Origin of the sequence: Arthrobacter rhombi, from assembly GCF_900163545.1 — a bacterium.
Classification (GTDB): Bacteria; Actinomycetota; Actinomycetes; order Actinomycetales; family Micrococcaceae; genus Arthrobacter_H; species Arthrobacter_H rhombi_A.
In genome coordinates this window covers 1-56,418 of the sequence record NZ_FUHW01000004.1, presented here as the reverse complement: position 1 = coordinate 56,418, position 56,418 = coordinate 1, and the positions used below count along the sequence as shown (strand labels likewise).

General features: G+C 65.1%; 56 protein-coding genes, 1 tRNA gene and 1 riboswitch (1 of these 58 only partly in view). Of the genes, 30 read left to right on the top strand and 27 right to left on the bottom strand.

The window, feature by feature from the left end:
• The 4 genes in view from FM101_RS00840 to FM101_RS00825 are tightly spaced (at most 1 nt apart) and all read right to left on the bottom strand, a layout consistent with a single transcriptional unit that may run on beyond the window.
• Positions 1–427, bottom strand: partial view of an FtsW/RodA/SpoVE family cell cycle protein gene (locus FM101_RS00840; protein WP_086994073.1) — the start only. It extends 1,052 nt beyond the left edge of the window; the window shows 427 of its 1,479 coding nt (coding positions 1–427); the start codon lies at positions 425–427; its stop codon lies beyond the left edge, outside the window.
• Positions 424–1,836 carry a PP2C family protein-serine/threonine phosphatase gene (locus tag FM101_RS00835; protein WP_086994070.1) on the bottom strand — a complete coding sequence of 471 codons (1,413 nt, stop codon included), beginning with the start codon at positions 1,834–1,836 and terminating at the stop codon, positions 424–426. Before FM101_RS00835 ends, FM101_RS00840 begins: the two co-directional genes overlap by 4 nt.
• A gap of 1 nt (position 1,837) precedes the next feature.
• Positions 1,838–2,320, bottom strand: coding sequence for an FHA domain-containing protein FhaB/FipA (locus FM101_RS00830; protein ID WP_086994067.1), 483 nt, complete (start codon positions 2,318–2,320; stop codon positions 1,838–1,840).
• The gene (locus FM101_RS00825; protein ID WP_086994065.1) at positions 2,317–3,057 is read right to left on the bottom strand and encodes an FhaA domain-containing protein; all 741 of its coding nucleotides are present in this window, start codon (positions 3,055–3,057) and stop codon (positions 2,317–2,319) included. The genes FM101_RS00830 and FM101_RS00825 overlap by 4 nt, the downstream gene beginning before the upstream one ends.
• Before the next feature lie 277 nt (positions 3,058–3,334).
• On the opposite strand from FM101_RS00825, the gene FM101_RS00820 reads away from it, so the two are divergent.
• The 3 genes from FM101_RS00820 to FM101_RS00810 all read left to right on the top strand — a co-directional run bounded on the left by FM101_RS00820 (position 3,335) and on the right by FM101_RS00810 (position 4,772).
• Positions 3,335–3,418 (top strand) — tRNA-Leu (locus FM101_RS00820).
• A 164-nt stretch (positions 3,419–3,582) separates the two neighbouring features.
• Entirely contained in the window at positions 3,583–4,281 is a 699-nt protein-coding gene (locus tag FM101_RS00815; protein ID WP_086994061.1) for a dienelactone hydrolase family protein, read from the top strand.
• Between the two features lie 59 nt (positions 4,282–4,340).
• Positions 4,341–4,772, top strand: a complete 432-nt coding sequence (locus FM101_RS00810; protein WP_086994058.1) for a universal stress protein — start codon at positions 4,341–4,343, stop codon at positions 4,770–4,772.
• A gap of 97 nt (positions 4,773–4,869) precedes the next feature.
• Here FM101_RS00810 and FM101_RS00805 read toward each other — a convergent pair whose 3' ends face one another.
• A complete protein-coding gene (locus FM101_RS00805; protein ID WP_086994056.1) occupies positions 4,870–5,271 on the bottom strand; it encodes a DUF5997 family protein in 402 nt (133 codons plus the stop codon).
• Positions 5,272–5,316: 45 nt separating this feature from the next.
• Here FM101_RS00805 and FM101_RS00800 point away from each other — a divergent pair, with 45 nt between their 5' ends.
• Positions 5,317–6,075 (top strand): substrate-binding domain-containing protein, encoded by a 759-nt coding sequence (locus FM101_RS00800; RefSeq protein WP_158225979.1) that lies wholly within the window; start codon positions 5,317–5,319, stop codon positions 6,073–6,075.
• A 51-nt stretch (positions 6,076–6,126) separates the two neighbouring features.
• Here the strand turns inward: FM101_RS00800 and FM101_RS00795 are convergent, their stop codons facing one another.
• Both FM101_RS00795 and FM101_RS00790 read right to left on the bottom strand, forming a co-directional pair.
• Positions 6,127–7,527 carry a GntP family permease gene (locus FM101_RS00795; protein WP_086994050.1) on the bottom strand — a complete coding sequence of 467 codons (1,401 nt, stop codon included), beginning with the start codon at positions 7,525–7,527 and terminating at the stop codon, positions 6,127–6,129.
• Positions 7,528–7,550: 23 nt separating this feature from the next.
• Positions 7,551–8,093 (bottom strand): gluconokinase, encoded by a 543-nt coding sequence (locus FM101_RS00790; RefSeq protein WP_086994047.1) that lies wholly within the window; start codon positions 8,091–8,093, stop codon positions 7,551–7,553.
• Between the two features lie 128 nt (positions 8,094–8,221).
• Between FM101_RS00790 and FM101_RS00785 the strand changes: the two genes are divergently transcribed.
• On the top strand, positions 8,222–8,947 hold the full coding sequence (locus FM101_RS00785) for a FadR/GntR family transcriptional regulator (RefSeq protein ID WP_086994044.1): 726 nt from the start codon (positions 8,222–8,224) through the stop codon (positions 8,945–8,947).
• Between the two features lie 46 nt (positions 8,948–8,993).
• Here the strand turns inward: FM101_RS00785 and FM101_RS15655 are convergent, their stop codons facing one another.
• Positions 8,994–9,140, bottom strand: coding sequence for an MFS transporter small subunit (locus FM101_RS15655; RefSeq protein ID WP_179204193.1), 147 nt, complete (start codon positions 9,138–9,140; stop codon positions 8,994–8,996).
• The gene (locus FM101_RS00780; protein ID WP_086994042.1) at positions 9,137–10,528 is read right to left on the bottom strand and encodes an OFA family MFS transporter; all 1,392 of its coding nucleotides are present in this window, start codon (positions 10,526–10,528) and stop codon (positions 9,137–9,139) included. The genes FM101_RS15655 and FM101_RS00780 overlap by 4 nt, the downstream gene beginning before the upstream one ends.
• A gap of 179 nt (positions 10,529–10,707) precedes the next feature.
• On the opposite strand from FM101_RS00780, the gene FM101_RS00775 reads away from it, so the two are divergent.
• From FM101_RS00775 to FM101_RS00755, 5 genes are all read left to right on the top strand, one after another.
• Positions 10,708–11,973: a carbamoyl-phosphate synthase gene (locus tag FM101_RS00775; protein ID WP_086994039.1), complete on the top strand. Its 1,266-nt coding sequence runs from the start codon at positions 10,708–10,710 to the stop codon at positions 11,971–11,973.
• A gap of 57 nt (positions 11,974–12,030) precedes the next feature.
• On the top strand, positions 12,031–12,840 hold the full coding sequence (locus tag FM101_RS00770) for an enoyl-CoA hydratase/isomerase family protein (RefSeq protein WP_086994036.1): 810 nt from the start codon (positions 12,031–12,033) through the stop codon (positions 12,838–12,840).
• A gap of 3 nt (positions 12,841–12,843) precedes the next feature.
• Entirely contained in the window at positions 12,844–13,671 is an 828-nt protein-coding gene (locus FM101_RS00765) for an alpha/beta hydrolase family protein (RefSeq protein ID WP_086994154.1), read from the top strand.
• An 81-nt stretch (positions 13,672–13,752) separates the two neighbouring features.
• The gene (locus tag FM101_RS00760; RefSeq protein WP_086994034.1) at positions 13,753–14,667 is read left to right on the top strand and encodes a carbohydrate kinase family protein; all 915 of its coding nucleotides are present in this window, start codon (positions 13,753–13,755) and stop codon (positions 14,665–14,667) included.
• A gap of 27 nt (positions 14,668–14,694) precedes the next feature.
• Positions 14,695–15,504, top strand: a complete 810-nt coding sequence (locus FM101_RS00755) for a Cof-type HAD-IIB family hydrolase (RefSeq protein WP_086994032.1) — start codon at positions 14,695–14,697, stop codon at positions 15,502–15,504.
• A 40-nt stretch (positions 15,505–15,544) separates the two neighbouring features.
• Here the strand turns inward: FM101_RS00755 and FM101_RS00750 are convergent, their stop codons facing one another.
• Entirely contained in the window at positions 15,545–16,228 is a 684-nt protein-coding gene (locus FM101_RS00750) for a hypothetical protein (RefSeq protein ID WP_143269146.1), read from the bottom strand.
• 32 nt (positions 16,229–16,260) lie between these two features.
• Between FM101_RS00750 and FM101_RS00745 the strand changes: the two genes are divergently transcribed.
• Positions 16,261–17,106, top strand: a complete 846-nt coding sequence (locus FM101_RS00745) for a glycerophosphodiester phosphodiesterase (RefSeq protein ID WP_086994026.1) — start codon at positions 16,261–16,263, stop codon at positions 17,104–17,106.
• Here FM101_RS00745 and FM101_RS00740 read toward each other — a convergent pair.
• From FM101_RS00740 to thiE, 4 genes are all read right to left on the bottom strand, one after another.
• Positions 17,103–18,101, bottom strand: a complete 999-nt coding sequence (locus FM101_RS00740; protein ID WP_086994023.1) for a phosphotransferase — start codon at positions 18,099–18,101, stop codon at positions 17,103–17,105. The two genes, FM101_RS00745 and FM101_RS00740, sit on opposite strands and share 4 nt — an antisense overlap.
• A gap of 9 nt (positions 18,102–18,110) precedes the next feature.
• The gene (locus FM101_RS00735; protein ID WP_086994020.1) at positions 18,111–19,427 is read right to left on the bottom strand and encodes a uracil-xanthine permease family protein; all 1,317 of its coding nucleotides are present in this window, start codon (positions 19,425–19,427) and stop codon (positions 18,111–18,113) included.
• Between the two features lie 124 nt (positions 19,428–19,551).
• Positions 19,552–21,051, bottom strand: a complete 1,500-nt coding sequence (locus FM101_RS00730) for a bifunctional hydroxymethylpyrimidine kinase/phosphomethylpyrimidine kinase (RefSeq protein WP_086994016.1) — start codon at positions 21,049–21,051, stop codon at positions 19,552–19,554.
• Positions 21,048–21,722: a thiamine phosphate synthase gene (thiE, locus tag FM101_RS00725; protein ID WP_086994013.1), complete on the bottom strand. Its 675-nt coding sequence runs from the start codon at positions 21,720–21,722 to the stop codon at positions 21,048–21,050. Before thiE ends, FM101_RS00730 begins: the two co-directional genes overlap by 4 nt.
• Before the next feature lie 56 nt (positions 21,723–21,778).
• Positions 21,779–21,879: riboswitch (TPP riboswitch) on the bottom strand.
• 79 nt (positions 21,880–21,958) lie between these two features.
• On the opposite strand from thiE, the gene FM101_RS00720 reads away from it, so the two are divergent.
• Complete coding sequence (locus FM101_RS00720; RefSeq protein WP_086994010.1) at positions 21,959–23,398, top strand: aldehyde dehydrogenase family protein; 1,440 nt, start codon at positions 21,959–21,961, stop codon at positions 23,396–23,398.
• Between the two features lie 109 nt (positions 23,399–23,507).
• On the opposite strand, the gene FM101_RS00715 is transcribed toward FM101_RS00720, so the two are convergent.
• From FM101_RS00715 to FM101_RS00685, 7 genes are all read right to left on the bottom strand, one after another.
• Complete coding sequence (locus FM101_RS00715) at positions 23,508–24,422, bottom strand: glycine betaine ABC transporter substrate-binding protein (RefSeq protein WP_086994007.1); 915 nt, start codon at positions 24,420–24,422, stop codon at positions 23,508–23,510.
• 44 nt (positions 24,423–24,466) lie between these two features.
• A complete protein-coding gene (locus FM101_RS00710; protein WP_086994004.1) occupies positions 24,467–25,318 on the bottom strand; it encodes an ABC transporter permease in 852 nt (283 codons plus the stop codon).
• Positions 25,319–26,614, bottom strand: coding sequence for a quaternary amine ABC transporter ATP-binding protein (locus FM101_RS00705; RefSeq protein WP_086994002.1), 1,296 nt, complete (start codon positions 26,612–26,614; stop codon positions 25,319–25,321).
• Positions 26,615–26,930: 316 nt separating this feature from the next.
• Complete coding sequence (gene pgm / locus FM101_RS00700) at positions 26,931–28,598, bottom strand: phosphoglucomutase (alpha-D-glucose-1,6-bisphosphate-dependent) (protein WP_086993999.1); 1,668 nt, start codon at positions 28,596–28,598, stop codon at positions 26,931–26,933.
• 109 nt (positions 28,599–28,707) lie between these two features.
• Complete coding sequence (locus FM101_RS00695; protein ID WP_086993995.1) at positions 28,708–30,162, bottom strand: peptide MFS transporter; 1,455 nt, start codon at positions 30,160–30,162, stop codon at positions 28,708–28,710.
• 63 nt (positions 30,163–30,225) lie between these two features.
• Positions 30,226–31,635, bottom strand: a complete 1,410-nt coding sequence (locus FM101_RS00690; RefSeq protein ID WP_086993992.1) for an amidase — start codon at positions 31,633–31,635, stop codon at positions 30,226–30,228.
• Positions 31,632–33,665: an ABC1 kinase family protein gene (locus FM101_RS00685; RefSeq protein WP_241895477.1), complete on the bottom strand. Its 2,034-nt coding sequence runs from the start codon at positions 33,663–33,665 to the stop codon at positions 31,632–31,634. The genes FM101_RS00690 and FM101_RS00685 overlap by 4 nt, the downstream gene beginning before the upstream one ends.
• Before the next feature lie 101 nt (positions 33,666–33,766).
• On the opposite strand from FM101_RS00685, the gene FM101_RS00680 reads away from it, so the two are divergent.
• Positions 33,767–34,093, top strand: coding sequence for a rhodanese-like domain-containing protein (locus FM101_RS00680; protein ID WP_086993987.1), 327 nt, complete (start codon positions 33,767–33,769; stop codon positions 34,091–34,093).
• The gene (pheA, locus tag FM101_RS00675; protein WP_086993983.1) at positions 34,090–35,025 is read left to right on the top strand and encodes a prephenate dehydratase; all 936 of its coding nucleotides are present in this window, start codon (positions 34,090–34,092) and stop codon (positions 35,023–35,025) included. Before FM101_RS00680 ends, pheA begins: the two co-directional genes overlap by 4 nt.
• Positions 35,026–35,040: 15 nt before the next feature.
• Here pheA and FM101_RS00670 read toward each other — a convergent pair whose 3' ends face one another.
• A complete protein-coding gene (locus FM101_RS00670; RefSeq protein ID WP_086993980.1) occupies positions 35,041–36,093 on the bottom strand; it encodes a diacylglycerol/lipid kinase family protein in 1,053 nt (350 codons plus the stop codon).
• Between the two features lie 40 nt (positions 36,094–36,133).
• Here FM101_RS00670 and serS point away from each other — a divergent pair, with 40 nt between their 5' ends.
• Together serS and FM101_RS00660 are read left to right on the top strand one after the other, a co-directional pair.
• On the top strand, positions 36,134–37,420 hold the full coding sequence (gene serS, locus FM101_RS00665; protein ID WP_179204192.1) for a serine--tRNA ligase: 1,287 nt from the start codon (positions 36,134–36,136) through the stop codon (positions 37,418–37,420).
• 149 nt (positions 37,421–37,569) lie between these two features.
• Positions 37,570–38,406 carry an HAD family hydrolase gene (locus tag FM101_RS00660; RefSeq protein ID WP_086993974.1) on the top strand — a complete coding sequence of 279 codons (837 nt, stop codon included), beginning with the start codon at positions 37,570–37,572 and terminating at the stop codon, positions 38,404–38,406.
• Between the two features lie 23 nt (positions 38,407–38,429).
• On the opposite strand, the gene FM101_RS00655 is transcribed toward FM101_RS00660, so the two are convergent.
• From FM101_RS00655 to FM101_RS00645, 3 genes are read right to left on the bottom strand one after another with little or no spacing between them, the layout of a single operon-like run.
• The gene (locus FM101_RS00655) at positions 38,430–39,068 is read right to left on the bottom strand and encodes a hypothetical protein (RefSeq protein WP_086994151.1); all 639 of its coding nucleotides are present in this window, start codon (positions 39,066–39,068) and stop codon (positions 38,430–38,432) included.
• A 20-nt stretch (positions 39,069–39,088) separates the two neighbouring features.
• A complete protein-coding gene (locus tag FM101_RS00650) occupies positions 39,089–39,766 on the bottom strand; it encodes a YczE/YyaS/YitT family protein (RefSeq protein ID WP_086993971.1) in 678 nt (225 codons plus the stop codon).
• Between the two features lie 13 nt (positions 39,767–39,779).
• On the bottom strand, positions 39,780–40,268 hold the full coding sequence (locus FM101_RS00645) for an inorganic diphosphatase (protein WP_086994147.1): 489 nt from the start codon (positions 40,266–40,268) through the stop codon (positions 39,780–39,782).
• Positions 40,269–40,397: 129 nt separating this feature from the next.
• On the opposite strand from FM101_RS00645, the gene dacB reads away from it, so the two are divergent.
• The 14 genes from dacB to panC all read left to right on the top strand — a co-directional run bounded on the left by dacB (position 40,398) and on the right by panC (position 54,045).
• Entirely contained in the window at positions 40,398–41,969 is a 1,572-nt protein-coding gene (gene dacB / locus FM101_RS00640; RefSeq protein ID WP_143269144.1) for a D-alanyl-D-alanine carboxypeptidase/D-alanyl-D-alanine endopeptidase, read from the top strand.
• 93 nt (positions 41,970–42,062) lie between these two features.
• Positions 42,063–43,208, top strand: coding sequence for a zinc-dependent metalloprotease (locus FM101_RS00635; RefSeq protein WP_086993965.1), 1,146 nt, complete (start codon positions 42,063–42,065; stop codon positions 43,206–43,208).
• A 131-nt stretch (positions 43,209–43,339) separates the two neighbouring features.
• A complete protein-coding gene (gene tilS / locus FM101_RS00630; RefSeq protein ID WP_241895478.1) occupies positions 43,340–44,296 on the top strand; it encodes a tRNA lysidine(34) synthetase TilS in 957 nt (318 codons plus the stop codon).
• Between the two features lie 60 nt (positions 44,297–44,356).
• Complete coding sequence (gene hpt / locus FM101_RS00625; RefSeq protein ID WP_086993959.1) at positions 44,357–44,908, top strand: hypoxanthine phosphoribosyltransferase; 552 nt, start codon at positions 44,357–44,359, stop codon at positions 44,906–44,908.
• A 150-nt stretch (positions 44,909–45,058) separates the two neighbouring features.
• Positions 45,059–47,182: an ATP-dependent zinc metalloprotease FtsH gene (ftsH, locus tag FM101_RS00620; RefSeq protein ID WP_086993956.1), complete on the top strand. Its 2,124-nt coding sequence runs from the start codon at positions 45,059–45,061 to the stop codon at positions 47,180–47,182.
• A gap of 76 nt (positions 47,183–47,258) precedes the next feature.
• Positions 47,259–47,819 (top strand): GTP cyclohydrolase I FolE, encoded by a 561-nt coding sequence (gene folE / locus FM101_RS00615; RefSeq protein ID WP_241895490.1) that lies wholly within the window; start codon positions 47,259–47,261, stop codon positions 47,817–47,819.
• A gap of 6 nt (positions 47,820–47,825) precedes the next feature.
• Entirely contained in the window at positions 47,826–48,767 is a 942-nt protein-coding gene (folP, locus tag FM101_RS00610; RefSeq protein WP_086993950.1) for a dihydropteroate synthase, read from the top strand.
• A gap of 2 nt (positions 48,768–48,769) precedes the next feature.
• The gene (gene folB, locus FM101_RS00605) at positions 48,770–49,174 is read left to right on the top strand and encodes a dihydroneopterin aldolase (protein ID WP_241895479.1); all 405 of its coding nucleotides are present in this window, start codon (positions 48,770–48,772) and stop codon (positions 49,172–49,174) included.
• On the top strand, positions 49,171–49,677 hold the full coding sequence (gene folK / locus FM101_RS00600) for a 2-amino-4-hydroxy-6-hydroxymethyldihydropteridine diphosphokinase (RefSeq protein WP_086993947.1): 507 nt from the start codon (positions 49,171–49,173) through the stop codon (positions 49,675–49,677). Before folB ends, folK begins: the two co-directional genes overlap by 4 nt.
• Before the next feature lie 6 nt (positions 49,678–49,683).
• Positions 49,684–50,184, top strand: a complete 501-nt coding sequence (locus tag FM101_RS00595; RefSeq protein ID WP_086993944.1) for a DUF3180 domain-containing protein — start codon at positions 49,684–49,686, stop codon at positions 50,182–50,184.
• On the top strand, positions 50,165–50,677 hold the full coding sequence (locus FM101_RS00590; protein ID WP_086993941.1) for a PH domain-containing protein: 513 nt from the start codon (positions 50,165–50,167) through the stop codon (positions 50,675–50,677). The genes FM101_RS00595 and FM101_RS00590 overlap by 20 nt, the downstream gene beginning before the upstream one ends.
• Positions 50,674–52,176 (top strand): PH domain-containing protein, encoded by a 1,503-nt coding sequence (locus FM101_RS00585; protein WP_086993938.1) that lies wholly within the window; start codon positions 50,674–50,676, stop codon positions 52,174–52,176. The genes FM101_RS00590 and FM101_RS00585 overlap by 4 nt, the downstream gene beginning before the upstream one ends.
• Positions 52,169–53,044 (top strand): Rossmann-like and DUF2520 domain-containing protein, encoded by an 876-nt coding sequence (locus FM101_RS00580; RefSeq protein WP_086993935.1) that lies wholly within the window; start codon positions 52,169–52,171, stop codon positions 53,042–53,044. The genes FM101_RS00585 and FM101_RS00580 overlap by 8 nt, the downstream gene beginning before the upstream one ends.
• Before the next feature lie 35 nt (positions 53,045–53,079).
• Complete coding sequence (gene panC, locus FM101_RS00575; protein ID WP_428844128.1) at positions 53,080–54,045, top strand: pantoate--beta-alanine ligase; 966 nt, start codon at positions 53,080–53,082, stop codon at positions 54,043–54,045.
• Here the strand turns inward: panC and FM101_RS00570 are convergent.
• Together FM101_RS00570 and FM101_RS00565 are read right to left on the bottom strand one after the other, a co-directional pair.
• Positions 54,023–54,934: an aminoglycoside phosphotransferase family protein gene (locus FM101_RS00570; RefSeq protein ID WP_086993929.1), complete on the bottom strand. Its 912-nt coding sequence runs from the start codon at positions 54,932–54,934 to the stop codon at positions 54,023–54,025. The two genes, panC and FM101_RS00570, sit on opposite strands and share 23 nt — an antisense overlap.
• Positions 54,935–54,939: 5 nt before the next feature.
• Positions 54,940–55,959, bottom strand: coding sequence for an NAD(P)H-dependent flavin oxidoreductase (locus FM101_RS00565; RefSeq protein ID WP_086993926.1), 1,020 nt, complete (start codon positions 55,957–55,959; stop codon positions 54,940–54,942).
• Between the last annotated feature and the right edge of the window lie 459 nt (positions 55,960–56,418).

The window sequence follows — 56,418 nt, the reverse complement described above, 5'->3', positions numbered from 1 at the left end:
CACTGATGGCCAGAAAGGTGTAGGGGGCTTTGCGCAGGATGCGGTGGTCCCGGACGACCCACAAGGTGGCGATGGCAGCGGCCATGGCGACACCCGTCCAGAGCAGCTGGCGGGTGGCCGCGTCGTCGTTGTTGACGAGGTCTAGCCGGTGAATCATCGCGATTCCCATGCCGTTGAGGGCCACGACGCAGGGAAGAATGATCGGATCCGCATACTTCGCCCAGATCCGCAGCACGATGTGCATGATGAGGGCCATGCCGGCCAGAACGGCTCCCTGGGTCAGGAAACCTTCGTCGAAGCCATCAGTGTTGCTCAAACTGACGAGGTAGTTGGCGCCCACCGCGACGGCGAGGGCCACGATCAACAGCACCAGTTCGGTGTTGCGCCGTGGAATGGGTGCAGTTTCCAGTTCTGCTGTTTCACTCACGGTGTCACCTCCTGACAGTAGTTGGGTAGGCCCGGCGGGGAGTCGGCGGACTGCGGATCGGCTGGGACGATGACCGGACAAGCCTGTTTCGCGCTGATGAGCAGTTCGGAGACAATGTCCTGGGCATGAGCGAGGTCGCGGGCAGCCAACGAGTTGCGCAAGCGCTGCTGTGTGTAGGCGGGCAAGGCTTCCGTGGGAATATGCGTGACGGTGTCGACGTGGGAGAGCTTGATCGGTCCGAGATCTTGGGAGACGCCGTTGTAGATGGCCACCTTGCCGTCGTAATCTGCCACGTAGTACTGGGTTTGGGTCCACGCGAAACCGAACCACAAGACGGAGGCCAAGATCAGCCCCATCAGGGTGAGGAAGGTCGGGATGAGCCAACCGCGGTTCAGTGGACGGCGCATGGGATCAAATTCGCGCTCGTCCGGCGCCTCATCGGGCTCGGAAGCCTTGTGGGTCAGGATCGCGGCGGCTCGCTTTTCTGCGGACCGTTGCGTGACCATCGGAATCTGGCCCGTCTGGGTGGCCAGATCGGCCGCCCCGACCAGAACATGGGGTCGAATGGACATTTCGTGGCGGATGACGGCAGCGCTAGCCTCCAGATCGCCTTGCTGGGCCACCTGTAGTTGGCCGGTATCCGGAGCGGGTTCGCGGGCGGGGGCAAGTACGGGTTCTTCGTACTCGACATCTTCGGCCACTTCGACCATCACGATGGTGACGTTATCGGGGGAGCCATGTTTGAGGGTGACCTCGACCAGATCGTCGACGGTCTGTTGCAGGGAGCCCGCCTTGCGCATGATGCGTTCGGTGATTTGGTCGGGGACGACGGCATTGAGGCCGTCGGAGCAGAGGAGCCAGCGTTCCCCCGGTGTGATGGGGAACTGGTCGATATCGAGTTCGGGACTTGCGTCGGAGTCACCCAGGACCCGCATCAACACGTTCTTATGCGGGTGGTGTTCGGCTTCCTCGGGCCGCAGGCGGCCCTCGTCCACGAGTCGCTGGACGAAGGTGTGGTCCTTGCTGACCTGTTCGAAGACACCGTCCTTGAGCCGGTAAGCGCGGGAATCGCCAATATGGGCGTACTGGAAGCGGTCTCCGGTCAGCAGCAGCGCCGTCACGGTGGTGCCCATTCCCGAGAGTTTCGGGTTCGCGCTGACCAAGTCGTTAAGGATGGAATTGGCTGTCTGGATTTCGTCAGGAAGCACCGTTTCCACGTCAACGGTCGTGTCCTGATCAAGATGTACTAGGTCCAATACGGTGGATGCCGAGGCAACATCGCCACCGACGTGTCCGCCCATGCCGTCGGCCACGACCGCCAGATAGCGACCGGCATAACCGGAGTCGTCGTTCTTGGCGCGGACCAACCCCACATCCGACCGCGCTGCGAACCGCAACGTGAGCGCCATACTACGGCCTCAACTCCATGACGGTTTTGCCGATCCGAATGGGCTGACCGATGTCCACCGGCTGGGCGCGCGTCAATTGGTGCTCCCCCAGATAGGTCCCGTTCGTCGAGCCGAGATCCTCAATGAACCAGCGGCTGCCCTGCGGGAAGAGGCGGGCATGTCGCCCGGAGGCGTAATCGTCTTCGAGGACAAGTGTGGCCTCCTGGGCGCGGCCCAGCAGGATGGGGCTGGCAGCCAGATCCAGGCTGGTCCCGGTGAGGGGCCCTTCCAAAATGGCCAGAGTGCGTGCCGCTTTCTTGGTGGGCGGGGCCGGTTCGGGCGCCAACTCGGGGTTCTTGCGGACCTCCCGCGCCGTGGGTTCACCGGTCTTCGCTCGTTTGCCGATCGATAGGTCCCGGCGCAGTGCCGCGATGATGCTCAGGATCAGGATCCACAACAGGATCAGGAATCCAAGGCGCAGGGCGGTCAGGAAGAGGTCGCTCATGCGCTGTCTCCGCTCGATCGGGGAACCAGCCGGTACGTGATGCGGGTGCGGCCCATGGCAATGATGGAGCCGTCGAAAAGCTCCTCGCGGTCGACCACGCGTTGGCCATTGACGTAGCTGCCATTGGTGGATCCCAAATCCACGGCCCAAGCCCGGGACCCCTCACGGACGACTTCGATATGACGGCGCGAGACTCCGGGGTCTTCGACGGGGATATCGGCTTCGGCGGAGCGGCCCAACACGACGGAATCGGCGTTTAGTCCATACCGTTGGCCATTGATGTCCAGGACGGCCTGCTGACCCGGTGGTGGACGCGGTGGAGCCGTCGGCGCCGGCGGAGGGGTGGAGGCAGCTGCGGGGGTGGACGATTTGTCCATCGTGGCGTCAATGGAGAAGCTGCCGGCCTTGGTGTCGCCGTCGCGGTTAAAGGAAACCGTGACCGGTCCCTGGAGGGTGTATTGCTGCGAGCGTGCGTGCTTGACAGCGATATCGCAGAGCTCCTCGGCCAGGGTTGCTCCCCATTGCTTGGCTCGTTCGAAGTCGGCGGCTCCCAGACGGACCTTAAAGGAGTTGGGGGCCAAGGTGCGGCCCTGCGACAAGGTCAGTGTCCGGTTGTCCATCTCGTTGCGTAGTTGACTGGCAATCTCGACCGGCTGGACTTCGGCGGAGCCTGAGCCTCGGAAGACGCTGGTCACCAGCTTTTCGAGACCGCGCTCAACATTGTCTACCAAACCCATGGGCGCTGCTCCTCTCGAAGTCGGTTGTCCTGTACGCCGCTCCGGTCACGGAGCGTGACGAAACAGCCGGCCGTGAGGCCTGTGCCATTCCGATACTACTTGTCCTGCCACGGAAACGTCCGACGGTGGGGGCTTCTCTTCGATAACGGAACGAGAATTTCGGGGTATTTAGTTCCCCAGAGTGCCACTCATCACACCGTAGGGTCGATTAGGTGTTGCCCCGGGGGCATGGTTATGATTGTTCTCGCTGTTCAGGGGAAACTCGAAACGGCAACTTGCGCGAGTGGCGGAATAGGCAGACGCGCTGGCTTCAGGTGCCAGTGCCCGCAAGGGCGTGGGGGTTCAAGTCCCCCCTCGCGCACAAGTTGAGAAAATGTCCCCCCTCCCGGAATTCGGGAGGGGGGACATTTTTATGTGGTGGACCACCGCTCACCTGACGATTGAGTCCTCCGGGAGGAGACCCGGGGGCTTGATCTGCATAGACTGGGAAAGCGAACCCGATCGTCGACGAGCAGGAGTGCATCCTTGGCAGAACAGTCAGCTCACCAGAACGTCACTTTCCCCTCCCAGGGGCAGGATGCCTACGGCTATCTGGCCCGTCCCGCGTCGGGGAGCGGTCTTGGTGTCATCGTCATCCAGGAATGGTGGGGGCTGACCGACCATATTCGAGACGTTGCCGACCGGCTGGCGGCTGAAGGCTTCGTCGCCCTCGCCCCGGATCTATACGGCGGCTGGATCACCCATGACGGCGACGAAGCCGGAGAAATGATGCAGCGGCTGTCCGAAGGAGAAGGAGCCCGGTTGCTGGGGGGCGCCGTCGACTACCTGCACGGCCTTGGTGAGGTCACCAGCCATAAAGTGTCGGCCATCGGTTTCTGCATGGGTGGCGGATTCGTACTGGCCCTTGCGGCACAGCAAGGGGAGCGGATGGCCGCAGCAGTTCCCTTCTATGGCGTGGGCCAGGCGGTCCCCGAGTCGTTTACCGGTGTGAAGGCAGCCATTCAGGGGCATTACGCGACCGAAGATGAGCTCTTCCCGGTGGATCAGGCGAGGGCGCAGGAGCAGCAACTCCGGGATGAATCTGAGGCCGACGTCACATTCCACTACTATGAAGCGCCGCATGCGTTCCATAATGATGGGAACCCCCAGGGGAACTATCGTCCGGAAGCGGCACGATTGGCTTGGGAACGGGCCGTCGGTTTCCTGCGGGAGAAGACCAAGTAGACCAAGCAAGACCAAGCGGTGTGGCACCGAGGGTGCCACACCAGACAGGGAGGAAACACATGTCAGGAACAGTTATCGTCGGTGTCGACGGCAGCGAGACCGCGAATAAGGCGGCGACGCGCGCTGCGACGGTGGCGGCCGGCCTGGGCGCCAACCTCGTGGTGATCACCGCCCACACCAAGGACAACACCGAAGTTGTCCAGATCGGCAGCGATACGTGGATCCTCGACGACGCGGAACAGGCGCAGAAGCTGGCTGAGAAGTCAGCCACCAAACTGCGTGAGCTGGTTCCGGGTGCAACGATCAAGGCCTCCGCCGTCAAGGGCAAGCCGCAGGATGCCCTCGTCGAAGAGGCAAGTCGTCTCGGCGCCCAGCTGATCGTCGTCGGCAATGTCGGTATGAAGGGTCTGGGTCGGGTTCTCGGAAGCGTCGCCTCCAGCGTCGCCCTGAACGCCCCGTGCGATGTCTACATCGTGAAGACCGCCAACTAGTCGCTAGCTGGCTAGCCGGCAAACGGCGCCCGTCCCCGGTGGGGAGGGGCGCCGTTTGCTGTTCGTCCTTGCGGTTCGAAGACGCGGGTGTTTCCGCTCAGCTTTCCTGGGCTTTGCGTGCTGCTGCCTTGCGGGCATCGGCTTCCTTGACGCGGGTCTCTTCGGCGCGGACGTCGGCCATATTGGCGCGCTCGCTCTGCAGCCATTCGGGCCGGTCGGCCAGCAATTCGTTGATCTGTGCGGTGGTCAGCGCTTCTTCGACGCCGCCCCGCGTGAGCCCTGAGATGCTGACGTTGAGTTTCTGGGCGACCACCGGGCGTGGGTGCGGCCCGTTTTGGCGGAGGTCGACTAGCCACTCGGGAGGCTCGTTCATCAATTCATTCAGGGCGTCCCGGGTGAGGGGGCCCTCCTGGAACTCTGCAGGCGTGGCGGGAAGATACACACCAAGCTTCTTGGCGGCAGTGGCCGGTTTCATGCTCTGCGAGGATTTCTGACTCATGTTCCCAGCCTACCGGGCGCACGGGGTGCCGGTAGGCTTGCGGTTGTGGCTGAGCTGAGAATTGCGTTCGTGCCGGGCGTGACCCCGGATAAGTGGTTGGACCGTTGGCGGGAGCGCCAACCAGGGATTCCAATCCAGGCGACGATGGATGATGCCGGAGACGATCCGCGGGAGCTGCTCGCCAGCGGTGTCGCAGATCTGGTGTTTATGCGCTTCCCCGATGGCAAAAACCCCGCGGACGAGCGAACGCATGTCATCCCGCTCTACGAAGAACTACCCGTAGTGTGCGCACCGCGTGAACATGCTCTGGAGTTGTACGACGACGAAGTGCCCTTGGATGAACTGGTCGACGAGACCTGGTTGGATATGGCAGATTATCCGCCGCAGGTCGGCGGCGCGGCGATGGCCCTTGAGGTGGTCGGGGCGGGGACCGGTTTGCTGATCGTTCCCCAGTCCGTTGGGCGCCTGTACCGGCGCAAGGACGTCGTGCAGAAGATCGTCACGGGCACGCCATCCACCCGGATCGGCATTGCCTGGTTGAAGCCGCTGGGCGACGAGCCGGAAGATCCGCGAGTGGAAGAGTTCATCGGGATCGTGCGTGGCCGGCGTGCCAATTCCTCCCGCCAGCCCTCGGTGCAGGAGCGTGAGCGTTCAGCAGCCGAACAGGCCCAGCGACGTCGCCAGCGCGGCGGCCAGTCCGCTGCGGGCGCTTCGCGATCCGGAGGTGGGAAGAAGGGCGGAAGCTCCGGAGGAAAACCCGGTGGCGGTAAGCGACGAGGCGGTCCGGCGCGGGGGCGTCGCTAAGAACGGCCACCAGCATCCCGGCGGGGCCGGGATGCTGGTGGGTCAGCCGGGCTAGCCCAGCGAGGCGAAGCCGAAGATCACTGCCGCGAAACCGAAACCGACCACACCGATCAGAGTCTCCAACACGGTCCAGGTCTTCAGTGTCGTCTTGACGTCCATATCGAAGAAGCGACCGACCAGCCAGAAGCCTGAGTCGTTCACATGGGAGATGATCACCGAGCCGGCGGCCACGGCCACGACCATGGTTGCCAACTGGATGTCGTTCAGACCGGCGCCGGCCACGGCGGGTGCCAGCAACGCGGCAGCGGTCGTCAGGGCCACCGTCGCCGAGCCCTGGGCCACGCGCAGGATGCCGGAAATCAGGAAACCGGCCAGGATCAACGGCACGCCCAGGTCACCCAACACGTCGGAGAGGGCGTCGCCGATGCCTGAGGCGCGCAGGACGCCACCGAACATACCACCGGCACCGGTGATGAGGATGACCGAGCAGACCGGGCCGAGGGCCTTCTCCATCACCTGTTCGATCGCGTTCTTGCTCATACCCCGGCGCATGCCCAGCACGGCGGAGGCCACCAGAAGGGTGATCAGCAGGGCCACGGGGGTTTCACCGATGGCCCGCAGCAGCTGGAACCAGCCTGCCTCCTTGGCCCCATCGGGCAGGGCCCCCGCCGAAGCCAGCGTGTTCAGGCCGGTATTCATGAAGATCAGCACGAGTGGCAGCAAGAGCACGGAGATCACGGTGCCGAAGGCCGGCGGGTTCGCTTCGTGTTCGGGATCGGCCTCGCCCAACAGGCTCGGGATCGGCAATTCCCACCTACGTCCGGCCCATTTGCCGTACAGGTAACTGGCCAAATACCAGGTGGGCACCGCCACGACGAGGCCGATCAGCAGGACGAAGCCGACGTTGGCGTCGAAGAATTCGGCGGCGGCAACCGGCCCCGGGTGCGGTGGTACGAAGACGTGCATCACCGAGAAGGCACCGGCGGCGGGCAGTCCGTAAAGCAGTACGCCGCCACCCAGACGCCGTCCGACGGCGAAGACCACCGGGAGCATCACCACGAGTCCGGCGTCGAAGAAGATCGGGAACCCGAAGATCAGCGAGGCCACACCGAGGGCCAGTGGGGCGTGCTTTTCGCCGAATTTTCTGATCAGAACGTCGGCGAGCACCTTGGCGCCGCCGGACATCTCCACGATGCGCCCGAGCATGGCACCCAGGCCCACCAGAAGGGCCACCGAGGCCAGGGTGGAGCCGAATCCGTCGGTGAGTACCGAGACGACGCTGCCGGCGGGGATCCCGGTGGCGAAGGCTGTCAGCAGGCTGATCAGGATCAAGGCGACGAAGGCGTGCATTCGCAGTTGGATGATGAGCAGGAGCAGGACGACGATGGCGCCGGCGGCAATGCCGAGCAATGGTCCGGCACCCAGGGTCTGGGTCCAGTTCTCGAGGGTCATGGTTTCTCCGGTCGGGTGGGTTTTTACTGCTGGGGCGAGTTCTTCGGTTCCAGATCCAGCGAGGTCAAGGCGCGGGTCAGGAGATCCTCGGCGGTGCTGTCGTTGGGCAAGGTGAAACCGTCCTCGTCAGATGCGAGGGGTTCGAGGGTGCTGAGTTGGCTGGGCAGGAGGGTGCCTGGCATGAAATGTCCGGTCCGGACGCTGATGCGCTCGGCCAGAACGGTGGGATCGACCACGACGTGAATGAAACGTACGACGCCGTCTGCCTCGCGGAGCAGGTCGCGATAGCTGCGTTTCAGGGCCGAGCAGGTCATCACGGTCCCCGGGCCCGGGATGTTGTCCATCCAGTCGCGCAGTGTTCTCAGCCAGGGCCAGCGGTCGTCGTCGGTGAGCGGAGTGCCGGAGGCCATTTTGGCGACATTGGTTGCGGGGTGAAAATCATCGGCTTCGGCCAGAGGCCAGCCGAGGCGGGTCGCCAACAGGCTCGCCAGAGTGGTCTTGCCGGAAGCGGATACGCCCATCACCACCACGTGGGTGGGGGGTGGCTGGGGTGCCTGATGGGGCATGTTTACTCCTGGAAGGACGTCGTTGGCCGCGGTCCAGTGGACCGACTGCATAAAAGATAACACCTTATGGTGGGGCGGGGATAGTGTTCGACGACGCGCAGGCTGGTGGGCACCATAGGATGTTGGGTATGCAGATCCCCTCCGGCGCGACAGTGCTCCAGGAACCGATTGTCGAAACCCTGGGCCGGGAAATCATTGACGGGGTGCTATCCCCGGGAGACCGGTTGACGCTCGAGGCCCTGCAGTCCCGCTTTGGTGTCTCCCGCACCGTGATGCGTGACTGCATGCGGGTCCTGGAGTCCTTGCGCCTGGTCTACCCGAAGCGACGGATTGGGCTGGTCGTCCAGGAGTCGCGCTTCTGGAACGCCTATGACCGCCGCGTGATCCGTTGGCGGCTGGCAGGTCCGGGGCGTGAACGACAATTCACGGAACTCACCGAGCTGCGAGTTGCCGTCGAACCCCTAGCGGCCGCCGGAGCCGCCCGGCGTGCCACGGCTCAGGCCCGCGAAGAGATCACGTCCCTCGCTCAGCAGCTGCGCTCCTTGGGGGAGGCGGGTGAATTGGAAAAGTTCCTGGCGGTGGATATCGCCTTCCATTCCTTATTGCTGCGCGCCAGCGGCAACTCGATGTTCGCCGAACTCGACGGTGTGGTCGCCGAAGTACTCTCCGGTCGAACCCATCAGGGCATGATGCCCTTCCACCCTCGTGAAGAGGCCTTGGCCGAACACGAGGCAGTGGCTGCCGCGGTGGCCGACGCCGACGGGCCCGGGGCGGAGCGGCATATGCAGGTCCTCGTCGACGAGGTTCGTGCAGCCCTGGAGCACCGGTTGCATAACGGACAATTACCCGACTGATCGAATCGGGCTGGCCCTCAGGAAAGGTCCGGCCCGGCTTCGGGGACTATTGGAATAATTGGCCCACGCGAGAGAGCGTGGTGACCACGCCGTAGAGCAGAGGGACACCAACCAGCATCCACCCAAAGACCAATCGTGCCGGGGCGACGTTGACCGGGATGTGCTCGGGGGTACTGGAACCTGTGGTGCTCATGGGGCCTCCTCGGCAGTGGTGCTGGCGGTTTCTCTTTCCGGCTCATGAAACCTCGGGTCGACGGGGCGGATCAGTGCGGCCGCGACGAATCCGGCGATGAGCAGGACCACCATGGTCAGCAGCACCGGCAAATAGTTGTGGGCATTCATCGTGCCGGGCTTGCCTTGGGCATCCAACAGGCCGTTGACGATGAGGGGGCCGGCGATCCCGGCTGCCGACCAGGCAGTCAGCAGGCGTCCGTGGATCGCCCCGACCTGGAAGGTGCCGAAGAGGTCCTTCAGATAGGCGGGTGCCGTGGAGAACCCACCCCCGTAGAAGCTGATGATCACGAAGGCCAGCAGAATGAAAAGCAGGGTGCTGGATCCGCCGAAGAACGCCAGAATCACGTACAGCAGTGCCCCGACACCCAGGTAGATCATGTAGATGTTCTTGCGGCCGATGAGATCCGAGGTGCTCGACCAGAGGAATCGTCCCGCCATGTTGCCGATGGAGAGCAAACCCACGAATCCTCCGGCCACACCGGCGGAAACCGCCGAGATGCCGTTCTCGGCCCGGAAGAAGTCCTGGATCATCGGCGAGGCCTGCTCGAGGATGCCGATGCCCGCGGTGACGTTGAGGAACAACGCCGTCCAGATCAGCCAGAACTGGCGGGTCTTGATGGAGTTGGCCGCCGAGACATGGTTCTGGGTGACCAATTGCGAATGCTTCACCCGGGCCGGATCCCAACCATTGGGTCGCCAACCATCGGCCGGAACGCGAATGCTGAACACCCCGTACATCATGACCAGGAAGTACACGATGCCCAGGGTGGCGAACAGTCGCCCCACGGCGTCGCCGCTGGCCACCCACCCTTCGGTCCCCGAAGCGGGGTCGAAGGCCTTGAGCAGTTGCGTGGACAGCGGCGAGGCGATCAGCGCTCCGCCGCCGAAGCCCATAATCGCCAGGCCGGTCGCCATGCCCGGGCGGTCAGGAAACCATTTGATCAAGGTGGATACGGGCGAAATATAGCCGATGCCCAGACCGATACCACCGAAGATTCCGTAGCCGAGGTAGACCAACCACAGCTGCCCGGAGAAGATCCCCAGTGCCCCGATCAGGAAGCCGGAGGCCCAGAACGTGGCAGCAACGAACATCGATTTGCGGGGTCCGGAGCGTTCAACCCAGGTGCCCATGATGGCCGCCGAGAGTCCCAACATGACGATGGCGATGGAGAAGATCACCCCGATCGCCGTTTGCGAGGCCTCGAAATGGCCGATCAGCGCTGTTTTGTACACGCTGGTCGCGTAGGCCTGCCCAATGCATAGGTGCACCGCCAGCGCCGCCGGTGGGATGAGCCACCGGTTGAACCCCGGTGGGGCGATGGAATGCGATCGATCGAGAATCCCCATGGAATATGCCTTCCCTGCCGTGAAACCGCAGAAAAATATGCGCGACGTTTCCGGTGAAAGAGGCGCGGACAACCTGCGGATGGTTGCCTCAGGCTATTGTGCTGCAGCTCACGTGTTTTGCCTAGTGGCCTCGTGCGCCCGGTTCGGACAGGCGCCCGGATCCGGATAGATTGGAGTCCATGCGCATTTTGGATTCACAGCCGTTCGTCCCGGTCATCCTCGGCGGGGACATCGGCACCTATTCGCTAGCCCGCGAGTTCCACGAGGCCTACGGGGTCGTCAGTGTGGCAGTTCCTGCGGGCAGCAACGGGGTGCTGGAGCATTCGGTGGCCATCGACGTCCGACCTGCGGGAAGCATGACCGACCCGGGCCGCGTCGTCGAACATCTTGTGCAGGTGGCTCGTGATCTCACGGCCGACGGGCAGCGCCCCCGGCCCCTCATGCTTTGTGGTTCGTTGGACCTGCACGTCGAGACCATCACCGCCCATCGCGCAGAACTCGAACCCTGGTACACCATCCCTTATCCGGAGGCGGCGACCATTGAACGGGCGGCACTGAAGCAGAACTTCTATGCCCTGTGCGCCGAGCTGGGTATCCCGCATCCGCGGACGATCACCTACGAACCCGCCGCCCCGCAGCCGTTGCCTGCGGATCTGCCGTTCCCGCTGATCGGCAAGCCCGCAGACAGCAGTGCCTGGGTCCATGTGAAGTTCGCCGGCAAGCAGAAGGTCCACACCCTGGCCACGCGCGAAGAACTCGACGATCTGCTCGCGCGCATCCGAGCCTCCGGCTATACCAGCCCTTTCATTTTGCAGGAGCTCATCGAAGGCGGCGACACGAACATGCGCCTGTGTACCTTCTACTCCGACCGGGACGCCCGCGTCCGTTTCGCCGCGTACGGGGAAGTCGTCGTGGAGGAACACGCCCCCTTGGTGTTGGGGAATTCGGCGGCCATCGTGACCGGCGTCAACGACGAGTTCATCGATCAGGGTCGACGGATCCTCGAGCACCTGGGGTGGACCGGATTCTCCATGTTCGACGCCAAACTTGATCCGCGCGACGGCCAGGTGAAGTTCTTCGAACTGAACCCGCGGCTGGGCCGAAACCACTACTACATGAGCGCTGCCGGCCATAACGCGGCACGCTTTTACGTCCGCGAGTACCTTGGAGCGGAGTACGACGACGGTGAGCAGCCTGCCGCGGATCCCGACGCTGCTCCGCTGGTCGCCGATGCCCACGTGCTCTACACGGTGCTCCCGCTGGCGCTGCTGCGCCGTCACCTGCGGGGCCCCGTCGGGGAGAAGGCCCGCGAACTGATGCGCACCCGCCGCGTGGCCAACCCGTTGCTCTACCGCGCCGAACGCCATCCCCGTAGGCTCTGGTACATTGCGCTGACCTCGTTGAACCAATTCCGCAAGTTCCGCCAGCACCCGCCGCGACTCTGACATGCTGGGGGGACTGGCGCCCCGCGCTGGTCAATGACGACCCGGAAGGAAGCACACATGGATTTCGGTAGCTACGAGACGCTACTTCTCGAAACCGACGGCTCCGCCTTGGTGGTGACCGTGAACCGCCCGGAGGCCATGAACGCCCTGGCAGCGGCCGTGGTCGAGGACCTTTTGGCCTTGACCGAGAAACTATCAGCAGTGGGCATTGACGCCCAGTGGCCCATCCGCGGGATCATCCTCACCGGTGCCGGCGATAAGGCCTTCGTGGCCGGTGCGGATATCCGCGAAATGAGCTCGATGAGCGCCGACGCCGCCGAGGCCTACGCCCGGCAGATGCATACGGTGACCACCCGGCTGGAGGCGCTGCCCGTTCCGGTGATCGCCGCGGTCAACGGATTTGCGCTCGGTGGAGGGTGCGAACTCGCCCTGGCCTGCGACTTCATCTACACCAGCGCCCGTGGCAGCTTCGGCCAGCCGGAGGTCAACCTGGGGTTGGTTCCCGGATTTGGCGGCTCGGTGCGCCTGCAGCAGCGCATCGGCCTGGGCCAGGCGCGCGAACTGATCTACACCGGACGCCGCATCAAGGCCGATGAGGCCCTGCGGATTGGTTTGGCCAATGCGCTCTTCGACGATGCCGAGGCCCTGCTGGCAGGGGCCAAGGCCACTGTTCAGGAAATCGCGACCAAGGCACCCACCTCGGTGGACAACACCAAACGGGCGTTGAACCGGATCAACGGGCTCCCCGTGGCCGCTGGCCTGGAAGCCGAAGTGGAGAGCTTCCGTGAGGCCTTCGCAACCGAGGATTCGGTGGTCGGACGGGCAGCCTTCCTGGCCAAGGAGACCCCCGCCTTCCCGGGGCGCTGAGTGATGGCAGCACAGGACGACGCGGCGGCACCCGGACGTCAACCGGATTCGGTCCACCACTATGGGCCGAACCCGAGCCAATACGCCGAACTATATGTACCCAGTGAGCGACGGCTTCCGGGGGTCATCGTCATCATCCACGGTGGATTCTGGCGCGATACCTACGATGCCTCGCTGGGGCATCCGCTCGCCGCGGATCTGGTCCGCCGTGGCTGGGTGGTCTGGAACCTGGAATATCGGCGGACCACCGATGCCGAGGTCAGGGGCCCCGATACGGGGGGATGGCCCGAAACATTCGAGGATGTTTCCGCAGGCATCGACGCCCTCGGGCCGGTGCTAGCCGAGGCAGGACTGGAACGGGGCCACGTCGTCGTTCTGGGCCATTCCGCAGGAGGGCATCTCGCGGCGTGGGCCGCCGGCCGACATAAACTCCCCGCCGGTGCTCCCGGAGCGGAACCGGCAGTGAAGGTCGACGGCGTCGTCAGCCAGGCAGGAGTGCTGGAATTGTGGATGGCGAATTGGCTCAAGCTCAGCCACTCTGCGGCCGTGAAGCTCATGGAAGTCACCTCGGAGGAGGACCCGCGGCGTTGGCAGCTGGCCGACCCGGTGCGGATGCTGCCCATCGGAGTCCCGGTCATCGCCGTCCACGGTAAATCCGATGCAGATGTTCCTTCGGCCCTTTCGCGGGCTTATACGGACGCGGCGCGGGCCCAAGGCGACCCGGCACGAATGGTCTTCACGACCGGTGACCACCAGGCGTTGATCACTCCCGGGACCCCGGCATGGGATGCTTGTCTGGTGGCCTTGGCCGAACTGGCCGTTCCTGCCTAGCAGGGTCGGGCGACGGCGCACGGGAACACCGTCCGGTGGGCGCCTTCAGGCATCCACCGAGAGCAAAGGTAAGGTTGAGTAGTGCTGACTGTTATGGGCGAAGCCCTCGTTGACGTGCTGTCCGGCGGCCTCGCCGCGCCCCAGGCCTATGTGGGGGGCAGCCCCATGAATGTGGCGGTCGGGCTGGCACGACTGGGCCATCCCGTCTCCTTCGTCGGACGCTATGGCGACGACGAATACGGGGCCATGATCCACGAGCACCTGCGCTCCAACGACGTGCAGGAAGTACTCTCCCCCGATGCCCTGCCCACCTCCACGGCGCGCGGCACCCTGGACCCCGTCGGTGCGGCCAGCTACGAGTTCGACATGGTCTGGGATCTGTCGGCCTTCGACCCGGGAGCATCCGATGCCCTGGCCGACAGCCAACTGCTGCATACCGGATCGATCGCCACCGTCCTGGAGCCCGGTGCCGGCACCGTCAGGGCCGCCGTGGAACGCGCCCGTCCACATGCGACGATCTCCTACGACCCGAATGTGCGTCCCAGCTTCGTCACCAATCATTCACAGGCCATCGAAGATGTCGAACGCTTCGTCGCCCTCAGCGATGTGGTGCGGGCCAGCGACTCCGATCTGGCCTGGCTCTACCCCGAACGCAGCATCGAGGATACGGCCCACGCTTGGCTCGAACTCGGCCCGGCCATGGTCGTGGCGACCTACGGCTCCGGCGGCCCCTGGGGTGTCGTTGCTGCCGGCGAAGCGCGGACCCAGGCACCGGTCGTCGATGTTGCCGATACCGTCGGTGCCGGGGATTCGTTCATGGCGGCCCTGCTGTCCACCCTCGTGGACCGCGGCCTGGTCGGGGCGGCACGCCGGGAGGCGCTGCGCGGGCTTTCGGTTGCCCAGCTCGAGGAAATCCTCGACTATGCCGCCCGGGCTGCCGCGATCACCGTTTCTCGGGCCGGTGCCAACCCGCCGCGGCGCGACGAAATCTCCTGACCGGGCACCCCTGAGCCTCCGGTACCCATGCGACTCATAGCCAGCGACCTCGACGGCACCATCCTGCACCCGGACGAGACGATTTCCCCGCGAACGGTTCGGGCTTTCGCCGCTGCCCGTGCGGCAGGAATCCACGTGGTCTTCGTCACCGGACGCCCCTTTCGCTGGCTGAGCCCCGTGCAACGGGCGCTCGGCCATCTGGGAACGGTCATCTGTTCCAACGGCGCGTTGGTCTACGACCTTGAGGGCGAACGGATCCTGGGCAGCCACCAAGTTCCGGGCCCCGCCGTGGGCGAGGTCCGCCGACGCATCCAGACCCTCGAGCCGGCGGCGACGTTCGCCGCGGAGACCCTCTCCGGTTTACTGCTCGAACCTGGTTTCATCGACGCCGAGGAGGCTTCCCGGTTGCCGGTGATGGCCGAAGCGCCGTTCGACGTGGGCCGGCTGGAGGCCGAAGGCGTCGTGAAACTGCTGGCCAAGACCTCACGATATGATGCAGAGGCCTTCCAAACCCTCGTGGAACCCGAGGTCGCGGATCTGGTGTCGGTGACCCATTCGGCCCCCGGCGTCTCCCTCCTGGAAATGTCGCACCCGGGCGTCAATAAGGCCGTCACGCTGGCCGAATACGCGCTCGAACTGGGTGTTACCGCCGCCGAGGTCATCGCCTTCGGGGACATGCCCAACGACGTGCAGATGCTGGCCTGGGCCGGACGCGGCTACGCCATGGAATCAGGGCATGCGCTGGCAAAGGCCGCCGCGGGGCGCACCACCGCGTCACTGCAGGATGATGGTGTCGCCCAGGTGATTGAACGCCTGCTCTCCGGAGAGCCCCTCTAACCGCTGTCCGTCGCCCGCCTCGCGGTTGCCGAGACTCGGCTCAGGAACCGTAATCAGTCGGCTGGCGAGGCCCCGGGCCCGTCCACCAGGAGTCGGCAACCCGTGGCAGGGGGCGCAATAATGGCTCGGGCAGCAGGCCGGATTGCGGGAACGGGACCCCCGTGTTCTTCGGCGCCCAGCTGCCGGTGTTCACCGAGGCCAGCTCCTGGGTGCCGATGTCATCGAGGGCGAGGATGGTCCTGACTCCGTGATCGCGCAGGTAATAGCCGATCGAGGGATCCCTGGCATCCGCGGAAAAGGCGAGGGCGACCGGACCCTGTAGGCCCGACACGGAATATACCGATTCGGGAATGATGGGTGGTGTGCCGCCCCACGAGGAGAACCCGCGGGCCAGTTGCCAGTGGGCGAGAAGATGCTTGCGGGTGTGGGCCACCAAGGCCCCGTGGGCATCCCACCAATGGGCCCCGATGAAGGCCTTCCGCCCGGACGTCTCCACCGTGGAGGCGATCAACCCCACCCCTGCGCCCACCGCGATGGTGCGGAGCCTCTCGCGGAGGGCCGCCGACCCGGTGGCCCGCTCGGCGGTGACGAAGAGTTCCGGGGTGAGCAGCAGGGAAGCGCCGGCGTCGCTGGCGGTCTCGGCCCAGGCGCGGATCCGTTCGACATTGGCCTGCGGGTCAGGGCCCGGGGCGGCGAACGTGTGGTGCACTGTAGCTACACCCACCGGGGACCTCCTTGGGCGGTAGAGTCGGCACTGTGAGAACTCGGCAAACGAGCAGGTTCCCTTACCTGCATCCTACTGGTGGCCCCGCCCGTGACGATGGGCCATTGGCCTTTGCCCACCGCGGTGAGTCACTCGACGGTGGTGAAAACACCATGGAGGCATTCGGCGCGGCGATCAACCGTGGCTTCGGATATCTGGAACTGGATGTGCACACCACCCGGGATGGCGTCGTGGTGGTCTTCCATGATGAGGAACTTGATCGGGTGAGCGACGGCACGGGCGCGATCGCCGACCACGACTATGCGGAGCTTGCCACAGTCAGGGTCTCGGGACGCCGGATCCCACGTTTCGAGGAAGTGCTCGCCGCCTGGCCGGATGCCCGCCTGAACGTTGATATCAAGGACGAAGCCTCCGTGGCCCCGTTCGCCAACCTGATCAACAAATACGCGGCCCACGACCGGGTGCTGGTGGCCTCCTTCTCGGATGCACGCCGCCACCGGGTGCTGCGCCTGCTGGAGGCCCCCACGGCGTCGAGCCCGGGCCTGGTGACCATCGTGCTGGCTGTGCTGATGAGCAAGGTCGGTTCATTCGCTTTGCTGCGATGCCGGCTCAGGGGGATCGCCGCCCTGCAGGTTCCCGAACGTCAGGGCCCGCTACGCGTTATCACCCCGCGTTTCCTGGCCCAGGCCCACCGGGCAGGAATCCACGTGCATGTGTGGGTGGTCAACGACCGTCAGGATATGGACCGGCTGCTGGATCTGGGTGTGGATGGGGTGATGACCGACCGGGCCGATGTTCTGGCCGCGGTCATGAACGCGCGGGGGCTCTGGCCGCAGCGCGAAGCGACCGATCCGCTACCGCCGCACCCCGCCTCCTAGAGGGTCAGTGGGGTGACCAGTTCTGCCAGCGGGCGCAGGGCCCGGACGGCATAGCGCTCCATATCGGCGTCGCTGGCCCCGGCCAGCATCGATACCCAGGTCCCGTGCGACTGCAGCTTGCCCAGACGTAGGGCAGGTTCGATCAGACGACCGAGTTCGGCCGGTGTGCCGTATTCCTCCCACTCCCGCAGGTAGGCGGACACCGCTTGGCGGATGCGCGGATCCGCAGGCGTCGTCTTCAACTCCTTGGACATGGTGGCCAGCGGAACCGCCAGCGAGGAGAACGGGTGGGCCCAGTAGGCGTCGCCGAGGTCAAGGAAACGCAATGGTTCGTCCGTGGAGGCCGGCAGAAAGGCGTTGCCGCGGTGCAGGTCGTTATGATCCAAGGACAACGGCACCGCGGCTTCAGCCAAGAATTCGCACATGGTGCGCACCGGACCGAGCTGGCTATCGAGTTCCTCCGCATCACGGGCCGGAAGGTGCAGCGGGTGCTCGGAAGGCAGGGTGGCGTGGAACATGACCTGGTCGTCGATGTAGGCGGGCAGATGCCGCGGATCGAACTGGTTCAGGCCCGCATCGAAGAGCTCGTCACCGTGGGGGATGAGAGTTTTCTGCAGTCGGGCGAAATCGCGTAGGATCCGCTCCCACAGCTGGTGGTCGGTGCTGGGGATTCTGGCCATCGTCTCCCCGTAGTCGGGGGAGATCATCCAGCCACGCATCGGTTCCACGGCCAGGGGCATGACCAACTGGTCGGGGGCGATGCCGGCCGCCGTCGTGGTGACGGCAACTTCTGCCTGTTGGCCGGGATTGATCGCCTTGACGTAGAGGGTGCCGTGATCCGTGGGGACCAGGACTTGGGTGGACCATAGCCGGATGGGCCCGCGTTCCAACGGGCCGGTGCCTCGCAGATCGTAGGCGTCGAGCACCATGGAGACCCAGCCCTCGATCTCCTCGAGCCAGTCCGGGGTACCCCAATAGTCATTCCACTGCGCCACGGGCCGATCCTAGCCGAGTTTGCTCGGAGTCGCCCCGGTGCACTCGGGGGAATCGGTGGGTTCGGTGCCACGGAACCTCGCGGTGGTGCGCATCCCGTGGTAGATGGCCAGGGTGGCGATCGTGCCCAGGGCGATACCGCCGAACTGCATGGTTCCCACCGTGATGGTTGGGTCGGCGATGGCGATGATCAGCCCCGCGCCGGCGGTCATGAGGTTGATCGGGTTGGAGAAGTTGACCTGGTTTTGCACCCAGAGTCGGGCACCGATGATGCCGATCATCCCGTACAGGACGATTCCCGCACCGCCGCTGACCCCCGCGGGGATCGAGGAGATGGCGGCACCAAATTTCGGGAGGAAGGCCAACAGGATGGCTGAGGCTGCGGCGACCCAGTAGGCGGCCGTGGAGTAGACGCGGGAGGAGGCCATCACCCCGATGTTCTCCGCATAGGTCGTCGTCCCGGAGCCGCCACCGAATCCGGCGACCATGCTGGCGATGCCGTCGCCCATCAGGGCCCGGCCGTTGACGTCGTCCAGATCCTTGCGGGTCATCAGTGCCACGGTTTTCACATGCCCGATGTTCTCGGCGACCAGCACGAAGACGACCGGTAGGAACAGGGCGAGGGTGTCGAGGTGGAACTCGGGGAACGCGAAGGGCGGCAGGCCCAACCATCCGGCCTCGTTGACTGCGGTGAAGTCGATCTGATGTTGGGCCAGGGCGACGAGATAGCCGACGATGATGCCCACCAGGATCGACAGACGTCCCAGCAAGCCACGGAAGAGGACCGCGGTGAGGACGATGGCGGCCACCGTGGCGAAGGTGGTCAGCGGGACCGTTTCCATGGCTTCGGTGGTGGCCCCGGCCAGGTTCAGCCCAATGAGTGCAACGATCGTCCCCATCACCACCGGGGGCATGAGCGCGTGGATCCAGCCGGTCCCTGACTTCTGCACCACCAGCCCAATGATGAACAGTGCGGCACCGGAGAAGACGACGCCGCCCAGGGCGCCGGCAAAACCGTGCCCCGACATGGCAGCGGTCACCGGGGCGATGAACGCGAAGGAGGACCCCAGGTAGCTGGGTACCCGCCCAGCGGTGATGAGCAGGAACAGCATGGTCCCGACCCCTGAGAAGAACAAGGTGGAAGTGACCGGGAAACCCGTCAGGGCCGGCACCAGGACGGTGGACCCGAACATCGCCATCACGTGTTGGATGCCGATGCCGGTGGTCTGGAACCAGTTCAGTCGTTCGTCCGGGGCCACCACGGTGCCCGGACGGATCGTTGTGCCGTCGCCATGGATCTTCCAGCCGAAGCCGAGGTGATTGCTCATGGATGTCCTCCGTCGTGACCCTGCAGGTTGGTGGTGGGGTCCTCGTCGATGCGGGACCCCACGGAATCCTACAGCCCCGACCCTTGGCGCACGGGGTTGGGCCCCCTCTCGGGGGTTCCCGGTATCAGCCGATGGCCGCTACGGGGATCGGTAGGGAGGCGGGGCGTCCGGCGGTGTCCTCGGGGGTCTGGGCGAAGAAGGACAGTTCCTGCCGACTCGATTCGTCGAAGGCGCGGCGCATCCCGGCCAGGGTCGTCGACCCGACCCGCAACGCCACCTTCTGGACCAGGGCGATGGCCCGGCTGGTGGCTTCGTCGAACTCGGGGGAGGAATAGGCGGCGAGCCAGTCGGCATAGGGGTGGCCCGGAGAGGCGGAGGAGGCCAGTCGTTGGCCGATGTCCTGGTACAGCCAATAGCAGGGCAGGATGGCCGCCACGAGCTCGGGATAGGAATCGCCGGAGGCCACCAGATGGTTCAGGTAGGAAGACGTGGTGGGGCTCGGTTCCGGATCGGGGGCATGACCGAGCCGGAGCACATGCAGATTCCCTTCTTCTTCGAGGGCCCCGACGGCCCCGGAAGCCCAAAACTGCTGTTCCTCACGGTTTGGAGCCAATTCTGCAGCGCGGGAGAGGACCCGCGAGTAGGTCCGCAGATACAACGAATCCTGGGCCAGATAGAAGTGGAAATCCTCGGAGGGCAGGGTTCCGTCACGGAGTAAGCGGATGAACGGCAGATCGTCGATCCCCGAACGCAGTGCCGACAGATCATTCCACCAGGTGGTCAGCAAGGCCCCCGCCGTTGGTACCGCTGCGCCGTCCCAGAGTGCACCGAAGTGGTTCACCGGACCATGCCCGCCCCCGACCTCGAGTTCATCGGCACGGTAGAGGGCACCTTCGAGCCAGCCACGGGCCAGACGCAGGGCATCTCCCCAGTCCCCACAGCCGGCCCAGAGGGTGGCCAGCGCCGCGGACAGCGAGCAACCGGTCCCGTGGGTGTTCGGGGTATCGATGCGCGCACCCTCCACAGCGGCGAGGACGCCGTCGGGGCCGACCAGGGCATCCGGGCATCGATGGCCGGAGAGGTGGCCCCCCTTGGCCAAGACCAGGACCGAATAGCGTTCCGCCAGACGGGTCGCCTGGTCCACGACGTCTTCCCACCGGGTTGATGCCGGTTCCCCGAGCAATACCGCCAACTCCGCGATGTTCGGGGTCAGGACATCGGCCAACGGGAGCAGCCGACGCAAGGCCGCCTCGGCGTCGTGCTCCAATAAGCGGTCTCCCGAGGTGGAGATCAGCACGGGGTCCACGACGACGGCGGTGCCAGGGCGGGCGCCCAGCCAGGAGGTGGTGGCCTCGATGACCTCGGCGGTGGCCAGCATGCCGATCTTCACCGCATCGATGCGGACATCGGCGGAGACCGTCTCGAGTTGTTGGGTGAGGAATTCCGCCGGCGGGGTATGGACCCCGGTGACTCCTCGGGTGTTTTGGGCGGTCAGGGCGGTGATGGCGGCCATACCGTAGCCGCCGCAGGCGGCGATCGATTTCAGGTCGGCTTGGATGCCCGCCCCGCCGGAGGGGTCGGCACCGGCGATGGAGAGGATGTTGGGGATTCTCGAGGCGCTCATGCGTTCACCGTCCGTGATGCCCGGGTCCATTCATCCACCAGCGCCGCAGCAGCATCCCGGGGGTTCTCGGCGGAGCAGATGGCCCGCACGACGGCCATGCCGATGGCCCCGGCGGCGTGGGCCTCACCGGCATCGCCGGAACCCAGCCCGCCGATCGCCACGCAGGGCAGCGGGGCCTGGGAGATCAACGAAGTCAGGCCGGAGAACCCCAGGGGAGTCGGATGATCCTTCTTGGTGGGGGTGGCCCGCACGGCGCCGGTGCCCAGATAGTCGATGGTGCCCGCCGGCAGTGTGGACACTGCAGCGAAATGCTCCTCGGTGCTGGCGCTGAGCCCCAGCACGGCGTCGGGTCCGATGAGGGACCTGACGAGTTCGACCGGTAGGTCCTTCTGTCCGATATGGACCCCGTCCACCCGGATCCCTGCGGCGCGGCCCGCCAGGTAGACGTCCACCCGGTCGTTGAGGAGCAGCAGGGCTCGGTCGGCTGTGTGTTCGGCGCAGGCGGTCGCCTCGGCCAGGAACTCGCGGGCCGACAGGTCCTTGCACCGCAGCTGGATGGTCCCCACACCGGCGGCGACGGCGTCGGCCACGATATCCGCTAGTGGCCGTCCCGCGGTGCTGGCTGAGTTGGCGACGAGGTAGATCCCGGTCCCGGGAGTCGGCGTGCTCATGCGATCACCGCCGAAACAGACGGGTCGGTAGGTGAATAGGTCAAGGTTTGCGCATGTTGGTGCATGGGCGACATCCCTCCGCTAGTACGAACTAGATCAGGTTCTTGCCGGGTATGTTCTCAGTCCGCGCCGGTGGCGGACACCCCGTGTCAGTGATCGTGAGCCTACAGTCCCCCGCCGGGGGCGGCAAACCCGTTGGATGCCCCAGGGACCGTCCCCGCGCTAGTGTCGTACCCATGGCCACGAATCGACGCTCCCGTTCCTCAGCAGTTGCCGCGCCTATCGTGCAGGCGGGCCCCGAAGCCGAACTCCCGGCCACCGCGGCCCTCAGGCTCCGCGATGCCTCCGATTCTCGGCTGGCCCATCCGAGGAGGTTCCGCAGTGCCCAGCTCAAGGCCCTCGAACGCCTCATCCAGGATCATGAGCAGGACCTATGTGACGCGTTGATGTCGGATCTGGGTAAACCGGCGGCCGAATCGCGGTTGACCGAAGTGGACCGGGTGAAAGCCGAAATCGATCATGCCCAGTTATATCTGGGCGACTGGATGGCCGATGAGCAGGTGAAGGTTCCGCTGTCCTTGCAGCCGGCGTCGGCTCGTGTGCAGGCACGGCCCTTGGGTATGGTTCTGGTCATCGCTCCATGGAACTACCCGGTCCTGCTGCTGTTGGGACCGCTGGTCGGTGCCCTGGCGGCAGGGAACACCGTGGTTCTCAAACCCTCCGAACTGGCTCCGGCCACCTCCGCGGTGATGGCCTCCCTCATCCCGCAGTATCTGGATCGGCGTGCCGTTGCCGTCCTGGAGGGGGCAGCCGAGACGACAGCTGAACTGCTGAAGATGGATTTCGACCATATTTTCTATACCGGAGGCGAGCGGGTCGGGAAGATCGTGGCCCGGGCCGCCGCCGAAACATTGACTCCGGTGACCCTCGAGCTGGGTGGCAAGAGTCCTGCGGTGGTAGCGGACGGGAACTTCGCCGCGATTGCCCGGCGGCTGGCCCACGGGAAGTTCATGAATGCCGGACAGACCTGTGTCGCCCCGGACTACGTGTTGGCGGTTGGGGCCACGGCGGCGGCCGAACTGGAAAAGCAGCTGCCCCGGGCGATCGCCGCTTTCTATGGCAAGGATCCCTCCGGCAGTAAGGACTATGGACGCATCATCAACGCCTCGCACTTCTCTCGGCTGGCCTCCTTCCTGGGGCAGGGACGCGTGGTGGCCGGTGGATCCAGCGATGCTGACTCGAGGTACATCGCGCCCACGGTTCTGGCCGACGTCGATCCGGCGGCGCCGGTGATGACGGAGGAGATCTTCGGTCCGATTCTGCCGATCATCCAGGTCGACCGTTTCGACGATGCCGTGCGGTTCATCAACTCTCGGCCCTCGCCGCTGGCCGCGTACTTATTCAGTGAGCGCCCCCGCCTGCACACGTCTTTCGAGGATCAGGTGCGGGCCGGCGCCATCGCCCATAACGTGTGCAGCATGCATCTGGCCGTTCCGGCGCTACCCTTCGGGGGTGTCGGGGCCTCGGGGACGGGGAACTACCACGGCAAGTTCGGGTTCGACACCTTCAGCCAGCAGCGTCCGGTGCTATCCAAGACTGCCCGGGTCGACACCCTGAAGGCCATCTACCCGCCGTTCGGCTGGGCCAAACGGAAGATCATGCGTTCGATCGGCTGAATCGATCGGGCCACGTCCATCGAGAACACATGAAAGACCCGGCCCACACTGCGCGTGGGCCGGGTCTTTCGTTACGGAAAGCGCCGTGGCGCCTGCCGATTAATCGTGACTACTTCTCGGTGAGTGAATCCACGTATTCCTGGTTCTCGGAGATCCACTTATCGACGATCGGCGCATAATCGTCGGTGTCGGTGTCGTTGAACATCGCATTCTCCAAGGAGAACAGCTTCTCGTCGTCGATCTTGAAGTCGTTCAGCCACTCGGTCAGTCCCGGGTAGTTTTCCTCGAAGTCCTTATTGCCATAGGAGGTGATGGTTTCGGCCTTGCCCATGGCACCCTTCGGGTCCTTCAGGTCCTTGATCGGGAACTCATCGTAGGCCCAGTGCGGACGCCACAGGGTAACAACGATATCGTCGCCTGCCTTGGTGGCCTTCTTCAGCTGGCTCAGCATGGCTGGGGTAGAGGATGTCTTGAAGTCCATCTTCTCCAGACCGTAGTCCGGGATGGCGTTCTCCTGGGTGGCCTTGGTCAGGCCGGCGCCCGGGTCGATGCCGTAGATCGTGTTGCCGAACTTATCGGCGTTCTTCGCCAGCTGATCCAGCGAATCGATCGGGGCGTCCTCGTTAACGGCGATGGTCAGCTTGGCATCGTCGTACCAGGTGCCCAACTTGGTCATCTTGTCGCCGTACTTTTCCAAGTAGTCCTTATGCGTCAGCGGCATCCAGACGTCCATGGTCAGGTCCAGGTCACCCGAGGCAACGCCCGAGAAGACCGGAGCGGCGTCGGCGTCAGTAAGTTCGACGTCGTAGCCCTTCTTGTCGAGGATCTGCTTCCAGAGGTTGGAAACGGCCACTCCTTCATCCCAACCGGCCATGACGCCGATGTTCAGTGCGGCCTTATCGCCGTTTTCCGGCGATTCGGGGGCCGCGGAGCCGTCGCTTCCGGTGTCGCCGCTACCGCAGGCGGCCAGGGCGAGGGAGGCCACTGCGGCCAGCCCCATCATCGATGCGAGTTTCTTTTGCATTACTTGTTCCTTTCTTCGCGCCCCATATCCGGGGCGTAGGGTCTTTAGGCGTTCTTGGAGGGCACGTTCGATTGTCCGAAGGAGGCAGTGATGCGGTCCAGGACGATGGCCAAAACGACCACCGAGAGGCCCGATTCGACGCCAAGGGGGGTATTCAAGGTCGTCAGGGCCTTATAGACAGCCGCGCCGAGACCGCCGGCGCCGACCATGCCGGCAATAACCACCATGGACAGCGAGAGCATGATGACTTGGTTGATGCCGGCCATGATCGTGGGCAGGGCCAACGGGAACTGGATCTGGCGCAGGATGCGCCCCGGGGAGGCGCCGAAGGCCTGGCCGGCTTCGAGTACCTCGGTGTCTACGCTCCGGATGCCCAACTCGGTGAAGCGGGCACCAGGTGCCAGCGAGAAGACGATCGTGGCCACGATTCCGGGTACGGCGCCGATGCCGAGCAAGAGGATCGCGGGAATCAGGTAGACGAAGGCCGGCATGGTCTGCAGGAAGTCCAAGATCGGTTTGACGACAGCCGAAACGATTTTGGACTTCGCCGTGAGCACACCCAAGGGGATGGAAATGACGACGGCGATGAGACTGGCGACCAGAACCAAGGCCAAGGTCTCCATCGAGTTTTCCCACTGGTTCATCCCGTAGATGGCCACTAGCCCAATCACCGTGCCGAGGCCCAGCTTCCAGCTTTTGACCAGCCATGCCAAGAGGGCCAAGACCAGGATGACCGCCCAGAACGGCGGTGCTGTGAGGACCCAGGCCAGGGCGTCGTAAAAGTTCTGGAAAGCCGTCTTCAGAACATCGAAAAAGGGTTCGAAGTTCGCGGTGATCCAGTCCAGACCCGTTTCGGCCCATGTGCCGACGGGAATGCGGAATAGGTTGTCGCTCATTTAGAGGGCACCTCCGTCTGCGGTCGGGTCGGTCGGTTGGGCGGGGGCTTCGACATCCGTGGCTTGATCGGCGGCGACCACGGGGACGCTGCTGGTGGTCGAGGGAACGTTGCCCAACGCCGAGAGGAGGGTGGCGCGCGCGATGGCCCCGATCAGCCGGCCCTCATCGTCGACCACCGGCAGTGGCACCGGGGATTCGACGGAACGGCCAAAGAGGTCGTTCAGGGCCGTGTCGGCGGTGACCGGGTCGTTGCCCACGGTGATGATTTCTTCCAGGTTGGTGCCACCGCGTTCGAGCAGGGCCATGACCTCGCGGTCGCGGACGGCCCCGAGGAGCTTGCGCTGCCGGTCCACGACGAAGGCCGCCGAGGTCTGGAGATCGCGCATGGTCCGCAAGGCGTTGCGGGCACCGCCGGAGAGGTTGACGACGGAGCGTGGGGTTTCCATGACCGTGCCTGCGGTGAGCACCCGGGTCCTGTCGACGTCGCGGACGAAGGCCGAGACGTATTCGTTGGCCGGGCGGGTCAGGATGTCGTCGGGGGTTCCGATCTGCACGATCTCCCCATCACGCATGACGGCGATCCGGTCACCGAGGAACATGGCCTCGTTCAGGTCGTGGGTGATGAAGACGATCGTCTTGCCCAGCTCTGCCTGCAGCGAGGCCAACTGTTCCTGCATATCGCGGCGGATCAGCGGGTCAAGGGCTGAGAAGGCCTCATCCATGAGCAGGATATCGGTTTCGGAGGCCAGCGCGCGGGCTAGTCCCACGCGCTGTTGCATGCCGCCCGAGAGCTCGCTGGGGTATTTATCGCCCCACCCGTTGAGGCCCACGACATCGAGAATCTTATTGGCGCGGGCGGTGCGCTCCTCCTTGGAAACACCCTGGATCTCGAGTGCGTACGCAGCGTTCTGCAATACGGTGCGGTGGGGCAGGAGGGCGAAGTGCTGGAAGACCATGGAAATATGTTCCTGGCGGACCTGGCGCAACTTCTTCGCTGAGATCTTGGCGATATCGGTGTCGCCGATGACCACCGACCCGCTGGTCATCGGCCAGAGGCCGTTGAGCATGCGGATCAGGGTCGATTTGCCCGAACCCGAGAGGCCCATGACGACGAAGATTTCCCCGGGTTTGACCTCGAAGCTCGCATCAATCACGGCGGCGGTTCCCAAGGACGCCACGTCCTGGCGGGTTTTCCCGTTCTTCAGAAGTTTGACGGCCTCGTTGCCCCGACGGCCGAAGACCTTGTACGCGTTCGAGACGCGTAGCGCAGGTTGCCCTGTGTCAGTAGTGTTCACGTTTTCCCGTCCACGGTCTGGGTCCGGGTGGAGGCAGACCGTTTTTTCGGCGACCCGACCCCGACAACAAATCCCGCAGGCGCCTTCAGCGGCGGAGTCCCACGGGTCCTGATGAAAGGGCGAGTAATTGGCTTTCAGCCTTAACGCTAACAAGCGGATGTTCGCCTGCAGCGAAATTTTGACGTTTGACCAGGGTTACACCCCTTCGCGAGTCAAGTGCATCCCATATGAAACAAGGGCTCTAGCGAAGTTATGGCATTGTAACGGAGGCACTTGTCAAAATCTCCGCAAATGCGTTATTTGGTCATTTTGGTGGTCAAGAAGCCGAACCGATGATCGAGTCCACGAGGGCCTTGGCCTCCTGCTGAACCTGGTGAAGGTGCTCGTCACCGGTAAAGGATTCGGCATAGATCTTGTAGACGTCCTCGGTCCCCGAAGGGCGGGCGGCGAACCAGGCGTTTTCGGTGGTCACCTTGAGCCCGCCAATGGCTGCCCCGTTTCCTGGCGCCTCGGTCAAACGGGCGGTGATCGGTTCACCGGCGAGGGTGTCGGCGGTGACGTCGGCGGCCGACAGGCGGCCCAAGGCTGCCTTCTGTTCGCGGGTGGCCGGTGCGTCGATGCGCGCATACGACGGAGCGCCGAAGGCTTCGGTCAGCCGCCGGTAATGGGTGCTGGGGGAGGAGCCGGTCACTGCCTGAATCTCGGAGGCCAGCAACCCCAATAAGATCCCGTCCTTATCGGTGGTCCAGGGGGTCCCGTCGAAACGCACGAAGCTGGCGCCGGCGGATTCCTCACCGCCGAAGACCCCTGTTCCATCGAGGAGTCCGGGAACAAACCATTTGAAGCCCACCGGTACTTCGACCAGTTCGCGTCCTAGCGAAGCGGCAACCCGGTCGATCATCGAGGAACTGACCAGGGTCTTACCGACCCCGGCGCCCGCCGGCCACTGGGGACGGTTACGGTACAGGTAATCGATGGCCACGGCCAAGAAGTGGTTCGGGTTCATCAGACCGGCATCGGGGGTGACAATGCCGTGGCGGTCGGCGTCGGCGTCGTTCCCGGTGGCAATGTCGAACTCGGCGCCGCCGTCGCGCACTGCCGAGATGAGCCCGGCCATGGCAAAGGGGGAGGAGCAGTCCATGCGGATCTTCTCGTCCCAGTCCAGGGTCATGAAGGCCCAGCGGGGGTCGACGTCGGGATTGATCACGGTCAGGTCCAACCGGTGGCGTTCGGCGATGGCCCCCCAATAGTCGACCGAGGCCCCGCCCATCGGATCGGCGCCGATGCGCACGCTGGCGCCGCGGATGGCCTCCAGATCCAGCACCGAAGGCAACGCGTCCACATAGGCGGCCATGAAGTCGTGGCTGCCCAGATTTGCAGCCCCGCGGGTCCTGGCCAACGGGATCCGTTTGACCCCCGACAGGTTCGAGGCCAACAGCTCGTTGGCCCGTCCGGCGATCCAGGAGGTGGCGTCCGAGTCGGCGGGTCCGCCGTGGGGCGGGTTGTATTTGAAACCGCCGTCGGAGGGCGGGTTATGCGAGGGGGTGATGACGATTCCGTCGGCCCTTCCGGCGCTGCCGCCGGACAGGGCCCGGTTGTGGGTCAGGATCGCATGGCTCAGCGCCGGGGTGGGCGTCCACCGGCCCCGCGCGTCGACCCGGACGTCGACGTCGTTGGCGACCAGAACCTCCACCGCGGTGTCCTGGGCGGGATCCGAGAGCGCATGGGTGTCCTTGCCCAAGTACAACGGACCGGAGATGCCCTGGGAGGTGCGGTATTCGACGATGGCCTGGGTGATGGCCAAGATATGGCGTTCATTGAAGGAGCCCTCCACGGACCTGCCGCGGTGGCCGGAGGTACCGAAGGCCACCCGCTGGGCAGGATCCTCCAGATCGGGAACCCGGTCAAAATAGGCCGACCGCACGGCATCGACATCGATCAGGTCCTGGGGCAGCGCGGTGGTTCCCGCTCGGGTTTCGGCCATGGATACAGCTAACCAGATGAACCACGGAAAAGCCCCGGCCCGCGGAAATGAATCCGGGGGCCGGGGCTCGGGGCCGGGGCTCGAGGCCGCCGGCCGGGATTTCCGTCGGCTACTTCACCCCGGACATCAGATTCTTGATCGGCTTGACCGCAAGCATCAGGGCCAGGCCCAACACGATCGCGGTTCCACCCAGGGTGGCGAAGTACGGGACCTCATTGCCCTCGGTGTAGAAGCCGGCCAGGATGCCCGCCAGGGTGGTGCCCAGGGACACCGAGAGGTAGAACAAGGCCACCATTTGGGTGGTGAACACGACCGGCGCCAGCTTGGTGGCCACCGAGAGTCCGATGGGACTGAGCAGCAGTTCGGCCATGGTGAACAGGAAGAGGATCCCCGCTAGGGCCAGCAGCGGGGTCTTCTCCAGCGAATTCAGCGGGATGAAGACCAGGAAGGCGATGCCCATGATGATCAGTGCGCCACTGAACTTCAAAGCCGTCGAGGGTTGCTTATCACCCATCTTCGTCCAGATCGCCGCGAAGACAGCGGCGAAGATGATGATGAAGACCGGGTTGATCGACTGGCTCCAGCTGGCCGGCATCTCCCAGCCGAACAGGTTGCGGTCCAGCCGTTGCTCCGAATACACGGCGATGAAGGTGAACTGCTGCTGGAACAGGGCCCAGAAGGCCGCCGAGGCGATGTAGAGGGGGATGAAGGCGGTCACCCGGCGGCGCTCGATGGCATTGACGTTCTTGGAGGACAGGATGACCACGAAGTAGATGATGCTGGCGATGATCACGATCACGGCGATCATGGTGGCCAGGTTATCCGCATGCACCAGACCGGTGGTCAGCAGCACGACGACGACCGCCAGGCCGATGAGAGCGCCGATTCCGTAGCGCACGCGCTGCTTGGGCGGCAGCGGGTCGGTCACATGGTGGGTTTCCTCGGGCAGGTTCTTGCGGCCGAAGGCATAGATGGTCAGGCCCAGGGCCATGCCGATGGCTGCGAGACCGAAACCGTAGTGGAAGCCCAGGCGGGTCTGCAGCAGCCCGGTGAGCAGCGGGCCCACCAGGGCGCCGATGTTCACGCCCATGTAGAAGATCGAGAAGCCGGCATCGCGGCGCGGGTCCTTCTCCGTGTACAGCGACCCGACCAGCGAACTGGCGGTGGCCTTCAGCCCACCCGAACCCAAAGCAACCAGCAGCAGGCCGATGGTCAAGCCGACGACTCCGGGCAAGGCGGCCAAGGCGATATGCCCGAGCATGATCATGATGCCGGTGTAGAACAGCACCTTCTCCGAACCCAGGAGCCGGTCGGCGATCCAAGCCCCGAAGATGGTGCTGAGGTAGACGGTGCCGCCGTAGGCGCCGACCAGGCTCAGGGACAGGCCCTGGTCCAGTCCGAGGCCGCCCTTGGAGACCTCGAAGTACATGTAGTAGGCCAGGATGCCTTGCATCCCGTAGAACGAGAAGCGTTCCCACATTTCGACGCTGAAGAGGTTGAACAGCATCCGTGGGTGGCCGAAGAAGGTCTTTTCGGCCGTTTCCTGCGGAGATTGAGTGGTCATTTTCAATATTTTGCGCCTGTGTGGGCTAAAACGCCTAGTTCTGTGAACCAGGTCACTCGATGGCTAGGAGTTCATGATCTGGGCACCGAGGGCCAGCAGGTCGGCTTCCGACCCGTGGGCGCTGATTAGTTGGACGCCCATCGACAGTCCGGAGGCCGTCCAGGAGGTGGGTACCGTGAGGGCCGGAACCCCGGAGACATTCACGATCGAGGTATAGGGCGTGTAGCGGCACTGGAGCTCGTAATCGAGATCGGCATCGTGGGCGGTGAACCAGCCGATCGGACGCGGCGTCAGGGCCATGGCCGGTGTGAGCACTGCGTCGTAGCGGCCCCATTGGGCCCGGCAGTCCTCGGCGATCCGGACCAGGATGGCGGCGGCGGCCTCCTTCTGCGCATCGCTGCGTCCGATCGCCCGGGCGCGGAAGGTCCGGGTGAGTTCGGTCAGCACCGGGGCCGCCGCTTCGGGGAGATCGGATTCGGCCAGCCCTGCGGTCCAGATGGCCTGGAAAGCCTCGGGGAATCGGTTGTCGTAGCGGATATCCGCTTCCTCGACCCGATGCCCTGCCGCTTCGAGCCGGGCAATACCTGCCTGCACAGCGATGTCGGATTCCGGGTCCAGGGCAACCTCGTAGCGGCGGTCAAAGGGCGAGGTGCGTGTCACGCCGATCCGCAGCCGTCGTCCGTGGGCAGGCTCTGCCCGCCGGGCGGCTTCGCGGTACCCGATGGATCCGGTCAGCGAATCCATCAGGAGCCCGGCATCCTCGGCGGTGCGGGCCAAGGGACCGGAGACCACGAAACGTGGGGCACCGAACCTGTCGACCCGGCCGTTGACCAGGTCGGAAGGGACCGTGCCGAACCCCGGTTTCAAACCGATGAGCCCGCATGCCGAGGCAGGAATGCGGACCGAGCCCCCGCCATCATTCCCCGGAGCCACCGGGAGCAGTCCGGCGGCGACGGCTGCGGCACTACCGCCCGAGGAACCTCCGGCGGAGAGCGATGGATCCAGGGGGTTGCGGGCCGGGGCGGCGATGTGGTTCTCCGAATAGCAGTTCAACCCGAATTCGGGGATTTGGGTTTTCCCCAGGGACAGGGCGCCGTCGGCACGCAGGCGGGCCACCAGAGGGCTGTCTTGTGCCGCGGGGGAGGACGGGACGGCAGCACTGCCGAAGGTGGTGGCGACCCCCTTGACGTCCCAGAGGTCCTTATAGGCCAACGGCATCCCGTGCAAGGGCGGTAGGGCCCGGCCCTGGGTGCGGGCCCATGTCCCCTCGGTGTCGGCGGCATCTGCGGCGTCCAGCGCCTGCTCGGCAGTGATGGTGATGAAACTGCCCAGACGTGGATTGGCCTCTTCGATGCGGGACAGGAAGTGTTCGGCAGCCTCCCGGGCAGAGAGTTCCCCGCTGGTGAGCAACTGGCCCAGTTCGACGGCGGTGAGATCGTGGAGTTCGTTGCCTCCGGCATCGGGGTGGGTCATGATTTTGCCTTCCGGGAGTCGTGTTCGTCGTCGCGGTCGTGCTGGAAGACCAGCACCACGGCGCGCAAGGCCAAGATGAAGCCCATGAACAGCAGGATGTAGCCGAAGAACGCATGCATCCTGATGCTTTCGGTCAGGAAGGGCCCCGACTCGGTGGTGATCAGAAGGATCGCCGCCAGGGTCGCGGCGCCGGCCAGGAGGGCCACGACCACCTGTTGGACCAGTCGGTTCAGGAACCCGCGGTCGGCAGGGTGGGCGAGCACGCGGACGTTGACCGACAGGCGCCCCTGTTCGATGTCCTCGGTGATCTGATTGAGTCGTCGGGGCCATTCGCGCAGCGTCGGCAGCAAAGCCATCGCTTGGATTTCGAGCTGATCGCGGATGGAGCCCGGTGTGATCTGGGAGCCGATGATCTTGCGGCCGGATTTCCGGGCTGCAGCGACCACGTTCAGACCAGGCTCGATCAACATCAAGGTCCCCTCCAGTGCCCCGAGGGCCCGTAGTGCCGCGGCAACCTGTGGGGGGACGGAGAAGCCGTTGCGGACGATCAGCGAGAACAGGGCAGTGAACATCTCCGAGCCGCCCTGGCCACCGAAACCGTGACGGTAGCGCACCAGGAGTTGGCCCAACGCGCGTTCAAAGCCTCGGTGATCGAAGTCCTCGGGCCGGTCCAGCAACCCCAGCAGGGCATCGGTGGCCAACTGGTTGTCGTTCTTGTCGACGGCGAACAACAGCAGGTTCAGCGATTGCTGGCTGGACGGGTCCAGCCGCCCGACCGCCCCAAAGTCCAGCAGGGCCAACCCGCCGTCGCCGGTGATGAAGATATTGCCGGGATGCAGGTCGGCGTGGAAGACGCCGTCCCCGGAGATCTGATGCAAGGTGGCGTTGAGGAGTTCCTCGGCCAGGGCCCGGCGTTGTGCGGGATCCAGGGTGGCCAATGCCGCGCCGGCGGAGCCCACCGGTTGTCCCAGGAGCTCGTCCATCACCAGCAGCCGGGGGCCACTGAATGCGGTGTGCACCTGCGGGACGGTGATCCGGAAACCGTGCAGCGAGGCTTCGATGGCCTGCATGTTCTCGGCTTCGATCCGGTAGTTCAATTCCTCGCTCAGGGAATCGGAGAAACCACGGGCTAGGGAGGCCACGCCCAACCGGCGCGCCCAGGGTGCGGAGCGTTCCAGCCAGCCGGCGATCTGCACCACGATGGCGCGGTCACGTTCGACCTGGGCGAGCGCCGACGGCCGCTGGACCTTGACCACCACCGCCGTGCCGTCGTGCAGGGTCGCCCGATGAACCTGGGCGACAGAGGCCGAAGCCAGGGGTTCGTGCTCAATCGAGGCAAAGGCCTCCTCGGGTGAACGGCCCAGGCTCCGCGCCATCGCGGCTTCCATGACCGGCCACGGCTCGGGGGTGGCCTGGGTCTGCAGATGGGAGAGTTCGCGGATATAGGGCTCGGAGAGCAGGTCGCGCCGCGTCGAGAGCATTTGACCGAGCTTGACGAACGTCACCCCTGCCTCATTCAACGCCTCGCGCAGTGAACGCGCCGTCTGCTCCTGCCGGGCATCGGCGTGGCGGCGGTTCAGGCCGCGGGCCTGGGCGAGCAGGCCGTGCCGCACGGCGATCCGCATCACCTGGAAATAGCGTGCGCTGTGCGACCTGCGGGTCTTCCACCCGGTAAACAGGCGGACCGGGGAAGGCAGGGTCCCGGTGGGGAAGGTGATTTCCAGGACCATCAGCAGGGCGACACCCAGGGCAAAGATCCAGATGAGAGCCAACGCGGCAAACATCAGGGCGACCACCGGGGAGACCTGCAACTGGGTGTCGTCGGGGATGAAAGCCGCTCGAAACAGGTACCTCACCACGAAGCTGAGGCCCACGGACATGAGCAGTCCCACGGCAATGGAACGGGGCCAGCCCACCGGGACACCCAAGACCCTGCGGGAAACCCCCGCGACGATCCAGGCCTGAAGGATGAGGAAAACAGCACCCAAAACGACCGTCAACGTCCATCCCACGCCGTCTAGTGCTGTCATGCCGGCATTCGGATCCATATCAGCCCTTCATGATTCGGGGTGGTGGTCCCTCCCCACTATAGGCTGGGGATCGAAGCAGGAAACCGTCGAAAGGATGAACGATGAGCGAGTTCGAAACCGTGGAAGTCACCGGTGTTCCGGCCGGAGCCAAAGTCCTGGATGTCCGCGAGGACTACGAATGGGCCGAGGGCCATGCTGCGGGTGCCGTGCACATCCCGATGGGCGACATTCCGCAGCGGCTGGAAGAACTGGATCCGGACGAGGACACCTATGTCATCTGCCGCACCGGTGGGCGTTCGGCCCAGATTGCCGGTTGGCTCGTCGGGCAGGGGTATTCGGCCTTCAACATCGCCGGAGGCAGTGGTGCCTGGCTCGAAGCGGGCTTGCCGATGAAGAGCGAGAACGGTCAGGATCCCACGGTCCGATGAACTACACCTACCTGGGCCCCGCGGGGACCTTCACCGAGCAGGCGCTCCTGCAGGTCCCTGGGGTCCAGGAGGGTCAGCGGGTGTCCTCCACGAGCGTGAACCTGGCCTTGCAGCGGGTCAGGGACGGGGAATCGGATGCGGCCATGGTGCCCATCGAAAATTCCGTCGAAGGAGGCGTCTCCGCGACCCTCGACGCCATTGCCAGTGGTGGTGCCCTGCAGATTGTGCGCGAAGTTCTGGTGCCGATCAGCTTCGACCTGGTCGCCCGGGAAGGGATCACCTCGCTGGAGCAGATCCGGACCGTTTCCACCCATGGGCACGCCATTGCCCAGTGTCGCGGCTGGGTCCAGCAGCACTTGCCGAACGCTGAGTTCGTGCCGGCTTCCTCCACGGCGGCCGGGGCATTGGGGCTCTTGGATCCTGACTGCCGGTACGACGCCGCGATCTGCTCGCCGCTGGTGCTGGAACAGAACGACCTGAAATTGATGCACCGCGGGGTCGAGGACAACACCGGTGCCGTCACCCGTTTCGTGCTGGTCACCCGGCCCGGGCCGGTTCCGGGCCCCACCGGCCATGACAAGACCACGGTGGTCATCCCGCTGCCCGAAGACCATCCGGGGGCCCTGATGGAGATTCTCGGACAGTTCGCCGCCCGCGGGGTCAACCTCAGCCGGATCGAATCCCGTCCCACGGGTGAGGGGCTGGGCTCCTACTTCTTCTCCATCGACGTCGAGGGACATCTCTCCGAGGCACGGGTCGCGGATGCCTTGGCCGGCCTGCACCGCATCAGCCCGCAGATTCGTTTCCTCGGCTCCTACGCCAACGCCAACGGTGTCAGCGAGCCAGCCCACTCACCGGCTCGACATAATACGGATCAGGCCTTCCGGCAGGCGCATGCCTGGGTCGGGAAACTGCTGGATCCCCAGCAGTAGGTCAGGGGACCGGGCCTAGGTGGTCGGAACCCTGACCTTCAACGCCAACGGCATGTTCGTCACGGTGACTGCGATGATGTTTCCGGTGGTGTCCCCATCAAGTTGGGAGCCGATTTCCTCCGCTGCGGAGATGTGGATCCGCCGTGCCTGAAAATATTCGATGACGGGGATGGCCCGGCGATGACGAAAAGCGGTTTTCGCTGCAATCCATGCCCAGCCCACGGCGGAGCGCGGACTCATGACCACCAAGTCCAGGACGCCGTCGTCAATTTTTGCATCCGGGACGAGTTCCAGGCCCGCTTGGAGTTTGCCGACATTGGCGAAGATCAGCGACCGGATCTCCCGGTGGATGGGTTCGTCGTCGTCCAGGGTGATGGTCACCGGTCGGCGTTTGCCGGGCAGATGTCGCATCCCGGCTTCGGCATAGGCCAGCGGACCCACCATGGCCTTGAGGTCGGCCCGGGTGTCGGCCATCATCTCGGCGTCGCTGCCGACCCCGGCCATGACCAGAAAAATATGCGTGTCGGTGGTGCCGTCGGCCCGTTCCAGCTCCATCCGTGCTGCGTCAATGCTGCGGGTCCGGCCCTGCAAAGCGGTATGAACACAAGACCCGATGTCCTCGACCTCGAAACCGAGGTTGCGGGCCAACAGGTTACCGGTCCCCAAGGGCAGGATGGCCAGGGAGGCCCTGCTTCCGGCCAAAACCTCACCGACGGCCCGGACGGTCCCGTCACCGCCGGCAACGATGACCACGTCACATCCGGCCGCCAGAGCCTGCCGGGCCATGGCGTAGCCCGGGTCATCCGCAGTCGTTTCCAAGACCAGGGGCTCCTCCAGACCGGCCGAGGCCCAGGCCAGCATGAGGGCCGAACGGACCGAATCGGCGTTGTTTTTGGTCGGGTTGATCACCAGGGCACTGCGGGAATTCAGGGCCAGTGCGTCGGAGACCAGGGGGGTGGAGGCGATGCCCCGCACCTTGACCTTGAGACGGCCCACGGCGACGAGACTGGCGGCGGCGATGAGCAAGGCAATGACGACAAGGATGAGGGAAAGGTATTCGATGGGCATGATGCTCCATACGATAGCGGGGATTCGGTAACCTGTAGTGGTGATCGATGTTAAAGAGCTCGTAGAGAATCCCGTAGCCTTCCGTGCCTCCCAACGATTCCGTGGGGCCGACGAATCCGTGGTGGACCGGATCATTGCCGCGGATTCGTCCCGCCGCGACGCGATCACCAGTTTCGAGAACCTGCGCGCGGAGCAGAAGGCCTTCGGAAAGAAGGTCGCCGCGGCACAGGGCGAAGAGAAGGCCGCACTGTTGGCGGAGGTCAAGGAGCTGGCGGCCCGGGTCAAAGCAGAACAGGCGACCGCCGACGCCGCGGCCCAGGAACTGGTATCCCTCCAACGGTCGGTCCCCAACCTCATCCAGGACGGCGCCCCGGCAGGTGGGGAAGATGACTTCAGCGTCATCAAAACCGTCGGAGCCCCCCGCGACTTCGCGGCCGAGGGATTCGCCCCCAAGGATCACCTGGAACTCGGTGAACTGCTGGGGGCCATCGACATGGAACGGGGGGCCAAGGTCTCCGGCTCACGGTTCTACTTCCTCAAGGGAGTGGGCGCCCGACTGGAGATCGCGTTGATGAACATGGCGCTGGACCAGGCCATCTCCAACGGCTTCATCCCGATGATCACTCCGACGCTCGTGCGCCCTGAAACGATGCAGGGCACCGGATTCGACGTCGAACACGACGACGAGATCTACCGGCTCGAACGCGACGACCTGTACCTGACCGGCACCTCTGAGGTGGCGCTTGCCGGATACCACGCCGACGAGATCCTCGACCTGTCGGCCGGGCCGTCCCGCTATGCCGGATGGTCCACCTGCTACCGCCGTGAGGCAGGCTCCGCCGGCAAGGACACCCGCGGAATCATCCGGGTGCACCAGTTCAACAAGCTGGAGATGTTCATCTACTGCCCCATCGAGGACGCGGCCGCAGAACACCAGCGGCTGCTGGCCTGGGAAGAGGAGATGCTGGCCAAGGTAGAACTTCCCTACCGGGTCATCGATACCGCAGCAGGGGATCTGGGCATGAGCGCGGCACGTAAATTCGATTGCGAGGCCTGGGTCCCGACACAGGATGACTACCGGGAACTGACCTCCACCTCGAACTGCACCACGTTCCAGGCACGCCGTCTGAACATCCGCGAACGCACCACCGACGCCGACGGCAAACCGGGCAAAAACCGGTCGGTGGCCACGCTGAACGGCACCCTGGCGACCACGCGGTGGATTGTGGCCATCCTCGAACACCACCAGAATCCCGATGGTTCGGTCACCGTCCCGGCGGCCCTCCGGCCCTACCTGGGTGGACTGGAAGTTCTGCCCGTCCTCTGAGACGGAACGGACGGCAGCCACCGGTGCCCCGGCCCCACGGCGGGGGCACCGGCAGGTTAGTCGCCGGTTCCCTGTTCGTCACCGGATGTTCACCGGAGATTGTGACCGAGGCCCTGTGCAACCACCGGGGTCGATGATTGGCTAGAGTCATGACCATGATTATGAATACCGGCATCGAAGACCGGGTAATGACCACCCAACAGAAGATGGTGTGCCTGGACGTCGACGGCACCCTCGTTGACCACTACGGGCATATGTCCGACGCCGTCAAGGAAACCGCCCGCAACATCGTGGCGGCAGGACATGAGGTGATCGTCTCCACAGGACGTTCCCTGGGGGCCACCTTGCCCATCGTCCAGCTCCTGGGCATCACCTCCGGCTACGCCGTCTGCAGTAACGGCGGCCTGACCGTGCGAATCGACACCTCCTTATCCGTGGGCTACGAAGTGATCGATCGCCAGACGTTTGACCCGGCGCCTGCCCTGCAGGCCCTGCGCAGTGCCCTGCCGACCGCCAAGTACGCGCTGGAAAGCGATCAGGGCGATTTCTTGGCCACCGAACGTTTCCAGGACGCCAGCTTCGGAGTCCAGGCGAAGGCCGTGACCTTCGAAGAGATGATGGAAGCCACCGCGGTGCGTCTGGTCGTCTTCTCCAGCGACAACTCCTCCGAAGAGTTTGTCGAAGCCGTCCAGACGATCGGCCTGCAGGGGGTCGCCTACTCCGTGGGGTGGACGGCCTGGCTCGATATTGCCGCCGAAGGCATTACGAAGGCCAGCGCCATCGAGGCGCTTCGCGGGGAACTCGGTTTCGACATCCAGAACACCGTGGCCGTCGGCGATGGCCGCAATGATATCGAGATGCTCGGCTGGGCCGGGCGCGGCGTCGCCATGGGGCAGGCCCCCGACGAGGTCAAGGCGGCCGCCGACGAGGTCACGACGACCGTCGATGAGGACGGCTTGGCCCGCGTGTTGCGCAGCCTCCTCTAGGGCGCTGCCACAAGACGGTGGGCTCAGCGGCCGGAATCATAGGGATAGGTGGCCGCCGGTAGCTGGGTGGGGCCCGCCACCAGGGACAGGAGCCGGGCCACCGCCGGGCGGCAGGCCCACTCCTCGTTCCAATTCGAACGGACCACCGCCTTGGAGACCGCCTGGGCGGTGATCCCCAGTTCCGCGGCAATCGCCTTCTGCTGCCCCCGGACACCGGGGATCATCAGGTCCAGGACCGACCATTCGGCCTCGGTGCGGGTGGCGACGATCTGACCGACCAGACGGGCCACGGCCTCCGCCTCGGCGGCCACCTCGGAATCCGGGCCGGCGACGGCCAGGGGGATACGCTCACCGGTCTTTTGGGCCCTGTTGACGGCCCTCCGGGCGTAGACCAGCCCGAAGCCCTCGGCGTCGACGATCGCCGCCGGATACGGCGCCTGGACCGGACCGACCCCGATCCCTACATGCCAACGGTGTTGGCGCAAGGCGGTCATCGCCGCGTCGAGGGCGTGTGCAGGATCCGCGAGGACCCCGATGGCTTCGTCGCCGAAGGACCGTTGGAAGGGCAGCAGGGTCGGTACCGGGACGAGGGAATCGATCAGTTCCTCGACACGGTCCCCGACCTCGCGGGAATCCCGTTGGTTGATGGTGAGGACGAACATGGCACCAGTCTGCCCGACGATCAACCGTTTACGGTTGATTCCAAGGCCGTGCCGTCGGCCAGATCGACCACGGTCCAGCGCAGGAAGAACTGGGTCGAGGGCCCGATCAGCAGGGCATAGGCAACGGTGCCCACCCCGACGGTCCCACCCAGTAGCCAGCCGATCACCAGGACGGTCACCTCGATACCCGTGCGGATCAGGCGTAGGCTCCAGCCGGTCCGCAGGTGCAGCCCGGTCATCAGCCCGTCGCGCGGACCGGCTCCGAACTGGCTGCCGATATACAGCGCCCCGCCAAGACCGTTGATGAGCAGGGCCACGGCGATCACGGCGACCTGGAGCGCCAGGCCGTGGATCTCCGGGAGCAGCCAGAGCGTGAAGTCAGCGGAAATACCGATCCAGATGGCGTTGGCGATCGTCCCCACGCCGGGCCATTGGCGCAGCGGGATCCACGCCAGCAGCACCAGCAGGCCGACGATGATGATGATCGTGCCCAGGCTCAACGGGATATGCCGTGCCAGACCCAGGTGCAGCACATCCCAGGGGGCCACCCCGAGCCCGGCCCGGACAAACGCACCCATGGCCACCCCGAAGAAGGTGAGCCCGATGAACAGGCGCACGAACCGGGACGGCAGCCGACCCGCACGCAGCTGCTGCAGCGGCGTCAGCGGCAGCAGGACCGGGCGGGCAGCGGAGGGCACGGAGGGGCAGTGGCTACTGGGCGGGGGAGGAGAACCGCTCGATGGAACGCTTCAGCTCGGCCTCTGCGGCTTCGCGGCCTTCCCAGCCCTCGGCCTTGACCCACTTGCCCGGTTCCAGGTCCTTATAGTGCAGGAAGAAGTGCTCGATTTCCTTGATCAGCCACTGGTCCACATCCTCCAGTTCACGGATGTGGTCGTAGCGCTTATCCGCCGGGACGCAGATCAGTTTGGCGTCGCCGCCGCCGTCGTCGGTCATGTTGAAAACGCCGATGGGACGTGATTCCACCAGGACGCCGGGAACGAGGTCGATACCCGGCATCCAGATCAACGCGTCCAGCGGATCGCCGTCTTCGCCGAGGGTGTCTTCGAAGTAGCCGTAATGGGTCGGGTACTGCATGGGGGTGAACAGCACGCGATCCAGGCGCAACCGGTGCGTTTCATGGTCGATCTCGTACTTGACGCGGGATCCGGTGGGGATCTCGACGGTGACGTCATGGTTCATGGGGGTCCTCGACTTTCATGCGGTGGGGCGGGCCGGAAACAGGATTCGGCCGCGCGCCGTCTAGTCTTAAAGCTGCTGCCTCCAGAGTATAGGGCGGCGAAGGGCAATCACTACTCGAGGAAGAAGCCGATGAAACGCTCCACGCGGACGCTGACCTCGTTGCTGCTGGTCCTGGTTCTGGGCGTCCTGACGGGCGTCCTGGTGCTCAACCTGCTGCCCGCCTTTCCCTCGCTCGCCTCGGCGGTGAACCTGCCCTCGATTCCGTCATCGTCCACGGCGCCCACCGCGCCGCAGGCCGACCCCGCCGTGGCGGAACCCAGTGTGGCGCCGGCGACGGCAACCGCCCTGGCCCCCCTGGGCGGGGCGGCGGAGCGGCCCGATGCCGCCGTGCTGAAGAAATCGTTGGATGCTGCGTTCAAGAAGACCTCGGGTGGCACGTTCAGCGCCGAAGTCTCCGACCTGGCCACCGGCAAGGTCCTGTACCGCCGCAAGGCAAACCAGGCCAGCGCCCCGGCGTCGAACCTGAAAATCCTCACCGCAGTGACCGCCCTGAAACAGTTGGGCGGGGAAACGACACTGCCCACCACGGCGGTCCTGGGTGCCGATGACACGGTGGTACTGGTCGGCGGTGGTGACGTGCTCCTGGGCGCCGGCACCTCCGAACCCGACGCCACCGTCAGCCGCGCCGGATTGGCGACCCTGGCCCAGCAGACCGCCAAGGCCCTGTTCGCTTCGGGGAAGCTCGACGCCGAAAAGAAAACAAAACTCGACGTCGTGGTGGATGACACCCTGTTCACCGGTGACGCGCTGAACCCGGTCTGGGACGAATCGCTGATGACCACCTCGAACATCACTGCCGTCCAACCGGTGGCCATGTACGGTGCCCGCCAAGACGCAGGGGCCAAGAGCGTGCGGGTGCCCGATCCGGCGATGACCGCCGCCACCACGTTCCGCTCCGCACTCTCCACGGCGGTGGCCGCGGAACAGAAAAAGGCGGACGCCACGGCGAAAAAGGCAGCCAGCACCGGCTCCGCGGCCGCTGGCTCCTCCTCCGCGAAACCCTCCTCGACAGCAGCCGGTGCACCGAAGCTGAGCATCGGCAAGAAGGTCGTCCGCGGTGAAGCGGGATCGGAGACCACCGAATTGGCACAGGTCCGTTCGGCTTCGGTGCTGGAACAGCTGGCCTTCATGGGCGAGGAGTCGGATAACTATGTTGCCGAGGCCATGGGCCGGCTTTCGGCCATCGCCGCAGGCCGGGAGGCCACCTTCGGTGGGGCCACCGATACCTTGCGCGCCGCCGCCGCATCCCTGGGCGTGGACGTGAAGGGCATGTCCCTGTCGGACACCTCCGGCCTGTCGGACCGCAACCGGCTGACCCCGCACCAGCTCACCGACATCATTCGTGCCGCCGCGACGTCCACGGACCCCGACCTGCGCGATGTGTCCTACCTGTTGCCGATCTCCGGGGCCACCGGAACGTTGAAGGACCGGCTGACCTCGAAGGCCACTCGCGGGCAGATCCGTGCCAAAACCGGGACGCTGACCGGTGTCGCCACCCTGAGCGGCACGGCCGTGACCGCGGACGGCAGGGTCCTGGCCTTCGCGTTCTTCGGCCACGGATTCGATGGTTCGTTGGGCCCGGCACGCGACGGACTGGATCGGGCAGCCGGCGTGCTGGCCGACTGCGGTTGCACCAAATAGTCGGCTCCCGGCAGACACCGCCGGGCCCGAGGGTGGCTACGCCTGAAACGAAATGACGGACAGCAGGGCTCTGCCCGTGATGAGATGGGACGCATGGGAACTTCCGCCACGAACACGCAGCTCATCAACTGGGACGCAGCAGGTAGCACCGCCGAGCGCCTGGTCCGGCCCGGCCCGAAATTGAAGGCCGGGCAGATCGACACCGTGGTGGAGGACCTGCGGTTGAAGGCCGACGCCTCCGTGGAGCATGTCTACCGGATCACCGGGCTCGAGGCCGCCCGTGACCTGCGCGACTCCACGGTCCTGATCGTGGACCGGGGGACCTGGGCGCGGGCCAACGTGCAGAGCTTCGAAGGGTTGCTGACCCCGGCCATGGAACGCCTGGTCGCCTCCCAGGAAGACAAGATGTCCCCGGCGGCCATCGCGGTGGGTGGGCGTACCGCAGGGGTCGAACTCGGCGGCATCCTGGCCTTCCTCTCCTCCAAGGTGCTGGGCCAATACGATCCCTTCGCCGGTCTGCTCGGTGAGGGCCCCTCCGGCGGCCGGCTGCTCATCGTGGCCCCCAATATCGTGGAGATCGAACGCGAACTCTCGGTGGAACCTGCTGACTTCAGGCTCTGGGTGTGCCTGCACGAACAAACGCACCGCGTCCAGTTCGCCGCCGCCCCCTGGCTGCGGGACCACCTACAGGAAACCATCGCGGAAATGACCGGTGGACTGATGGACTCGCCCGGTGGCCTGGCCGAACGGCTGAAGGCCGCCGGACAGGATGCCCTGTCCTCCCTCACCCAAAAAAGCGAAAACGCGGGAACGACGCCGGAATCCTCGGCAGCTGCCCAGTCCTCGGCCGGGTTGCTCTCGGCACTGCAGGATCCGGAGGGCAGGGCCCTGATGAGCCACCTCACAGCGGTCATGTCGCTGCTAGAGGGCCACGCGAACGTCGTGATGGACGCCGTTGACTCCTCGATCGTGCCCACCGTGAAGACCATCCGCCAACGCTTCAACGCCCGTGGCGGTAACCGCGGGGTCATCGAAACGTGGATGCGCAGGTTCCTGGGTCTGGAGGCCAAAATGCGCCAGTACCGGGACGGCCAGCGCTTCGTGGGGGCCGTGGTCCAGAAAATCGGGATGGACGGATTCAACGTCGTCTGGGAGCGCGTGGAGAATTTGCCGACAGAACACGAGATCCACCACCCGCAGGAGTGGATCGACCGCGTGGCCGTCACCACCTCACGGTAGTCGTGGGAGGCCACCTGCCCCCGGCCCTGGCCGGGGCCCGCCGCGCGATCCTGGACAGTGTGCGATCACTGGGCGCAGCACCACCGTCGGCATCCGCTCCTCCCAGGCGCCCACGGCGGGATCCGGAATTCGTGCTCATCGGGTGCAGCGGGGGAGCGGACTCCTTGGCCCTGGCGGCGGCGGCCTCCTTCCTGGCCGCAAAGCAGCAGCTGCGCGTCGGGGCCATCATCGTCGACCACGGGCTTCAAACCGGTAGCGCCGACGTCGCACACACGGCGGCCAACCAGCTGCGTGGACTGGGGTTGGAACCGGTCCTGGTGCGCCGGGTCGCCCCCGCGGGGACCACGGAGGCGGAAGCCCGCAGCGCCAGATACGCGGCCTTCGAACAGGCGCTCGCCGATACCGGGGCCACCGCGGTGCTGCTGGGCCACACCCTGGACGATCAGGCAGAACAGGTGCTGTTGGGCCTGGCCCGGGGATCGGGCACCCGCTCGCTGGCCGGCATGCCCGCGGCCCGCGGCCCGTACGTGCGCCCACTGCTGGGGTTGCGTCGGGCCGATACCGAGGCGATCTGCGCCCATGAGGGTCTGGACTACTGGGTCGACCCCACCAATGCCGACACCTCACTGCTACGCAACCGGGTCCGACACGAACTTCTGCCGCTGCTCGAGGACGCCCTGGGACCCGGACTGGCCGAGGCATTGGCCCGCACCGCGACCTTGACCCGTCGGGACGCCGACCACCTCGAGGCCGAAACCGCCGAGGTAGCGGCCCGGATCGAGCTGCCCTGCCCCGACCCGTCCGGCGTGCTGCTGGATCTGTCCCTGCTGCGCGGGCTCGACCCGGCGCTGCTGGGCCGGGTATTACGTGCCGCCGTCGTGCACTGTGGCGCCCCGGCGCCAGGATTCGAACGGGTGGCAGCATTGGAGAAACTTGTCGGTGGTGGAGGGTCCGCGGGCCCCATCCAATTGGATGGGCACGCCGAAGCCAGACGCCATCGGGCAGGAACCCACCCCGAAACAGTCCGCGCCGTCATCGCGATCACCGGACCCGGTTCTGCACCGACGCCCGGGCTGTGGCAATCTTGAACCCTAAGGCGCACTCCCTTTAAGCCGTTGCGCAGGCACAACCGATCACAGGAGCCATTCGTGGATTCGAACGACGTCACCGCCGACCTGGCACACGTTCTGTACACCAAGGAAGAAATCCAGGAGAAGATCACGGAGCTGGCTGCCCGGATCGACGCGGATTACGTCGGCCGCGACATCCTCGTCGTCGGCGTCCTCAAGGGCGCGGTCATGGTCATGGCCGACCTGGTGAGGGCCCTGCACTCCCACGTCAACATGGACTGGATGGCCGTCTCCTCCTATGGTTCGGGAACCCAATCCTCCGGCGTCGTGCGGATCCTCAAGGACCTGGACACCGACCTGCTGGGCAAGCATGTGCTCATCGTCGAGGACATCATCGATTCCGGTCTGACCCTGTCCTGGCTCAAGGCGAACCTGAACTCCCGAGGCCCGGCGTCGGTGGAGATCTGCACGCTGCTGCGTAAGCCCGAGGGCGCCAAGGTCGAGATCGACGTGAAGTACGTCGGCATGGAGATCCCCAACGAATTCGTGGTCGGCTATGGGCTGGACTTCGACGAGAAGTACCGCAACCTGGACTTCATCGGCACGTTGGCCCCGCACGTCTACCAGTAGGACGACGCCGGGGTCCTTACGCCGTCAGGGGAACTCCCCGGCGCGCTCAATCGTGCATAGTCACGAGAGTGCTCTGATAGAGGCACCGAAAACTTTTCCGGACGACACGTCGTCCGCGACCAGGAGGGATGGGGGTCAGGCCCCCAACGCATGAACGTCAAGAAGATCTTCAACAGCTGGGCCGTCTGGGTCCTGATCGGTGTCGCGGCACTGCTCATCTTCCTGCCGACCCTCACCGCAGGGAACACCGGCCGGGTCGATACCAGCGTCGGGCTGGAACTGCTTAAGGACCATAAGGCCTCCGAGGCGAAGATCTACGACGGGGACCAGCGGGTTGACCTGTCCCTGAAGGACGACTTCACCCTGGACGGGGACAACAAGGGCAAGAAGGTCAGCTTCTTCTACTCCACCGCCCGGGCCACCGACGTGGTTCAGGCCATGGATGACGCCCAGCTGAAGGGCTATAACGACCAACCGGTGGAAAACAACTGGTTCGTCAGCATGCTCGGGTTCATCATCCCGTTCCTGCTGATCGCCCTGCTGTTCTGGTTCCTGCTCTCCCGCGCGCAGGGTGGCGGCAATAAGGTCATGAAGTTCGGCAAGTCCAAGGCCAAACTGATCACCAAGGACATGCCCCAGGTGACCTTCGTGGACGTGGCCGGCGCGGAGGAAGCCGTCGAGGAACTCTACGAAATCAAGGAGTTCCTGGAGGAGCCCGCGAAGTTCCAGGCGGTCGGCGCCAAGATCCCCAAGGGCGTGCTGCTCTATGGCCCTCCGGGTACCGGTAAGACGCTGCTGGCCAAGGCAGTGGCCGGCGAGGCCGGCGTCCCGTTCTATTCGATCTCCGGTTCGGATTTCGTGGAAATGTTCGTCGGCGTCGGCGCCTCCCGGGTGCGTGACCTCTTCGAACAGGCCAAGACGAATTCACCGGCCATCATCTTCGTCGACGAGATCGACGCCGTCGGCCGCCATCGTGGCGCCGGCGTGGGCGGTGGCAACGACGAACGCGAACAGACGCTGAACCAGTTGCTGGTCGAAATGGACGGCTTCGACGCCAACACCAACGTCATCCTCATCGCCGCCACCAACCGTCCCGACGTCCTGGACCCGGCCCTGCTGCGTCCTGGCCGTTTCGACCGGCAGATCCCGGTGGAGGCCCCCGACCTGGTGGGTCGCGAACAGATCCTCAACGTCCACGCCCAGGGCAAGCCCATGGCGGATAACGTCGATCTGAAGGCCGTGGCGAAGAAGACCCCCGGGTACACGGGCGCCGATCTGGCCAACGTGCTCAATGAGGCGGCACTGCTGACCGCCCGCTCCAATGCCCAACTGGTCGACGACCGGGCCTTGGACGAGGCGATCGACCGGGTCATGGCGGGACCGCAGAAACGTTCCCGGCTCATGAAGGAACATGAACGCAAAATCACCGCTTATCACGAAGGCGGTCACGCCCTGGTCGCCGCGGCCATGCGCCAGACGGCCCCGGTGACGAAGGTGACGATCCTGCCGCGTGGACGGGCGCTGGGCTACACGATGGTGGTGCCCGAGGACGATAAGTACTCGATCACCCGCAACGAGCTGTTGGACCAGATGGCCTACGCCATGGGTGGCCGGGTCGCCGAGGAGATCATCTTCCATGACCCCTCCACTGGTGCTTCGAACGATATCGAGAAGGCCACCGGAACGGCCCGCAAGATGGTCACCGAATACGGCATGAGCGAACGCATCGGCGCCGTGAAACTCGGTTCCGCGGGCGGGGAACCGTTCATGGGCCGCGATGCCGGCCAGGATCGCGGGTACTCGGATGCGATGGCGCGGGTCATCGACGAAGAGGTCCGTTCCCTGATCGACACAGCCCACGATGAGGCGTATGCGGCGCTCACCGAGAACCGCCACGTGCTGGATCGTCTGGCGTTGGCCCTGCTGGAGAAGGAGACGCTGAACCAGAAGGAGCTCGCCGAGGTCTTCGCCGATATCGTCAAGCAGCCCGAGCGTGAGGTGTGGCTGTCCAAGTCCAGCCGACCGGTCCACCCCGAGGGTCCCGTGCTCTCCCCGCGGGAACGCCGGCAGGCCGCAACACGTCATGAAGGGTCATCTGGCCCCGAGGACGATGAAGGGCATGCCGACGCCGTCGTCGATCCCGGATCCGGCCCGTCCCTGCCCGGCGGAAACCCTGGCCCCGACACCGGTGCGGGCGGCGGGTTCGGTCCCGGAACCGGTGGTGGAACCACCCCCGGCCTGCCCGGTTCGGATGGACCCGGAAACCTCGACTGAGCCCACTCAGGCTAGGATCGACATCGTGAGCACCTTAGAGGAAGAAGGCACCATCGTGTCCGAAACCGCCAACCCCGTGGACCAGGAACGCATCGCCCGAGCGGTGCGGGAGATCCTCTTTGCCATTGGGGAGGACCCGGACCGCGACGGCTTGGTGGACACCCCGAAACGGGTGGCCAAGGCCTACACGGAATTCTTCGCAGGACTGCACGGTGATGCGGGGGAACTGCTGTCGACCACGTTCGACATCGACCACGACGAACTGGTCCTGGTCAAGGACATCCCGTTCTATTCCACCTGCGAGCACCACCTGGTTCCCTTCCATGGCAGTGCCCATATCGGGTACATCCCGGGGCCCGACGGCAAGGTCACCGGGCTGAGCAAGCTGGCCCGGCTGGTCGAACTCTATGCGCGCCGGCCCCAGGTCCAAGAGCGACTGACCACCCAGATCGTGATGGCTTTGATGGATCATCTGCAGCCACGGGGTGCCATTGTCGTCATTGAATGCGAACATATGTGCATGTCCATGCGGGGTGTGCAGAAACCCGGTGCGAAGACCGTCACCAGTGCCATGCGCGGGCAGTTGCGCGATCCGGCTACTCGCGCCGAGGCGATGAGCCTCATTCTCGGAAAGTAGGTCACCATGTCCCTCGGAGCAATCCCCGGAACCGGTCCCGCCACCTCCCCGCTGCCGGTCATCCGTGCCGTGAAGTCAGCGAAGAACGTCTCCCAGCTTCCCAAGGACCGCACGCTGGTCATGGGCATCCTCAACGTCACGCAGGATTCCTTCAGCGATGGCGGCAAATATCTCAAAACCGATGATGCGATCCAGCACGGACTGCGCATGCTCTACGCAGGGGCTGACATCATCGACGTCGGCGGGGAATCAACCCGCCCCGGCGCCGACTATGTGGACCCTTCCGCCGAACAGGGGCGCATTCTCCCGGTCATTGCCACCCTGGTCAAAGCCGGCGCGATCGTCTCCGTCGACACCATGCATACCGCCACGGCCCGTGCGGCGTTGGACGCCGGGGCCCAAATCATCAACGATGTCTCCGGGCTGACCCACGAAACCGATATGCCGGCCCTGGTGGCCGAACGCAAGGTCCCCTACGTGCTGATGCACCGCCGGGGGGACCAGCAGACGATGGCCGGAGAAGCGAACTACGACGACGTCGTCGCCGAGGTCGTGGACGAGCTGAAGACCGTACGCTCCACGTTCACCGACGCGGGGGTGGCCCCGGAGCACATCGTCATCGATCCGGGACTGGGCTTCGCCAAGGACCCGGAGCACAATTGGGCCCTCTTGCAGGCCATCCCCGAGTTGAAGGCCTTGGGACATAAGGTCCTGATCGGGACCTCACGCAAGAGGTTCCTCGGGGCACTGCTGGCCGAGGCCGGCAAACCGGCGCCCCCGGCCGAGCGTGATGTCGCCACGGCGGCCACCAGTGCCCTGGCCGCTGCCGCCGGAGCCTGGTGCGTCAGGGTGCACGACGTCGAAGGGACGCTGGACGCGTTGAAGGTTGCCGCTGCCTGGACGAACCCCGCCTCCACCGGAACCACTCCGGCCCCGGCGGGAGCCTGATCATGGGCGGCGGGCCTTCCCTGATGCCGGCGGTGCCGGCCGAGCAGCGAGACCGGATCTGCCTCAGTGGGATCACAGCGATCGGACACCACGGGGTCTTCGAACACGAGAAACGCAACGGCCAACCCTTCGTCGTGGACGTGGTGCTGTATACGGATATCAGTGCCGCCGAAGCCTCGGACGAGGTCACCGATACCGCGCATTACGGCGAGCTCGCCGAGCGGGTCAAGGACGAGATCACTGCGGGCCCGTACAACCTGATCGAGAAGCTGGCCGGCAAGCTAGCCACCATGGTGTTGGCCGAGTTCGACGTCGCCGCGGTGGATATCACCGTGCATAAGCCGAAGGCCCCCATCGAGGTTCCCTTCGGAGACGTGAGCATCCACATCCACCGGGAACGCGCATGAGTTCCCCCGTTCGGGCCGTGTTGGCATTGGGCAGCAACCTGGGCGAACGCTCAGCAACACTGACCGAAGCCGTCGCCGAACTGGTTGCCGATCCTGCAGTGAAGCTATGCCGCGTATCGCGGCTCGTGCAGACCAAGCCCGTCGGTGGGCCCGGGGAACAACCCGATTTCCTGAACCTGGTCATGGAGATCGAAACCACCCTGGAGCCCCTGGACCTGCTGGCCTGGTGCCAGTCGGTGGAGCAGAACCATCACCGTACGCGTGAAGTCAGATGGGGTGCCCGTACCCTGGACGTCGACGTGATTACCTATGCCGATGTGGTCTCCGACGACGAAGTCCTGACCCTGCCCCACCCCCGCGCCGCCGAACGCGCGTTCGTCCTGCAGCCCTGGGCTTGGATGGACCCCGAGGCAACATTGGGTGGCCGCCGGGTGGCAGAACTGGCAGCCGAAGCCGCCGACCTGCAGGGACTGGACCTCTACACCGCCGACGAGGACGGCTGAGCGGTGATGAACGCCATCCGCCCGATGTGGTTGCTGCTGATCTGTCTGGGATCCGCTCTGGTCGGCTGGGTCGCCCAGGTGCTGTTGACCACCAACGGATTCACCTCCCCGGTGCTCCAGTGGCCATCACTGGTCACGATGGTCGCCGGCATGGCGATCACCTTCGGATTCGGTCTGCGGGTCAGACGCTATACCCAGGGCAAACTCAAACGCCGCCTCGATCCGTTGCAGGCCGCCCGGACCCTGGTCCTGGCCCAGGCCACCGCCTATGCTGGCTCGTTGATCGGCGGTTGGCATATCGGCTTGCTGCTGGATGTGCTGGGCGCCGGTTGGGGGAACCAGGTGGTGATCTCATCCCTGGTGATGATTGTCGGGGCGCTCGTGATGGTTATCGTGGGATGGGTTGTGGAGCAGTTCTGCAAACTGCCTCCCGAGGACCCATCGGCCCCCGGGTCGGGGAGTCGGAAGCGGGAGGAAGACGAGGGGTATGCCGCAGGAACCAATTGATCCGCAGGGCCTGGTGTTCCAGCGGGTCTCACCGGCCTATGCCAAGGTGCGGTTGGTTGGCTGGGCCATCTCGGCGTTGGTGACGTGGGCGGTTTTGGCCGTGCCGCTGGTCCTGATGCTGACCGGCGTCTGGGCCGGGTACCCTGCCTGGCTGGCGTGGGGGTTGCTCGGTGTGGCAGTCGTCTTCGATGTGATCCGCATGGCCATTATTCCCCGACAGGTCAGGGCCATTGGCTATGCCGAACGCGACGACGATCTACTCATCCGTTCCGGCCTGATGTTCCAGCAGGTTCTGGTCGTCCCCTACGGGCGCATGCAGTATGTCGATGTTGCGGTGGGACCTATCGACCGGGCCCTGGGCCTGTGCAAGGTCCAACTTCATACCGCTTCCACGGCAGCCAAAGCCGAGATTCCCGGCCTGCCCTCCTCCGAAGGGACCCGCCTGCGTGAGCGTCTCTCGGCCCGCGGCGAGGCGAGGCTGGCCGGACTGTGACCGGCGATCAGACGTCGCAGCCCGGGATGGAGGAGTCGGCCCCCTGGCGGCGGGTCCACCCGGTCTCCCCCATGGTCAGGGGCTGGCTCGTCGTGGTGGCGTTCCTCTACTTCTTCGGCCAGAACGCATTGAACAATATCTTCGGGTCCGGTGAACTTCCTCCCGAGGCCGAAAAGGACTGGGACTTCACCCCCAGCGTGCTGCTGGTCATCGCCGCCGGGATCGGCATCCTGGTGGTGATCATGGTTGGTTTCTTCCTGTCGTGGTACTTCACCAAATATCAGGTCACCGATCGGCATGTGCAGGTGAATTCCGGGGTCGTCTTCCGCCAACAACGCCAGGCCCGGATCGACAGGGTCCAAGCCATCGACATCGTCCAGCCGCTGGTGGCCCGCATCTTCGGCCTTGCCGAGCTGAAATTCGAGGTCGCCGACTCCGGATCCACCGCCATGCGGCTGGCCTATATCAAGATCGCCGCTGCGAAGGTCCTCCGCAATGACATCCTGGCCCGCGCCGCCGGGCTGAAACAAGAGCGTGAGGCCGGCCCCGCCGCCGAAGGACCAGCACCGGAGGTGGCCGCGGAACCGGTGGCCTCCGTGCCACCGTCCCCTGAGGCCCCCGAACGCACCGTGGCAGTGGTGCCGCCCCCACGCCTGATCGCCGCGACCCTGCTCTCCCCATGGCTGGCGGCTGTGCTGCTGTTCGTTATCAGCATGATCGTCGCCACCGTGGCTTCCGACGGCCAGATCAGCCTTTTCTACCTGATTCCGGGACTGATCGGCGTCGTCCCCGTTCTGTGGGGACAGTTCAACCAGGGCTACAACTTTCGTGCGGCCATGAGTGAGGACGGTCTGCGGCTCAGCTACGGATTGCTGGAGACCAGCCACCAGACGGTGCCTCCGGGGAGGGTCCAGGCGGTCATGGTCACCCAAGGCATTATCTGGCGGCGTTTCGGTTGGTACCGGGTCGTCGTCAACGTCGCCGGATACGGCAACCAGGAAGGTTCGCTGCGTTCGACGCTGTTGCCCGTGGGTACCCGGCAGGACGTGCTCAACGTGTTGTCCATCGTGCTGCCCGAACCGGGAACCGACCGGCCCTCCGAACTGGTCGGGGCGGGAATCGGCGGTTCAGGAAGTTCGGAGGGTTTCATCACCTCCCCGCGCAGCGCCCGCTGGCTTTCGCCGTTCGCCTACCGCCGGCAGGGCTTCGCCGTGACCGAGACGGCACTGCTTTCCCGGGCCGGTGTGCTCACCCATTCGCTGGTGATCATTCCGCATGAACGCATCCAGGGCATCTTCCTCACCCAGGGGCCGCTGAACCGCCCGCTGGGACTGACGGGAATAGAATTCTGCACCACCGACGGACCGATCTCACCGAGGGTGAAGCAAATGTCATTGGAGACCGGGCGCGAACTGTTCATGTCCCAAGCATCCCGGGCGGCCCGCGCGCGCCGTCTGAAGGACCGCGACCACTGGCTGGAAGAGGAAAATCATGAGTAAACCCGGACGTTTGGGCGTCGGCATTATCGGCGCCGGCAAGGTAGGTGCTGTCCTGGGTGCCGCCTTGAGGTCGGCCGAACACGCCGTCGTGGGGGTCCATGCGGTCTCCGAAGCCTCGAGGGATCGAGCCGACATCCTGTTGCCGGGGGTTCCCGTCTTGGAGATCCCCGAGATCGTCCGACGTTCTGAACTGGTGTTGCTGGCTGTGCCCGACGATGCCTTGCCCCCGTTGGTCAAGGGCCTGGCCGACGCCGGGCACTGGCAGCCAGGACAGTTGGTGGTCCATACCTCAGGGCGTTATGGAACCGGGATCCTCGCCCCCGCCCAGGCGGCAGGTGCCATCCCGTTGGCCATCCACCCGGCCATGAGCTTCACCGGGATGTCCCTGGACCTGGTGCGTTTGAACGAATGCATGTTCGGGGTCACCGCCGCGGCCATGGTCCTACCGATCGCCCAGGCCCTCGTGGTGGAGATGGGGGCCGAGTCCACGGTGATCGCTGAGGAGGACCGCGGGACCTATCATGCTGCCCTCGCCCATGCCTCCAACCATCTGGTCACCCTGGCCGGCCAATCAGCCGAGCTGCTGCGCCGCATCGGGGTTGAGGCGCCCGAACGCGTTCTGGGACCACTGATGCGCGGTTCGCTGGAAAACGCGCTGGCCTCGGGGGAGGGAGCCCTGACCGGGCCGGTTGCCCGCGGCGATACCGGGACCATCAACGCGCATCGGGCCGCCCTGGCCGGTGGGGAGATCCCCTCCGACATCCGTGACGCCTACCTGGCGATGGGGCGGGCCACCGCCCAGCGTGCCCTGGACCGGGGACTGCTCAACGAGACGCAGGCGGCAACGATCCTCGACGCCTTGTCCTGAGGCCGATTACCGGCCCGCGGGGTTAGACTCATCGCGTGAATACTGCAGCACCACGCCACCATGACGTGAGAGCCTCGGACGCCACTGGGCCGGTTTTAGTTCGAACTGCCGCCGAACTGGCCACCCTGAGTACCCGACTGCTCTCGGAAGTTTCCTCCACCGGCGGGCCCCGACGTTTGGGGCTGGTCCCCACGATGGGTGCTCTCCATGCGGGACACGAGCACCTGGTGCGTGCGGCCCGTACGCAAAACGACGTCGTGGTCGTCTCGGTGTTCGTGAACCGCCTGCAGTTTGATGATCCTGCCGACTTCGAACGCTATCCGCGCGACCTCGAGGCCGACTGTGCGCTATTGGCCGCGGCCGGAGCGGATATCGTTTTTGCTCCCGAGGAACCAGAAATCTACCCCGGGGGTGCCCCGCTAGTGCGCCTGTCCAGTGGCAAACTGGGGGAGAAGTTCGAAGGTGCCTCACGGCCCGGTCACTTCGATGGCATGCTGGCCGTCGTCGCCAAATTGCTGCATATCGCCCAGCCCTCCTCCCTGACCCCGGTCCCGGTGGAGTACAGCGCGTACTTCGGGCAGAAAGACGCCCAACAGTTGGCCATCGTGCGCCGCATGGTCACCGACCTGTCCTATCCGGTGCACATCCGGGCCGTACCGATCGTGCGGTCCGCCGAAGGGCTCGCGTTATCCAGCCGGAACCAGTTCCTCACCCCCGAACAGGCCGAGGCGGCCCTCGTCCTGAGCAGGGCCTTGTTCCTGCTGGCCGATCGTGCCGAGGCCCATGAGGCGTTGATGATCGACGAGGCGGAGGAGCTGGTGGACAGCCAGCCCCTGGTGGCGTTGGACTACCTGGAGATCGTGGATCCTGAGACGTTGGAACCGTTGGCCTTCAACTGCCGGGAAACCCCCTTCACCGGAGGCGCGCTGGTCCTGGTGGCCGCGCAGGTGGGCGAGGTGCGGTTGATCGACAACCTGCTTATTGGCGACGCCCGCGACTGATATGGCCCGGTGGGCGGTCTTCGCCCCGGTCCACGGCTCGGCCCAGCATGCCCCTGCCCTGCTCCTCGAAGGACCGGTCGCCCATCTGGTGCGCCCAGACAATCGTCCCCAATGCCTGCATGAGTTCGTCGAGTCGGCGTCCCGCGTCGACGGTTTCATCACGACCCGCCGCCTCCTGCGGGTGGTAGCCCCGCAGGAAGGCCTCCTGCAGTTCCGGGGTCCTGACGAAATCGTGATGTTCCATCCTGACCAGATCCGTGTACCAGGGCCGAAGTTCGGCCCGGCCGAAATCAATGACGGCGACGCGACCATCGGGCCGGATGACCCAATTTCTGGGGTGGTAATCGCCGTGGGTGGGGACCACCTCGACGGGTGAGGGGACGAAGGCATTCAACCAAGCCTGCACGTGGTGCAGCTGATCGGGCGGGGCGAGTCCCGGAGCCCGGGCCAGCCAGGCACGCGTTTTGGAGAGAATCGAGTGTTCATAGTGCCCATCCACTCGTGGGGCTCTCCCGCGATGCAGGCGCCCCAGCAGTTTCCCGGCCTGCTCGAAGACCAGAGGGTTGTACTCGTCGGCAGTGCCCCGGGCCAATTCCCCGTCGATGAACGTTTTCACCAGGAGCCCGGCCTCGGCTTCGTATCCGAGCATTAGCGGTACGTCGGAGGCCAGGGGCTGCAGCCAGTGGCGGTGGGCCTGGGACTCACGGTCGAGATGGTGCCGGTCTGGGGAGGCCTTCAGCAGCAGCCTGCGTCCGGCATGGGTGAATTCCAGGACGGTGATGCCGTAGGGCCAACTGTGGTCGGCGATGCCGTCCGCTCCCGGGTAGAGCTGCTCCAGGCGAGCCTGTTGCCGGGCCGAAAGCCCAGGATGCCCCCAGCTCTTGGTCATGGGCTTCAACTCCAGCGAGCCGCGGCAGCACCGAGATGGGTACGGAAACCAGATAATTCGGCCACGATATCGGCCGCGGTCTCCTGTCCGGCTGTCAGGGCGGCCGACTGTCCCGCATAGACAGGGGCCGTCGACACATCGCCTCGGGCACGTGCCGCGTTGACGCTCTCGGTCAGGGACGGGTCTTCGGCCAGGGCATTGATGAGTCCTTCACGATCCTGGGCCCACTGTTCGGTGAAGTCATTGCGGAGGGCGCGACCGCCAAATTCGGTGGGCCAGGGGATACGTTGGGCTAGATCGAAGACCTGCGTGAAGACGGTGTCGTCCAAACCGGCTGCAGCAATCGCTTCTTTGACCCGATCATGGCTGGTGGATTCGCTGGAGGCCGCGAAGCGGGTTCCGACCCAGGCGGCTTGGGCACCGGCAGCCAGGACGGCGGCAACTCCTCGGGAGTCGGCGATGCCACCGGCGGCAATCACCGGTTTATTGGTCGCTGCGAGTGCCTGCTGCAATAAGGGCAAGGTGGCCACGTCATTGCGGCCGTGACCGCCACCTTCCCCACCACGGCAAACGACGACGTCGATATCCGGTTCGAGGGCCCGCTGCAGGTCGGCCTCGTTTCCTACCTGCATCGCACACAGGGCTCCAGCTTCGCCGATCAGCATTGCTGCGGGGCCCGGATCGCCAAAACTGACACACACCAGCGACGGTCCGTGACTGAGGACCTCGTGCAGGGGCTGGAGGGAACGTTCCAAGACCCAGGCCATCAAACCCGCCCCCCACGCGCGTCCGGGGGCCCGGGCCAACGCGGCCTGTTCGGAGATCCACTCCGGACTGGCGGTGGAGCCAATGCCGATCATGCCCAGTGCGCCGGCGGAGCTGACGGCCGCGGCCAAGGCACCGCCGGCGGCACCGGCCATCGGGGCGTTGATCAGTGGCAGGTCCAAACCCAGCCGGTGGGATAGGTCAAAGGTGGCAGCCGTGAACTGGGCCTGCTGGTCCGTGGTGTTTTGATCGCTGGGCATACTCCCAGTCTAAGGAGGAACGGTGTGATGCAGGCCTCAAATTCCGGGTTCGTTGAATCCGTACCGTTGTGGGCAAGGATGGCCATGAATCCCGCGTCATCGCGGGGTTTTTGGTGGAGAGCCCCTCCGATTTGGTGAGGGGGCTGAATCCGTGTAAAGTTTTCTGAGTCGCCGAGACGAGTACAGCGGAAACGCAGACGATCGGAAGGCGGCCACCTAACAAAATCAGTCCGAAATGGACCGGGATTTTTTGCGTCCCGAACCCAGTTTGGATCGATTGCGTAGCGTACTGCAGAAACACCGGAAACGATGGATTTGCAGAGCGACACGCGGTAAGGTAAGTTAGACAAGTTGCTCCAGAGCGAAGCGGTTGGCCGGAAGGTGGGATCGTGGAAGTTGGAAGCGTCTGTTGTTTGAGAACTCAATAGTGTGCCATGTTTGTTGACACCGATTTTTTTA

Excerpts from the sequence above, each read along its gene's own strand:
- FM101_RS00835 (WP_086994070.1), bottom strand. The coding sequence starts at position 1,836 with ATGGCGCTCACGTTGCGGTTCGCAGCGCGGTCGGATGTGGGGTTGGTC.
- FM101_RS00830 (WP_086994067.1), bottom strand. The coding sequence starts at position 2,320 with ATGAGCGACCTCTTCCTGACCGCCCTGCGCCTTGGATTCCTGATCCTG.
- FM101_RS00825 (WP_086994065.1), bottom strand. The coding sequence starts at position 3,057 with ATGGGTTTGGTAGACAATGTTGAGCGCGGTCTCGAAAAGCTGGTGACC.
- FM101_RS00810 (WP_086994058.1), top strand. The coding sequence starts at position 4,341 with ATGTCAGGAACAGTTATCGTCGGTGTCGACGGCAGCGAGACCGCGAAT.
- FM101_RS00805 (WP_086994056.1), bottom strand. The coding sequence starts at position 5,271 with ATGAGTCAGAAATCCTCGCAGAGCATGAAACCGGCCACTGCCGCCAAG.
- FM101_RS00795 (WP_086994050.1), bottom strand. The coding sequence starts at position 7,527 with ATGACCCTCGAGAACTGGACCCAGACCCTGGGTGCCGGACCATTGCTC.
- FM101_RS00790 (WP_086994047.1), bottom strand. The coding sequence starts at position 8,093 with ATGCCCCATCAGGCACCCCAGCCACCCCCCACCCACGTGGTGGTGATG.
- FM101_RS00785 (WP_086994044.1), top strand. The coding sequence starts at position 8,222 with ATGCAGATCCCCTCCGGCGCGACAGTGCTCCAGGAACCGATTGTCGAA.
- FM101_RS15655 (WP_179204193.1), bottom strand. The coding sequence starts at position 9,140 with ATGAGCACCACAGGTTCCAGTACCCCCGAGCACATCCCGGTCAACGTC.
- FM101_RS00780 (WP_086994042.1), bottom strand. The coding sequence starts at position 10,528 with ATGGGGATTCTCGATCGATCGCATTCCATCGCCCCACCGGGGTTCAAC.
- FM101_RS00775 (WP_086994039.1), top strand. The coding sequence starts at position 10,708 with ATGCGCATTTTGGATTCACAGCCGTTCGTCCCGGTCATCCTCGGCGGG.
- FM101_RS00770 (WP_086994036.1), top strand. The coding sequence starts at position 12,031 with ATGGATTTCGGTAGCTACGAGACGCTACTTCTCGAAACCGACGGCTCC.
- FM101_RS00765 (WP_086994154.1), top strand. The coding sequence starts at position 12,844 with ATGGCAGCACAGGACGACGCGGCGGCACCCGGACGTCAACCGGATTCG.
- FM101_RS00755 (WP_086994032.1), top strand. The coding sequence starts at position 14,695 with ATGCGACTCATAGCCAGCGACCTCGACGGCACCATCCTGCACCCGGAC.
- FM101_RS00735 (WP_086994020.1), bottom strand. The coding sequence starts at position 19,427 with ATGAGCAATCACCTCGGCTTCGGCTGGAAGATCCATGGCGACGGCACA.
- FM101_RS00730 (WP_086994016.1), bottom strand. The coding sequence starts at position 21,051 with ATGAGCGCCTCGAGAATCCCCAACATCCTCTCCATCGCCGGTGCCGAC.
- thiE (WP_086994013.1), bottom strand. The coding sequence starts at position 21,722 with ATGAGCACGCCGACTCCCGGGACCGGGATCTACCTCGTCGCCAACTCA.
- FM101_RS00720 (WP_086994010.1), top strand. The coding sequence starts at position 21,959 with ATGGCCACGAATCGACGCTCCCGTTCCTCAGCAGTTGCCGCGCCTATC.
- FM101_RS00715 (WP_086994007.1), bottom strand. The coding sequence starts at position 24,422 with ATGCAAAAGAAACTCGCATCGATGATGGGGCTGGCCGCAGTGGCCTCC.
- FM101_RS00710 (WP_086994004.1), bottom strand. The coding sequence starts at position 25,318 with ATGAGCGACAACCTATTCCGCATTCCCGTCGGCACATGGGCCGAAACG.
- pgm (WP_086993999.1), bottom strand. The coding sequence starts at position 28,598 with ATGGCCGAAACCCGAGCGGGAACCACCGCGCTGCCCCAGGACCTGATC.
- FM101_RS00695 (WP_086993995.1), bottom strand. The coding sequence starts at position 30,162 with ATGACCACTCAATCTCCGCAGGAAACGGCCGAAAAGACCTTCTTCGGC.
- FM101_RS00690 (WP_086993992.1), bottom strand. The coding sequence starts at position 31,635 with ATGACCCACCCCGATGCCGGAGGCAACGAACTCCACGATCTCACCGCC.
- FM101_RS00685 (WP_241895477.1), bottom strand. The coding sequence starts at position 33,665 with ATGACAGCACTAGACGGCGTGGGATGGACGTTGACGGTCGTTTTGGGT.
- FM101_RS00680 (WP_086993987.1), top strand. The coding sequence starts at position 33,767 with ATGAGCGAGTTCGAAACCGTGGAAGTCACCGGTGTTCCGGCCGGAGCC.
- pheA (WP_086993983.1), top strand. The coding sequence starts at position 34,090 with ATGAACTACACCTACCTGGGCCCCGCGGGGACCTTCACCGAGCAGGCG.
- FM101_RS00670 (WP_086993980.1), bottom strand. The coding sequence starts at position 36,093 with ATGCCCATCGAATACCTTTCCCTCATCCTTGTCGTCATTGCCTTGCTC.
- FM101_RS00660 (WP_086993974.1), top strand. The coding sequence starts at position 37,570 with ATGACCATGATTATGAATACCGGCATCGAAGACCGGGTAATGACCACC.
- FM101_RS00655 (WP_086994151.1), bottom strand. The coding sequence starts at position 39,068 with ATGTTCGTCCTCACCATCAACCAACGGGATTCCCGCGAGGTCGGGGAC.
- FM101_RS00645 (WP_086994147.1), bottom strand. The coding sequence starts at position 40,268 with ATGAACCATGACGTCACCGTCGAGATCCCCACCGGATCCCGCGTCAAG.
- dacB (WP_143269144.1), top strand. The coding sequence starts at position 40,398 with ATGAAACGCTCCACGCGGACGCTGACCTCGTTGCTGCTGGTCCTGGTT.
- FM101_RS00635 (WP_086993965.1), top strand. The coding sequence starts at position 42,063 with ATGGGAACTTCCGCCACGAACACGCAGCTCATCAACTGGGACGCAGCA.
- ftsH (WP_086993956.1), top strand. The coding sequence starts at position 45,059 with ATGAACGTCAAGAAGATCTTCAACAGCTGGGCCGTCTGGGTCCTGATC.
- folP (WP_086993950.1), top strand. The coding sequence starts at position 47,826 with ATGTCCCTCGGAGCAATCCCCGGAACCGGTCCCGCCACCTCCCCGCTG.
- folB (WP_241895479.1), top strand. The coding sequence starts at position 48,770 with ATGGGCGGCGGGCCTTCCCTGATGCCGGCGGTGCCGGCCGAGCAGCGA.
- folK (WP_086993947.1), top strand. The coding sequence starts at position 49,171 with ATGAGTTCCCCCGTTCGGGCCGTGTTGGCATTGGGCAGCAACCTGGGC.
- FM101_RS00595 (WP_086993944.1), top strand. The coding sequence starts at position 49,684 with ATGAACGCCATCCGCCCGATGTGGTTGCTGCTGATCTGTCTGGGATCC.
- FM101_RS00590 (WP_086993941.1), top strand. The coding sequence starts at position 50,165 with ATGCCGCAGGAACCAATTGATCCGCAGGGCCTGGTGTTCCAGCGGGTC.
- FM101_RS00580 (WP_086993935.1), top strand. The coding sequence starts at position 52,169 with ATGAGTAAACCCGGACGTTTGGGCGTCGGCATTATCGGCGCCGGCAAG.
- FM101_RS00570 (WP_086993929.1), bottom strand. The coding sequence starts at position 54,934 with ATGACCAAGAGCTGGGGGCATCCTGGGCTTTCGGCCCGGCAACAGGCT.
- FM101_RS00565 (WP_086993926.1), bottom strand. The coding sequence starts at position 55,959 with ATGCCCAGCGATCAAAACACCACGGACCAGCAGGCCCAGTTCACGGCT.